This is a genomic window from Pseudoalteromonas sp. R86517 (assembly GCF_042466295.1).
Lineage (GTDB): Bacteria > Pseudomonadota > Gammaproteobacteria > Enterobacterales > Alteromonadaceae > Pseudoalteromonas > Pseudoalteromonas atlantica.
Genome location: NZ_JAXHCB010000001.1, coordinates 1,276,099 through 1,333,769, shown reverse-complemented (window position 1 = coordinate 1,333,769; position 57,671 = coordinate 1,276,099). Strand labels below are relative to the sequence as shown.

Genomic DNA, 57,671 nt, shown 5'->3' with positions numbered 1-57,671 from the left:
ATGCGGTTAAGTGCGCGTGAGCCTAAATCGCTACTAAATTCTTGGTCTCTAAATACTGTGAGCCCTTCTTTTAACGATAGCTGAAACCAGTCTCTACAGGTAACACGGTTACCCGTCCAGTTATGAAAATACTCATGACCAACAATCGACTCTATCGTGTGATAATCTTTATCGGTGGCGGTTTCTTGGTTAGCCAATACGCATTTACTATTAAATACATTTAGCCCTTTGTTTTCCATTGCTCCCATATTGAAAAAATCTACGGCAACAATCATGTAAATATCTAAGTCATATTCTAGGTTAAAGCGTGTCTCATCCCAATGCATGGCTTTTCTTAATGAGTTAATTGCATGTGGTGTTTTAGATAAATTGCCTTTATCAACAAATAACGCAAGCTCAATTTCGCGCCCACTTTTTGTTGTGTAAGTGTCTTTTAGTACATCAAAATCACCCGCTACTAATGCAAATAAGTAACTTGGCTTTTTAAATGGGTCTTGCCATTTAGCAAAATGGCGGCCATCAGCTGTTTCACCGCTGTCAATTTGGTTACCATTTGACAGTAAATGCTTAAAGCTTTTATCAGCAATAATCGTCACATCGTACGTGCTTAGCACGTCAGGGCGGTCTAAAAAGTAGGTTATTTTTCTAAAACCTTGCGCTTCACATTGCGTACAATACGCTCCACCAGATAAATACAAACCTTCTAAAGAGGTATTTGTATCAGGAGAAATTTCAGTAACAATTTTAAGCTGGCATGTGTGAGGTAAATCATTAATGATTAGGTGCTCACCTTCAATCTTATAATTAGTATAAGCAATATTGTCTACTTGCAGCTCCACTAATTGTAAGTCTATGCCATCTAACACAAGCGCTGAGTTTTGATTTGTTGTTCTTTTAAGTGTTAGTAGCGCCGTCACTTTTGTATTTAGTGGTTGTAAGTCAAAAGTGAGTTCAGTGTGCTCTATAGAAAAATTAGGCGCAGTGTAGTCTTTTAAGTATTGCGCTTTTGGCTTTGCTGAAACAGTCATAGTTACTCCAACTAAAGCTCCTTAAAAAAGGAGCTATTTAGATTTAAGCAGGTTGCTTGGGTTCAATGCGTAAAATTTTAATGCCTACGTACGCATAAATAATCGCTAAGAAAGGGTTAATTAAATTAAAGAAAGCATACAAGGCATAGTCAAATGGGTTTATTAATAATACGCTTTGCATGTACGCACCACAGGTATTCCACGGAATTAACGGGCTTGTTATTGTGCCGCCATCTTCTAAAGTACGCGATAAATTAACGGGCTTTAAGCCACGCTTTTTATATTCTTCTTTAAACATACGACCTGGCACTACAATAGCAATGTATTGATCAGCCGCTATTAAGTTTGTGCCCACACAAGTAGCAATGGTTGATGTAATAAGCGAGCCCGTACTTTTTGCTATTTTTAAAATGCTCTTAACAAAAATATCTAATAAGCCGGTTTTTTCCATAATGGCACCAAACATAAGAGCCGTCATGATCAGCCATGTTGTTGTTAACATCCCAGCCATACCGCCACCACTGAGCAATGAATCCATTTTGTCATCACCCGTGTCGATGCTAAAACCATCGAAAAAAGTCGTCCAAATAATTTTAAAATAACCAACCAACTCACCCTGAGAAAGGTCAATTTGTGTCGCAATTAAATCAGACTGAAACAACATTGCCCACACAGCACCAATTACAGCGCCAATTGAAATTGCCGGAAACGCTGGCATTTTTTTAATAGCTAAAACTAGCAGCACAATTAATGGAATTAGCATTTCAAAGCCAATATTAAAGTTTTGCTCTAAAATCGCTGTTATTTCGTCAATCCTGCCGGCTTCGTTAGAAGCCGTTGCATTAAAGCCCATAAATATAAAAATGATTAATGCAATGACAAAGCTAGGAACAGTAGTCCATAACATGTGGTGAATATGTTCAAATAAATCAGCTCCAACAACAGCCGGTGCTAAGTTAGTAGTTTCAGAAAGCGGACTGAGTTTGTCACCAAAGTAAGCACCCGAAATAACCGCCCCTGCCGTCACAGTTTGATCAAGCCCTAACCCGGTGGCCACCCCTAAAAGCGCCACACCTATGGTGGCAGCTGTGGTCCAAGAGCTACCTATACTCATTGCAACAATGCCACAAATTAAGCAGCTTGCGGCGTAAAACCAGCTTGGGTTAATAACCTGTAAGCCATAGTAAATGAGCGTTGGCACGGTACCCGACAACAACCAAGTACCAATTAAGGCGCCCACCATTAATAAAATTAAAATAGCCCCCAATGATAAGGTAATACCTTCAATCATGGCTTCTTCAAGCTTTTTCCACGTGTAGCCATTTTTTAGCCCTATTAGTGCCGCAGCAAAGGTGGCAAATAATAACGCTATTTGGTTAGGACCTGATGACGAGTTATCGCCAAATAAATATACCGCTGCGCCTAAAAGGCAAATTAAAACAGTGATAGGAACAAGTGCATCAAAAAACGAGGCGGGTTTAATCGGTTTTTCTAAAGGCTTCAAAATAGTGACTCCTGCACACCACAAATCGTGGCGTGGTTATTTATTATTTTTAGCGTATCAGTGCTTTTTTTAAGCCACAGTAATGTAACTCAATTTAGTAATTCGCGATTATAGCAATTTAGCGAAATTTAGGTAACAAAAAAGGCGCAAAAAGCGCCTTTTAAACGGGGTAAACACGTGTTTATTTTTTAGCGATACGGCCAAAGTTAATGTAATCTTGAGTGATCAGTGCTGCCTCTTCTAAGAAAGGGTCAAGCTCTTCAATTACCTCAGGTACATCATCTAGGTTTTCTATTGGCTCCTTACCTAAACGCTTTAAACGCTCATTAGTACGCGCTAGAGTACGTGCTTCATTTTCATCTTTTTCTTTAATACGGTCTGCTTCAACTAAAGAAATAGTTTTGCGATCTTTCTCTTCATTGTAACGGGCAATATCATCAAATACGTAACCAAACTCTGGCTCTGACTTAATACGTACTTCGTGCTGTTTTTCAAGATAAGTGATTACAGGCGTTAAATTACCCTGCCTATTGTACTTAGCTCGTACTATGCTATCCCACGGCAATGCATTATCTTGCTTGCTCTCGCCCCATTCTGCTGGGTCTATCGCAGAAGGAAATGAAATATCAGGAATGACGCCTTTATGCTGGGTACTGCCGCCGTTTATACGGTAAAACTTAGCAATAGTGTATTGTACGCTACCTAAGTCGTTGTCGTATAAATCGTACGCACGACCTAAGCCTTTGTGCTGCTGAACCGTTCCCTTACCAAAGGTTTGCTCGCCTATAATTACTGCGCGGCCATAGTCTTGCATTGCGGCGGCAAAAATTTCAGAGGCTGAAGCACTGTAACGGTCAACTAAAACAGTTAATGGGCCATCGTAGTAGGTAATTCCGTCACGGTCTTTTTGCTCTTCAATACGGTTATTTAATGTATGAATTTGTACAACCGGACCTTGGTCAAAAAACAAGCCTGATAGCTGTGTAGCTTCATATAATGATCCACCGCCATTTTGGCGCAAATCAATAATAATACCGTCTACGTTTTCTTCTTTAAGTTTAGCTAATTCAACTTTAACGTCTTTTGAAAGATTGTTATAAAAGCCTGGGATCTCAATAACACCAATTTTTGAAGTTAAATTTGAATAACTCGCTTCAAATACTTCAGATTTAGCAGCCCTATCTTCTAAGCGAATTTTATCACGAGTGATTTCAACTACTTTAGGCGTGCCATGTGCATCAGAGCCTTTAAGATACTGTAAACGTACCTTAGTGCCTTTAGGGCCTTTGATTAAATCAACTACATCATCTAAACGCCAGCCAATAACATCAACAAACTCTTTTTGATCTTGGGCAACACCAATAATTTTATCGTCAGCTTTTAGCTGCTCTGTTTTATCGGCAGGTCCACCTGGTACTAAGCTACGAATAACGGTGTAATCTTCATCTGGGCTTAAAACGGCGCCAATGCCTTCAAGCTCTAGATCCATATCCATTTTAAATTGTTCTGCGCGGCGCGGCGATAAGTACGACGTATGCGCCTCAATGCTTCGCGCTAGCGAGTTCATTACAATTTGAAATGCATCTTCTGAATTTGTTTGCACTAAACGTTTTTGTGCATTTTTATAACGCTTAGTAAGGACCTCTTTGATCCCTTCCCAATCTTTGCCTGTCATTTTTAAACGTAAGGCATCGTATTTAACGCGTTCACGCCAAATTTCATCAAGTTCAGCTTGCGATGCAGGCCACGCTGAATCTTCACGGTCAAAAAAGTATTCATCGTCTTTATCAAACGTCATTTTTTTATCTAGTAATGATAAAGAGTAATCATAACGTTCAAAACGGCGCTTTAAGCTTAAGTTAAAAATATCAAACGTAAAGCCAAGCTTACCGGTGGTAATAGCATTATCAAAATCGTTGCGGTATTTTTCAAACGCAGCAATGTCGCTTGCTAAAAACACACTTTTGTTAAAATCAAGGGATTCGATATAACGATCGTACACTTTGCTAGAAAGCGCATCGTTAAATCGAACCGGTGTATAGTGTGAACGAGCAAATAAGTTAGCCACTCGTTTGCTGGCAGTGCCATGTTGACTTTCTTGTTTAAGTACAGGCAAGTCTTCAAGTTTTGCCGCTTCTACGGAAGCGAATAAAGAACCCGAAAACAGGGCAGCAACTAACGGAATGAGCGTAAACTTTTTACTCATACACAACTCCTTAATTTATTTACAACTTAAATAATGTATAAGCTGTCAGCTTTGGTTTTAACTTGCATGCCAGTTACTAATTCAACATGAACTTCGTCTTTGTTTACTTCAGTAATTACCGCATTTACAAGTGCTTGGCCAAGTTTAACCTTAACCTTGTTATTAACCTTGACCTCACTTGCAGGTAAAGGTTCAACTTTTCCTGAACGTTTAGCAGGGGCTGCTTTAGCTGGTTTGTTAGCTTGTGCATTGCTTTTGCTAGCGTGGGCTGGTTTTTTCTTGAAAGATTTAGAATCTGAATCTTGGCGTGGACGCTGTTGTTTTTTGCGTTTTGCCATTTTAGCACGGCTTTCTTCTAGTGCTTTTTGAGCGTGGTCAATGTGCTCTTGCTCAACTTTTTCACCTTGATTGCCATCAAGATCAATACGAAACTCTGACTTAGTCACAGCTTCTAAATAACGCCAGTTAGACGTGTATTTTCTAAGCGCTTGACGTACTTGAGTCTTACTTACTTTTTCAGACCCTTCTATACGCTCGGCAATATCTTTAAAAATACCGACTTTAAGCGGTTTAATACCGTCTTTTTGTTTAAAACATTGTGGAAATTCTTGATAAAGAAATTCCAGCACTTCATTAATATCTTTTAGCTTGTTTGTGGTTTCCATTTTAGAACCTATTTTTCACATCTTTTCATCAAGGGACGAGTCAACGTAGTGTATTACCCAGTCGATTAACTCTTCGAAGTCGGCTTCAAGTACAGCCAAATCACCTCGAAGGTGTTCCCAAATACCATTTATTATTTCATCGATTGATTCACAATCTAAATCATCTGGAAGTTTATCCCAGGCTATGTGAATCAAATCATTGAGCGTTTCCGCTACATGTTCTTCTTCCCCTTCCCAATCGCCTACATCTTGTACTGCGAATAGGTAGTCTTGAACATTTAGCAAGTCTTTCATTATAAGCTTGCCTCTAAGCATTTAACTAATGCTTCAAGACCTGCTTGGTCATCAGTATCAAATCGACCAATAGTTGGACTATCGATATCAAGAACAGCAACTATTTTATCATTTTTCATGATAGGTACAACAATCTCAGAGTTAGACGCTGCATCGCAGGCTATGTGGCCATCAAACGCATGTACATCTTCAATTAGTTGAGTTTCTAACGTTGCTGCAGCCGTACCACACACCCCTTTACCAACAGGGATACGAATACACGCTGGATTACCTTGAAAAGGCCCAAGCACTAATTCACTTGGCGAATCCATAAAGTAAAAGCCCGCCCAATTTACATCTTCTAAAGAGGTAAATAATAGCGCACTTACGTTAGCCATATTAGCAATGACATTAGATTCACCAGCAATTAGTGATTCAGTTTGCTTAACTAATGACTGGTAAAAATCGTGCTTTTGCATACCAAACTACTTCTTATTAAACAGACAGTAGCTAAAGGTACTCTTTGTCGTGAAAAATTGAAACCTTTTACAGGCAAAAAAACAGAAATAGCGCCGTTTTTCAGCATGCTTGATTAATATTTCTGCAATTATTTTTTTGATGTTTTACGCAGGCCAAATAAAAATAGTCCTGCGGCAAAAGCGGCCATTACACTATTAATTAAAAATATCTCGCCTGTTGTAGCACTGAGTAAATAACTAAATATTGCGCCACCGAGCAGCCCAAGAGTCAGTACACCTGAATAATTCACTTTTGCATACTTAAACATAAGCAAATAACCCGGTACGACAAAAGCGGCCATAGTCAGTCCAACAATATGTGCGTTCGCGATTGCACTCATCAGTAGTTGTAAAAAAATGGTAGCCGCATCGCCATTCATAGTGAGCCCATAATAAAGGCCAAGTAAACTACCAACAATCACAGGGGATAATAAAGAAAGCGCGACACTTTTGGCTAGTTGATGTTTCATATAAGTTCCTAAATACACACTACAAACATTATATTAAGCATGCACCAAGTTCTTAAGGTTAGAAACAGAGACTATGGTCGTAATTTATGATGGGAAAACAAGCACTCTTTAAACTGCTGTAACTAGGCATTTTAATTTTATAAAAGTATATCTTAGCGTTTCTAGCAAAGGTCTTTAACCCCCTTTGCAAGGTTGATAATTTGAAGATTTAATTTATGTTGGGCTGTTTAGTGGGTGGGTTTAATAATGTTTTGCAAATGATTTTAATAAATGGTTTTGCTAACAAAAAACAAACACGCATTGTGCTGCCAGCCCACGCTTACTTTGAGCTGCTTAGTCGCCTATCAGACAAAGTTCACTACCTTTATAGGCGCTATCGTCAATAAAACCTAACCTTTAGATTTCAATATTAAATACGTTTTTCAATTAATGACTGATTTACGCATAGCCAGCGTCGTAGGTATACAGCACAGCAAAGCTGCAAAAGTGATGATGTATCGTTAATTGTGTCAAAAGGTTGGAATACAAATAAAACAAACACCGTTATCAATGAGAATCATTGCACGATAAATAATAAGTTTTTTTGAAGGTAAATCATCCTTGAGCCACAACATACTATTTTAATTACCAATTTTAAAATCTAAAAAATAAAAGTAATACATCAATATGTTGATAATCTATCAATAGCGGCTAATAGCAAACCGAAATGGGCAAATAAGCGAGGAAACCTAAAGTGGCTTGATAATAAAGCGTAAAAACAAAAAAGCCCGCTAAAAGCGGGCTTTAATATAATGGTGGAGAGATAGGGATTTGAACCCTAGATGGGCTACAAACCCATGCCGGTTTTCAAGACCGGTGCATTCGACCACTCTGCCATCTCTCCGAAAGTGCTATAAATTACAAGTAAGAGTGTACTCATAATTATTGTAATAAGGTGGTGGAGAGATAGGGATTTGAACCCTAGATAGGCTACAAACCTATGCCGGTTTTCAAGACCGGTGCATTCGACCACTCTGCCATCTCTCCGCACGGCCTGCATAATAGGGAAACCCATTGGCTTTGTGAAGCTTTTTTTTAAAAAAATTGTTTAAGTGCTTAAAAAACAATTAATTTGTTTAAAGATGAAACAAATAATTTCTTTTTGATGCTTAAATGAACTTTAATTAAAAAATAACACTCTATTGATCTACAAAGGTTTGCCCAAACATATAAGAGTTGGTAATCTAATTTTAGTTAAATTATCGAAACAAACATGTTTCACTTAAAGGAGCTCTACAATGGCATTTAATCATTCGTACAATACCGCTAAACCGGTAATGTCGACCATTGAAACAAACAAGGTACTTAAAAACACCTATTTCTTACTGGCCATGACATTAGCATTTAGTGCTGTTACGGCGGGTATTTCAATGGCATTACAATTACCTTACTTTATGGGAATTGTGTTCACACTGGTTTCGTTTGGTTTATTATTTGTTGTAAACAAAAAAGCAGACTCAGCCTCAGGCGTGTTTTGGGTGTTTGCTTTTACAGGCTGTATGGGCGCAGGCCTTGGCCCACTACTTAACTATTATGCGGCTATGCCTAATGGCCCTATGCTTATTATGCAGGCGCTTGGTTCTACTGCATTAATATTTTTTGGTCTATCGGCTTATGCATTAAACACTAAAAAAGACTTCTCATTTATGGGTGGTTTTTTAACAGTAGGCTTACTAGTGGTTATTGTTGCAAGCATAGTTAACATCTTCATTGGCAGCTCGCTGATGTTTATGGTGCTTAACGCTGCTGTTGTGTTAATTATGTCTGGCTTAATCCTATTTGATACTAGCCGTATTATTAATGGTGGCGAAACTAACTATATTCGCGCGACGGTCGCTCTATACTTAAACGTATATAACCTATTTACTTCTTTACTGCACCTTCTTGGCGCAAGTGATGACTAATTAAATAGTTCTGTTAAAATAGCCCCTTTATTGGGGCTTTTTTATTGGAATTGTTTTGGCGCGATTTGTTCTTTCTTTACATACTCCTCCTTCAGATCATGACTCAACGCAACGTATTATAAAGTTTGCGAATGCATGTTTAGCACAAGGCCACACCATAGATGCGATATTTTTGTATCAAAATGGGATTTATCACGCATCAGCTCACTTTGAGCTAGCCTCTGACGAGCTGCAAATTCCTACGCAATGGCAACAACTTGCAGATAAAAACGTCAACTTAATGCTATGTATTACTGCAGCAGAAAAACGTGGCTTAAACACAAGCCAAACAGGTGTGTTTACTGTAGCCGGGCTTGCAGAATTTGCCATGCTAGCGAGTGATGCAGATAAATGGATACAGTTTAAATGAAAAACGTTTTAGTAATGAGCCAATCCAGCCCTTTTGATGAGCTTAATACCCGCGATGCCCTAGACATGTCACTGATATTTGCCGCAGTTGAGCAAAATATTAGCTGGCTATTTAGCGGCCCTGCAGTGCTTGCTTTAAAACATAATCAATCAACACAGCAACTTGGTGTAAAAGATTTTTTTAAAAACATCAAAACGCTTGAAATCTATGAAGTAGAAAACATATATGTATGTGAAAAATCGTTACTAGATTATAACTTAAACAAATCTCAATTAATTATTGATTCAACCAGCCTCAATTACACTGAGCAACAACTGCTGATCGGCCAGCAAGATTTTGTGGTGAACCTATGAGTACATTACACATTTTTTCAAAGCCACTGGCTTATTACGACTCTACTCAGCTTGAAAACTTAATTAAAGACACCGATGAAGTACTCCTTGTTGGTGATGCCTGTTATGCCGCTAAGCAGTATTTTCAATTAAACGATTCGCTATTGTTGCTTTTAGAGGATGCGCAGGCACGCGCAGTTAAACTAAGCCCAGGCCAAACACTTATTAATTTCGATGAGTTTGTTGCCCTTACTCTATCTACTAACCAATCTATTACCTGGTAATCCATGCTTGAATTTAATAATCAACAAATCGACACTGATAAACAAGGCTACTTGCTAGATTACACCTTGTGGACAAAAGAGTTAGCCCCCATTATCGCCGAGCAAGAAAACATTATCTTAAGTGAACAACACTGGGAAGTGATTAATTTTGTGCGCAATTTTTACTTAGAATATAACACCAGCCCAGCAATAAGAATGCTTGTTAAAGCTATGGCTAAAGCGCTTGGCGAGGACAAAGGCAATAGTATTTATTTGTATAAATTATTTCCCAAGGGGCCTGCAAAACAAGCCACAAAAATTGCCGGCTTACCCAAGCCCGCTAGGTGTATTTAATGGCGAACAAACCAATGCATAATCGCGCAAGTAAAAGTACCACTAAACGCACTACGGGTAGAACTTACTCACGCAGCGCGCTCACTAAAAAAAGCACAACTTCGCGTGAAATTAAACCCGCTATAGCGCCTAAAGATAGAAAAATTGTTTTATTTAATAAACCTTACGATGTACTTTGCCAATTTACAGACGATTCCAATAGAAAAACCTTGGCTGAATTTATTCCCATTAAAGATGTATACGCTGCAGGCAGACTCGACCGCGACAGTGAAGGCTTGTTACTTTTAACAAACTGCGGAAAGCTTCAAAATACCCTTACCGCACCGAGTAAAAAAACCAATAAAACCTATTGGGTGCAAGTTGAAGGCGAGCCTAGTGAAGAGGCCATTAATGCCCTGTGTAAAGGTGTTGAACTAAAAGATGGGATTACCTTACCCGCAAACGTAAAAATTATTGACGAGCCAAAACTTTGGCCTCGCGTGCCGCCGGTAAGAGAGCGAAAATCGATTCCTACAACGTGGTTAAGTATTACAATTAATGAAGGACGTAATAGGCAAGTTCGCCGTATGACCGCCCATGTTGGGCACCCTACATTAAGGCTTATTCGCTACAGTATTGGCAATTACACGCTAGATGGCATAAACAGCGCACAGTACAGTGTTATAAAAGGTGAGGTAAATGCATAAACCCCATGTAACGGTGGCTGCTGTAGTAAAAAAAGGAGAGCATTTTTTACTGGTAAAAGAGCGAGATAAATTTACTTCTAATATTTGTTATAACCAACCTGCTGGCCATTTAGAAGTAAACGAAACACTGGTTCAAGCAGCCAGTAGAGAGCTTTTTGAAGAAACAGGTGTGTCCCTAACGCCCACTGGCTTAATCGGTATTTATAACTTACATGCGCCTAATGGGGTGCATTACTTACGCTTTTGTTTTATGTTTGATGGCACTCAAATCACCACTGAGCCCTGCCCAAAAGATGCAGATATAATTAGTGCCAACTGGCACAGTTTAGAAGACATAAAAGCACTGCCTCTAAGAAGCCATTTAGTTTTAAAATGTATTGAAGACAGCCTAAACCGCCCTATTCAAGACGTAGACTTTATTTACGACGATAATTAAACATCTGCGCTTTATATAATTCTCAAAGCTATATAAATAGCCCAAGGCTATAAATTAACTTAATGCTAAACAATTTCGTCCTTGCCTTTTTGAATAATAAAGTGCGCTGTCGGCGGCCTTAATAAACTCTTTTTGATCGCAACTATCATCTTTATTAATTGCGTGAATACCCATGCTCAGGGTTAAGTAGCCGGTAAAGCTGTCTTCATGAGGGATGTGCAGCTCTTCAATTGCCTTTTGAATATGCTCAGCAATAAATAAGGCCCCTTGTTTATCGGTTTGAGGCAGCAATACAACAAATTCTTCTCCGCCATAACGCGCCACAAAGTCCTCGGTGCGGCTTACCGTACACGCTATTGCTTGCGCCACGTTATACAAACATAAATCACCTTCAACATGCCCGTAGCGGTCGTTAAAGAGTTTAAAGTGATCAATATCGATTAAAATAATTGCCAAATCGTCACCACACTCAACGGCTTTTTCGAACTCTTTACTTAGCTTTTCATCAAAACGACGTCTATTTGCTATTTGTGTTAGCGAATCTAAAAATGCCATGTCGCGTAAAATATTTTGATCTTCTAAACGCTTTGTCGCATCATTAAATACAGCAATATATTCATCGCCCAAATTGATTCCAGATACTTCCATAGTAATTGTATTACCGTTTTTACAAGTAACATGGTAATCATGCGCGGGGATGTCTTGCCCTGTTTCATTGCCAATTTCTAACGCCGATTGCCACGTTTTTTTCACGGACTCTCGATAGTGAGGATCTGGGTATGCATTAACCCACCAATGCTCTAAGTTAGGTAAGTCATCAACGGTATAACCAAATACATCTATAAAGCGCTGATTAACTCTAATAATATCACCGGTTTTAGCACACACATTAGAGATAGGCATAGGCAAAATAGTAAATAAATGGGCGTAGTGGCTCATCTCGTGGCGCTTCATAGGATGATGCATTTTTTTAGAAAGGAAACTGTATGGCACATCTTCTTTTTCTTGAGAAAGCGAATGCTCCATAGTTAATACAAAGTACCACTCGTTCCACCATTTTTGTGTTGCTTCAATTAACGCCACTTCAGATTGGTTAATTAAATCTAAAGATGCGGTAACTGAATCAAAAATAGCATCAACGGGGCTAGTCTGTTGAGAGTCTACGGGTACGCTGTGTTTAAATATTTCATGAAAAAGTTTGTAGGCAGATTGCTTAAACTCACTCGTCGGGTTTTCAAGTAACTGCTTTACATGAAAGCTTGAGTTAGTCGTATAAAACGTAATTAGGGTCGTAAGTTTTTTTACCTGAAAGGCGTAATTCATATATTCATTCCGTTGAAAATATTAAGGCAATAAAATGCAAATTTAATACAAAAATCTTGCCTGTTCCTTAATTGTACAACAAACACAAGGTAATATGGACGCTATTATTATGCGCTCAGACAATAATGGCACCGAAATATCTTTTTACAATGGCTTATTTAAATTTTTCATCATTTTTTATGTTAAATGCGATTCAGTCTTATTTGCTATTTATTATATGAATAAAATAACTACAAAATCGTGTGTTTGCGCCACTCCTCCCTTTAAGCAAAAACAAAATGCGTGCTATAATCGCGGCCTTTCCAAGTTAACAGCAATCTGTATAAGCGAAATTATTCATGAGCGAAAATAGTCACATTAAAGTCATCGTTGGTATGTCCGGCGGTGTTGATTCTTCTGTATCTGCATATTTATTACAACAACAGGGCTACCAAGTAGAAGGCCTGTTTATGAAGAACTGGGAAGAAGACGACAATGACGAATACTGTGCAGCCGCTGAAGATTTAAAAGATGCACAAGCAGTGTGTGACAAATTAGGCATCGAGCTTCATACCGTTAACTTTGCAGCCGAATACTGGGACAACGTTTTTGAGTACTTTTTAGAAGAGTACAAAGCGGGCCGTACGCCAAACCCAGATATTATGTGTAACAAAGAAATTAAATTTAAAGCATTTTTAGAATTTGCAGCACAAGCACTTGGCGCCGATTATATTGCAACAGGCCATTATGTTCGTCGTGAACTACGAGGCGACAAATACGTTATGTGCCGAGGCTTAGACGATAACAAAGATCAAAGCTATTTTTTATATACCTTAAGCCATGAACACATAGGCCAAACGCTTTTCCCAGTAGGCGATATAGCTAAACCAGACGTACGCCGTATTGCAGAAGAGCAAGACTTAATCACCCACGATAAAAAAGACAGCACCGGTATTTGTTTTATTGGTGAGCGTAAATTTAAAGACTTTTTACAAAAGTTTTTACCTGCTCAACCAGGTGTGATTGAAGATACTGACGGCAACAACGTAGGTGAGCACGAAGGGCTTATGTATCATACACTTGGCCAACGTAAAGGCTTGTTAATTGGTGGCATGAAAGAAGGCTCTGGCGAGCCATGGTACGTTGTAGATAAAGACGTTGAGCGCAATGTGCTCGTTGTCGGACAAGGTAAAGACCACCCTCGCCTTTACAGCAATGGCCTAAACGCCAATCAGTTACATTGGGTAGACCGTGTTGGTCCTCAAGGTACAACGCGCTGCACCGTTAAAACCCGTTACCGCCAAGAAGATATTAATTGTACCCTTCTCGTTGGGGAAGATGGTATGGCACGTGTATTGTTTGATGAACCACAAAAAGCCGTTACACCAGGTCAATCAGCTGTATTTTATGCCGATGATGTGTGTTTAGGTGGCGGTATTATAGATTCGGTGATTAAGTAATGAATCAACACCAAGTCATGGCGCTTGCCGCCATGTGCCAAGTGGCTAAACAAGTACAAAAAATTGCGCAATACGGCAGCGCAAACGATTCAGACTTAGACGTGTTATTTACAAGTATTGTACAAACATCACCCGCATCGCCGGTTGATGTTTATCAAGGTACGCATAACTTGCGCGACGGCTATAAAACATTAATGGCGCAGCTTACTGCTGGCGCTCAAAAAGATGTTGAAATAGTTAAGTACGTAGGTGGTTTAATGCAGCTTGAACGTATTTTAAATAACGAGCCAAAAAGCTTAGCTGAACTTGGCCGCCGTATCGACGACATTCATCGTCGCTTAGATCACTTTGCCATAACCGATGACACCGTAGTTGCCGGTTTAGCAGATATATACTCGTCGGTGCTGAGCCCCCTTGGGCACCGAATCCAGGTTTATGGTAAACCCGAGTTATTAAAACAGCAGCAAACGCAAAATAAAATTCGTGCCCTTTTATTAGCAGGAATTCGCAGTGCTGTATTATGGCGACAAATGGGCGGTAAACGCCGTCACTTTTTCTTTGCAAAAAGAAAAATTCTCGCTATTGCAAAAACAAACATTTAATTATCGTTCAAAACTAAAATTTAGGAGTTATTATGGAGCTTTCAGCGTTAACCGCTATCTCTCCAGTGGATGGTCGCTACGGCAGCAAAACCACTGAACTACGCAGTATTTTCAGCGAATTTGGCTTAATCAAATACCGCGTAACCGTTGAAGTGCGTTGGTTGCAAGCCTTAGCTGCAGCAAGCGATATTAAAGAAGTACCTGCATTTAGCGAACAAGCCAATGCACTTTTAAATGCCATAGTTGATAACTTCAGCGAAGCAGACGCACAGCGTGTTAAAGACATTGAACGCACCACAAACCACGATGTTAAAGCGGTAGAATATTTACTAAAAGAAAAAGTAGCCGATAACAGCGAAATTAACGCTATTAACGAGTTCATCCATTTTGCCTGTACATCAGAAGATATTAATAACCTATCTCATGGTTTAATGCTAAGCGAAGCTCGTGATAATGTGCTCCTTCCATACTGCGACCAACTACTTAACGCTATAAAAGAAAAAGCCATTGAGTACAAAGCAGTACCTATGATGACGCGTACCCACGGCCAACCAGCTACGCCTTCAACAATGGGTAAAGAGTTTGCTAACGTATACATGCGTTTAAAACGCCAACGCGACCAAATCGCACAGGTAGAAATGCTAGGTAAAATTAACGGTGCTGTAGGTAACTACAATGCTCACCTGAGTGCTTACCCAGATTACGATTGGCATACCCACGCAAGCAACTTTGTAACTAGCCTTGGTTTAACCTTTAATCCGTTCACTACACAAATAGAGCCGCATGACTACATTGCCGAGCTATTTGATGCTATTGCTCGCTTTAACACTATTTTACTTGATTTTGATCGTGACGTTTGGGGTTACATTGCCCTTAACCACTTTAAGCAAAAAACCATTGCTGGCGAAATCGGCTCTTCAACAATGCCGCATAAAGTAAACCCTATCGACTTTGAAAACTCAGAAGGTAACCTAGGTTTAGCAAATGCTATATTTGCTCACCTTGCACAAAAACTGCCAGTTTCTCGTTGGCAGCGTGACCTTACCGACTCAACCGTTTTACGTAACTTAGGTGTGGGTATGGGCTACACGCTTATTGCGTATCAATCTACACTTAAAGGCGTAAGCAAGCTTGAAGTAAATGAGCAACGTTTACTTGATGAGCTTGATCAAAACTGGGAATTACTTGCTGAGCCAATTCAAACGGTTATGCGTAAATACGGTATTGAAAAACCATACGAAAAACTTAAAGATTTAACGCGTGGTAAACGTGTAAATCAAGAGATTATGGCCGACTTTATCGATGGTTTAGACCTGCCAGAGCACGCTAAAGTAGAAATGAAAAAACTAACACCCGCCAACTACATTGGCCGCGCTGTTGAGTTTATTGACGATTTAGTTTAAATACTAAATTGCGCATATAAAAAGCGAAAGGATAATCCCTTTCGCTTTTTTTGTACTAAAAATTATAGGCCAACTCTATGTACCAATTAAAAATAAACAACCTCTGTGAGCAAGAATTTTTAAACCAATACTGGCAAAAAAAACCGCTATTAATTAAACAAGGCTTTACAGACTTTCAAGACCCAATAGAGGCAGAAGAGCTTGCCGGTCTTGCTATGGAAGAAAGTATAGAGTCGCGAATTGTTACCAACCACAATAACGATTGGCAAGCATACCAAGGCCCATTTGAAGACTTTGAAAAATTAACTGAGCAACACGCTACTTTATTGGTACAAGCGGTTGATAATTGGCATAGCGATGCAGCACAACTGCTTCAGCCATTTAGGTTTATACCTAACTGGCGAATAGATGATTTAATGATCAGCTACTCAACCCCTAAAGGTGGCGTTGGTCCGCACCTAGATCAGTACGATGTATTTATTATACAAGGCGAGGGTAAGCGTCATTGGCGTGTTGGCCTGCCTGATCCAACACTTAAACAATTTGCGCAAAATAAAAAATTACTGCAAGTTGAGCAATTTGAAGCCGTTATAGATTGTATTTTAGAACCCGGCGATATTTTATATATACCACCTGGGTGCCCTCACGAAGGCTATGCAATAGAAAACGCCCTTAACTACTCGGTTGGATTTAGAGCGCCTAATCAACAAGACTTATTTTCTAGTTTTGCCGATCATGTTATTGATACCGACAGCGGCCAAAAACGCTATACCGATCATACTTTATCCCTTAGGGACTCTAAAGGTGAGCTTTTACAGAGCGAAACCGATAAAGTTAAAACCCTTATGCAAGCGCTACTTAATAACGATGAGCTATTTAAGCATTGGCTTGGTAATACCTTAAGTCAAGCCAAGCACGAAATGGACTTAGCACCGCTTGAAGAGCCTATAACCTGCGAGCAAATGAGTGATTTTATAGCAAACAATGCAGAAGAATTTGAGCGTTTAGGTGGCATACGTGCTATCTATCAGCAGCTAGAAGACACCCTATTATTAAGTATTAATGGCGAAAACTACCCGTTACCACTTTGCGATTTAAATGCCGTTAAACTATTAACAGATCATGATTATGTTAATAGCGACGATTTAAACGCAGCGCAGCCCAGCCTAGTTTTTATTCAAACCTTTACTACACTAGTTAATGAGGGGATGTGGTTTAATTAGAGGTGCGCTATGGGCTATCAAATTAATAAGGTCGAGTGGGATAGGCAAAAAGACCAGCTACAACAAATACGTGAAAAAGTATTTGTGTATGAGTTACACATACCCAAACGAGTAGAATTTGATAGCCAAGACAAACTAGCACACCATGTGCTAGTTACTCACAACAGTAACGCACCCGTAGCCACAGGTAGGCTGTGTACAGATGGCTTAATAGGCCGAATAGCCGTTTTGCCCGCACACCGTAATCGCCACGTTTATACTTCATTACTTACTTTTATTGTTAATCTTGCCGCTAACGATGGGCACCAAGTTATTAGTATTAATTGTATTTTAAACGAAGTTGAACGCTTTAAACGAAACGGCTTTATACAACAAGGCGGTGTTTTTATGGAAGCAGGTATACCTAGGCAGCGAATGCAATGCCAAGTGTCTGAGTTTGTCACTAAACCATTTACATTAGTACATTAAAAAAGGGCCGTTAATAGCCCTTTTTTACGTTTATACAAGCAATACCTTATTTTGGTTCATTAGCCCAAAGTTGCTCGTTTTCATGCATTTCGTATAAGCCGTGAGCACGGTTTATAAGTAAGTTAGCAAAGTCGACTTGGGTTTTATCGCGTGCGCCAACACTCATTATTTGATCTGCTTTTAACTGCCATTGTAAAGAAAAATATCGCATAGCATCGCGCGCATCTTTTGCTGCACTGACTTCTGCATGATCAGTAGGTAAGCGCCCTGTTATTACCCAGTAGCTCTTGCCATTTTGCGCTTTAAATTTCCACATAGCACACAATGGCGCTAAAAAGCGGCTGTCTTTGTCTATTACTGATTTAGGCATAATGCCTTTTTCTGCTAAGTATTTTTGGGCGTTTTGAAAACACTCGCGTTGCCAAGCAACCCGTTGTTGCTCTATTTGTGCTTGCTCTTGAGCTGTTAATGGTTTTTTTTCTTCTTGCTGCATTTTATTAACCTTTACTGCTTTTTTTCTACACTCTAAGTGCATAACAAATAAGGTGCAAGCATAAAACACCTGCTTTGCACCTTAAATACACCATTTGATTTGTTTTTAATCACAATTGCACTTAAGCAATAATAAATCGCTGTTATTTTATATTGTGATCAAACGAGCCTACATCACCTGGGAACACCACTGGCGATTCAATCCCGTCTTTGCTTATCGCTGCAACACCAAAATAGTAATTATCTATAACAACGTTTTTAAGTGTAGCTTTACTTACATTGCCCACATCTTGACTAAATTGCCATTGTGGCTCACTGGTATAGCGCCAATAAATACGATAACCGGCAATATTATCATCATCAGAACTTTGCCACGAAAGCGTAGTGTCAGCCTTAACCGCGCCTTCAATTTTTACCAGCTTAGGAGGAGCTGGCGCCCAAGCCATTGAAGCCATTGTTACTGCGTTCAATGATGTAAGCTTTGCTGTGTAGTCAAAATCAACGCCATCTATGGTATCGCCATAAACCACCCCATTTTCTGTACGTAAATCTTGATGTTGTCGGTCGTAATGCTCATTAGTTTCCATAATTCTGACTGCTGCAAAACCCGCATCGTTAAACGGTCTATGGTGCCCGCCCCGGCCAAACCTATCTAACCTGTAAACTAACATCGTATCTAAATTTGGAATGTACCTATCGGCAATTGTATCTATATAGCGTGCTAAATTACGGCTCGCCGAGTCGACTTCACCACCTGTAAAACGGCGCGTTCTTGCTTGTTGTTTCGTTTCTACTACACGCGTGCCTTCTGAGAAAATACGCGCCGTTGTATTGTCGGTAACGCCATTAATACCAGTAATATTGCCAATCATGTCGTTATTTAAAACGCCATGTACTTGCCAATTGTGCTCTTGCGCATACGCTGTGAGTATTTTACCGCCAAATAAACCTTGCTCTTCGCCCGACAACGCTGCATACACAACTGAGCCATTAAATTTATGCTTGCTTAGTACACGTGCAGCTTCAATAACCCCTGCCACGCCTGAAGCGTTATCATTAGCACCCGGTGAATCACTGGTAAAGTCCATTACATCACTCACCCGCGAATCAATATCGCCCGACATAATAACCATTCGGTTTGGCTCAGTACTACCACGCTGAATGGCCACTATATTCACTACTTCAACAGGATTAGGAATTCGTTTTTCACCTGATATAGTGTCTTTAACTTCAATAACTTCTAGGCAACCACCACATTGCGCTGATATTTTTTCAAACTCTTTTTTGATCCAACGCCGTGCAGCACCTATGCCCCGTGTATCTGACTTAGTTTCAGAAAGCGTATGGCGGGTACCAAAATCCACCAGCGTTTGTATGTCGCTCCCAATACGCTTAGCTGATACCTGCGCTGCAATATCATGTAGCTTTTGTTGTTCTTCATATTTTATGCTGGCATGAGCCTGTGCTGATAATCCTGCCGTACAAGCAAAGGCTAACGCACTCAAATTAATAAGTTTAGTTGTAATAGAAAAAGGGGTTTTGCGCATTATAAGCTCCTTATTTTTTACCTTACCATTACTCAACAACCTATATAGTGCAACTATTTTGAGTTAAAGCTTTATACAAGTAAGCTCAACTGTAAAAATTAACCACACTTAAGTACTCCCCTCTTTTAAGTAACCAAGCGTATTACAAACCTTGTTACATAAATACGCTATATACATAGCGTATTTTCGTGGCAAACTAATGGGGTGTTTTATTTGTATTTGTAACCTATGCGCCAGCTTAAAGCCGACACTGTCTCTGCCAATTTAATAGCTTCTAGTAACAACCAATATGGGCCTATTTGTGTTTATCAAAATACGGCCTATCGCTGGTTAACACTTGCCCAAAATGCGCAAAGCGATATCACTATTCAAGGGGTGATGAGCCTTAATGAGAATGAACAATTACTGATTGCGGTTAATCAATGTATGCTGTTATTTTTACTTAAAGCAGCAGAGCCTCTAAGTGTTTTAAATTTAGGTTTAGGTACTGCGGGCATTGAACGAGCCATTCATTATTTACATAACAAAACGGCTTATATAAATAACTTAGCTGTGTTTGACAGTGTAGAAATAAACCCCGCGATGATAAGCGTTGCTAAGCACCATTTTAACTTGCCCGCTAATCATACGGTGCACTTACAAAATGCAGAGCTGTTTGTTGCAACGTGCACGCGCACATACAATGTCATTACAATTGATATTTTTAGTGGCGATGTACATCAAGACTTTTTATCTAGCAGCGTATTTTGGCAAAACATACGTCGCTGCAGCGGGCTAAATGCGCAAATTATTATAAATTTAAACCCTAAAACAGGAAAAGAGCTCCAAGCTTTACTCGTCCTGTTTAGGCAACACTTTAGCTGTATTGCCCTTATAGAGTTTAACGAATACAAAAATATCGTCGTGATGCTTTCTCAGCAAAGCTTAGTGCACATTAATAAAGAAGAAATAGCCCATTCGCCATTATTTAAAACGTGGGCGCCTTCCCTTCACAACGACATAAACAGCATTTATCACATAGAGTAATTTAGCGCCCTGGTTCGTGTTTTTCATAGCACGGCAAATGGGTTTCTAATTGCTCCCAATTGGCTTTAGAGGTAACAAAATTATGCGACATTACCTGCTCAGCAATATCGTCATCTATCAACCCAAGGCGTATTCGCAAGCGAGATTTATCCTCTGCATTAGCACTGTAAATAGGTGAGCCACATGTTTTACAAAAAAAGCGCGCACGCCCAGGTTTGAAATTAAATTCAGTTAAATTATCTTCTCCTTTGGTAAGTGTAAATTCGTGAGTGTTTACAAAACCATTAGTAGCAAAAGCAGTTCCGCTGTTTTTTCTGCATAGTGAGCAGTGACAATGAATAATTTGAGAAATAGCCCCTTTAATTTCAACACTTACCGCTTTACATAAGCACGTTCCAGTATACATATAATCCCTTTTATTATTTTTAATTGCGTGTTGTTAGGTATTTTACGCGTTTAAAATAAAAACGTCAGCAGAATAGATAAAACACAATATTGGTTGACTAATTTACACTAAATTGGTTATATAAATTTTAAGTTTGAAAAATTAAAAGTCATATATTGGTTTACCAATTTATATACTTATACTTACATTAGTAAAAGAGGGATTATGCGCGTTAAATACAGCTTACTGTTAGTGGCCTGCTCAGGATTATTAGCCTGTAGCCAAAACAATCAAAACGCTCCCTCTGCAAAGTGGTTATTAGTAGATAACTTTGAACAACCGCTAAAAGGCTGGACAAAGGCCGACACAGACAACCAAACTCAACCTTATGTCGCTAACCCACAAGTAACTAAAATAGAAGTTGAGGACACAGCCAAAGGGATTAACCATTTTTTAATTAAAAAGCCTGCCGAAAATGGTATTGTCGGCAACCGCAAAGCCCTCAGCTATAAAAAGCTTCCAAAAACAGTGCCCGTTGGCGAAACCTACACTTTTTTTACCCGTATTAACGTCGCCTCTTTTCCAAATAACCATGCTTTTGGATTAAGTAACTTAGAGCCAGAGCAAATAAACGTTCATGGCTACGACGCCTTTGAAGCCACTTTACGAGTTACCGATAAAACCGAATCAAATGGGTTAGTCAATACCGGGGCGCTAATGGTCAAAACTGATAAAGGCTATAGTAATATCCAAAACTATGCACAAGCGCAATCGGCTAAACCACTTGATACAAACAGTTGGTACAACATTTGGTACGTTGTTAATAATGCATCGGTAAAAATGCAAGGCCAGCAATACAATGTATACGTTCAAGGCGGCGAATTTAAAAACCAAACCTTAGTGTATAAAAATGCCACCTTTAGAATGAAACGCGAGCGCCCACTTAGCTATTTTTTAGCTAACTGTAATGCGGGCCCACATAAAAAGCCCTACGGAAATGGCGGTTTACGCTATGACGACATTTACATGATTAAAGGCGTAAATCTCACAAACCCTATTCGATAAAAGTAGCAGTGTAAATTAGTCGCTAAAGATCTACAGCGCGCCACTTAAATGGTATGATCCTTTTCTATTATTTGTCATTTAAGTTTATAAAATGTATCGATTATTCGAAAAAATGACCAACGCATTTCCTGAGCAAAAGCCAACGCAGCCGCCCTCTACCTTATTTGCGTTTTGTCGTCATTACACTAAAGGTATGGAGCTGTCGTTAGTTTTAATGTCTGTTAGTGCTGCCCTGCTTGCCATTTTAGAAGTATCGTTATTTAGCTATATGGGCCAATTGGTTGATTGGTTGAGTACCTACACACCGCAAACCCTGTTTGAAGAGCAAAAAGCCGAACTTATAAAAATGGCGGTAGTGCTTTTAGTGATATTGCCTATTGTGGTGTTTTTTCACTCGGCTATTTTACACCAAGCATTACTGGGTAATTACCCTATGTCGATTCGTTGGTCGGCGCATAGATACTTATTACGCCAAAGTGTTAGCTTTTATCAAAACGAGTTTGCAGGGCGTATTGCCACAAAAGTAATGCAAACATCACTGGCCGTACGAGAAGCCGTAATGAAACTGCTCGATGTACTAATGTATATTGTGGTTTATTTTGGCGCTATGGTGTTTTTAGTTGCAGAAGCTGACTGGCGTTTAATGCTACCGCTTTTAGTGTGGGTAATTATTTATGCCGCCATTCAAATGTACTTTGTGCCAAAACTTAAAAAAATTGCCAGCTCGCAGGCCGATGCGCGCTCTGAAATGACCGGCCGTATAGTCGACAGCTATACAAATATATCGACCATTAAGCTTTTTTCGTACACACAACGTGAAGAGCAATACGCTAAACAAAGTATGGATGTATTTTTACAGCCTGTTTATAAGCAAATGCGTTTAGTAACCAGCCTTAATTTTGCCATTAATAGCCTAAATTACTTATTAGTATTTAGTGTGGCCGCACTATCCCTTTATTTATGGTCGTTAAGTGCAATTAGCGCAGGTGCCATTGCTGTTGCTGTTAGTTTATCGCTTAGATTAAATGGTATGGCGCAGTGGATCATGTGGGAAATAAGCAGCTTGTTTGAAAACATTGGTACCGCAACCGATGGCATGAAAACCTTATCTACGCCCATTAAAGTAGATGACAAACCCGATGCAAAAACGCTTAACGTTTCTAAGGGCGATATCGCTTTTTCAAATGTTCATTTTAACTACGGCAAAGCCGCTAACGAAACTAATCGCGGTCCGGTAATGAATGGCCTAAACCTACATATAAAGCCCGGTGAAAAAATTGGCTTAGTGGGTCGCTCTGGCGCTGGTAAATCAACATTAGTTAATTTACTGCTGCGCTTTTACGATACCGATTCGGGGACGATTAAAATTGATGGCCAAAACATTACCGATGTAAGCCAAGAAAGCCTTCGCCGCTATATAGCCATGGTTACGCAAGACACTTCCCTGCTTCACCGCTCTGTAAAAGATAATATTTTATACGGCCGACCCGATGCCTCAGAAGCCGAAATGCTCAGCGCTGCCAAGCAAGCTAAAGCACTCGAGTTTATAAGCGATTTAGAAGATAGCAAAGGCAATAAAGGGTTTGATGCTCAAGTAGGCGAGCGCGGAGTAACCCTCTCCGGTGGGCAACGCCAGCGTATCGCTATAGCGCGGGTATTACTTAAAAATGCACCTATTTTAATACTCGATGAAGCTACCAGCGCGCTCGACTCAGAAGTAGAAGCCGCAATACAAGCAAGCCTAGATGATTTAATGACAGGTAAAACTGTGATTGCCATTGCTCACAGGCTATCGACCATTGCGCAAATGGACAGACTTATTGTACTTGATGAAGGACGCGTTGTAGAGCAAGGCAGCCACGAAGCGCTCATTGCGCAAAATGGTATTTATGCTGGCCTTTGGGCACATCAAACCGGTGGGTTTATTGGTGTAGATTAAACTAAAAAGCAAAAGGGCTAATTACAGCCCTTTCGCTTTTTTATACTAACGGTTTAATAGCCTTTAACCGCATGATATTAAGCCATTAATCTTAAACCAATTAAAATTAGCATGACAATATTGGCTATAAAACTGATTAAAAAGAAGTACGTGCGTGGGCTTGGGTTTTTCTCTGTGGCTATAACGTAATACAGCGCCATATGAATTAATCGCGCTATTACATACACCCAAACGCACATGGCAAATATAGGGCTTTGGTAATTTATAACAAATGCAAACAACACAGTACCAATAAACAACGCGCTGTTTTCTAGTGTGTTATGAAAAGTACGGTGGGCTCTAAATATAAAACTGTCGTGCGATAAATCATCGCTAATTTTACCCGGTACAGCATTAGGTTGTTTAGCTTTGCTAAAGGTAGCTACCGACCACTGTACCACTAACATTATTAAATAAACGTAAAACGCCATATAGGCAGAAAGCGCAACTTCAGTCATTTTTATGTCCTTAAAATTGTTTTAACTCAGTAGTTACAGCAAGTTTTAAGCCTAAAATAAGTTCATTATAATTAATGACTTGTAATTTATAAGTTCAATAATAATGTAAAAGCTGCAAACCTATTTATAAATGTTACCCACGAATTAACTCCTTAACGTTAGGGTAATTGATACCACTGCATGATCGGTTGTTAAATCGTCTCGTTCGTATTCTGGGTTTATTAAATGCCTGTCGCATGTATGATAATCACTCACTTCATAAAAGCTATCATCGTAACTTGGGTCAAATTCACACGATAGTAAAATATAATCAAGTACCGTACTACTCGTTCCATAGTAATGGGTAGGGCTGCGATTTAATAATGGCGCAGCGGGGGCGTTACTTTGTTGAACATCTGCATTCCCAGCGTTTTGCTGGGTGTTGTGCGCCGTAAATTGGCTCATTTTTAGTGTTTTAAATAGCTGCCACGCGTCATTTAAACAATATTTAGCAAGGTATGTTTTAACATCAAACACTGGGGCAAATCGCAATGTATTCGTTAGTAAATGGCTCAACACGCCATCGGCTAGGTCGTTATTAAAATCGCCCATTAACACCATAGGCTGTTGTGTAGCTTCGCGTCGAGCAATCATTTCTATCATTAGTAAAGTGGCTTCACTGCCGCGCTGAATGGTTGAGCCCCACGAGCCGGCCACATTTGCTTTTAGAGTGTCTATTATGTTTTTTTCGCTTGAGGGTGGCTCGGTTTTGGCTGAGCTAGTAGTACTTTCATCACTTTCAATCATGGCTCGTTTTGACTTGAAATGCACTACATAACAGTCGGTATTACCTACATGGGGTAATTTAATGGTGGCTCTTAACACCTTACGGCTAAACGTAAAATTACTATTAAGGCCAAGCATTTCAACAAGCTCGGTATTGTGCTTAACCGCAGCAACATCAACAATCTCAAATTTAGACGCTATTGCCACGACCGGGCGTTTAAAAATAAAATCATCAATCACCTCTGGCGTATCAACCACAGCAAAATATGTCTAGCCTTGCTGCGCCATTAACACCTTTAGCGATTCAATACTAAACACTTCTTGAAAACCTACTACATCAGGCGTGTACTCATTTAAATAATCCACAATCCAACGCTGTTTGCGTGCCCATTGCTCTGCGGTATAAATTTTTTCAAAATCGTAATACGCATTAGGCGGCTCAAGGTAGTTAAATAAATTAAACGTGGCTATTTTAAATTGCGTGTTTTTTACTACAGGCTCGTTTAAATCAGCGGCAGGTTCAGCCTCAAGCGTAGTGTGATGTAAAGTCGATTCAAAATTACTGATAACAATAGCCTAGCGAATAAAAGTGCATTAATTATACCCTAAAGGGTTTAAAGTTCTAAACCGTGAATTATTCTCAACATGCAAATAAAGCCCTTTATTTACGCTATACTGCCCTCCTCGTTATTAGCGCACACATAGGTATTATGAACTACTCAAATTTTGGTACTAAATTTACACAACCCAACGGAATAACGCAGCTTATGGAAGATTTAGGCAGCGCTAACGCAAGCAATAATCCAAATATTGTTATGCTAGGTGGCGGTAACCCTGCACACGTACCACAGGTTAATGCTGTATTTTTAGATGAATTACAAAAGCTAGTAGCCAGTAATAAAGTATCGCAAGTATTTGGTTTGTACGACGGGCCAACTGGCAATGACGAATTTAGAGCGGCTCTTGCTAAACAGCTCAATAGCGAGTTTGACTGGGGCTTAACACCACAAAACATAGCACTGGGTAACGGCAGCCAAGCTAACTTTTTTGTATTGTTTAATATGCTTGCGGGCAAAATGAGCGATGGCACTAATAAGCGTATATTGTTTCCGCTTGCGCCTGAATACGTAGGTTACGCCGACCAAGGTTTATCTGATGATATGTTTGTGGCAATAAAACCCGACATCGAAATTTTAAATACCTTCAATGGCTCTAAGCAGTTTAAATATGTCATTGATTTTGACGCGGTAGAAAACGTATTAGCCAACGATACCAGTATTAGTGCACTGTGCGTATCGCGCCCTACCAACCCAACTGGTAATGTCATTACCGATGATGAAGTACGCCATCTAGACGCCCTTGCACACAAGTACAATATTCCCCTAATTATTGATAACGCCTACGGCGACCCCTTCCCAGGTTGTATTTACACCGATGCAAACCTTACGTGGAACTCAAATATTATATTATGTATGTCGCTTTCAAAACTGGGCTTGCCAGGCCTGCGCACTGGTATTGTGGTTGCTAATAACGAAATAATTAAAGCCATTGGCCGTGTTAACGGCTCTATGGTGTTATCGCCTAACGCTATTGGCCCAAGCTTAGTAACCCGCTTAATTAACGAAGGCGAATTACTGCCTTTGTGTAAAAATACGGTATTGCCTTTTTATAAAAATAAAGCAGAGATAGCCATAAACCTGTTTGATGAAATTTTTGCAGACTTACCTGTCTATTTGCATAAACTCGAAGGCGCGTTTTTTATGTGGCTATGGTTTAAAGACTCAAAAATAACCAGCGAAATGCTTTATCAAAAACTCAAAGAGCAAGATGTATATATAATTCCTGGGCATAACTTTTTTATTAGCATTGAAGATAGCTGGGAGCACAAACACCAGTGCGTACGCATTAACTACGCCAACGATGAAGCCACACTCAGAAAAGGCTTAGAGGCTATTAAGGCGCTTATTATGTAGCGCTTTAATTAACGTTATACATCGTATTTTAACGAGGTGGTTAACGCTTAGCGTTAGCCACTGTGTTTTTTATTTAACCTACTGTTTAGGGGCTAACGCCTTGGTTAACAGGGCAAACAGCAAGCCACCTAAAGCACCTGCTAGTAACTGCAAATAAAATCCCCATCCACGAGCGCCCGCTATAATATGAATATTCATAATCGACTCAATCGCCACTAAGACCACGGCAAAAGCAGTGATACCCGATGCCACAAATAACGCCATGCTGTATTTTTTAAACTTTTTAACAAGTAACACAACAGCAAAAAAAGCGATAGCCAAAGCAATAGCAATAATGGCGCCATAGGTAGGTAATAGCCCTAACCAATCATCTAGCGTTAAGTTAATACGGTCGCTTAAGCTGACCACTACACCCACATCAACTAATTGATTGACAACGTATTGGCTATGAAACAAGCTAGCAAGCGTAAAGGTAAATAACCAAGAAACTAAAAATATAGGGAGTAAACGTGTTAAAAATGGCATGGTTATCTCAACTTAAAATAAAGCTTTTTTCTTACAGTAGCAAAGGCTTGCAATGTAAACAACGACTCTCTCAATTAGCGCTATGGCTGTTTGTAGGGCTATTTGCTTCTGCAGCCAGTGCAGCTACATTACCTAAAGAGCAGTACAGTACCCACACAGTTGCTACAAAATTAAATTCGCCGTGGAGCATGGTTAAACTGCCAAATGATACATGGCTAATTACAGAGCGCGACGGCCACGTTGTTATTGTAAAAAACAATCAGCAAATTAGAGTAAATTTAAACCTTGAAGGTTTATACGTTGCAGGCCAAGGCGGCTTACTTGATATAGTGCTCTCGCCTAATTTTAACACCAGCAAAGAAGTTATATTTACCTACGCACAAGGCACAGCTGAGGCTAATCGCCTAGTAATTGCAAAAGCTACCTTTAATGGCACCGGCTTTTCAACGCCTGTTATTATTTACACAGTAGCGACTGATAAAAATACCCCACAACACTACGCTGGCCGCGCCCTCTTTTTACCCGACAACACTCTACTGTTTTCAACTGGTGATGGCTTTGATTTTAGAGAGCAAGCACAAGTAATAACCAGCCAAATGGGCAAACTATTACGCATAAACCTAGATGGCACTATTCCAAAAGATAACCCGTTTATTAATCACAAAAACCCCCATGCACACACTGTTTACTCGCTTGGTCACCGAAACCCACAGGGCTTAGTGTATGATTACGATACCGAGCAAATTGTTAGCCACGAGCACGGCCCCGCCGGTGGCGATGAGTTAAATTACTTAACGCCAGCTACCAACTACGGCTGGCCGGTGATCACCTACGGTGACGATTACTCGCAAGCGCGCATATCTCCTTTTAGAGATTACCCCGGCATGCAAAAGCCAAGCGTAGATTGGACGCCATCAATCGCCCCGTCAGGCATGGCGTATTACGGCACTAAACACGCCGCATTCCCTTCACTTCAAAAACATGTGCTCATTACCACGCTTGTAGATAAAAAGCTCTTCAGCGTTAATCTGGCTAATGGCAAATTCACACAATCACACGTATTCCCAGAAACAACAGGACGATTAAGGGATGTGTATGTAACCACTGAGGGTAATGTAGCGATATTAATGGATGGGAAATATGCTGAGCTGGTGTTGGTAAAGCCAAAGTAGCTCACAAAGAGGATTAGAGGCGCTTTGCTATAATAGCGGCTTAAGGGAGCCGCTTTAATCACTCACAATCAGACAATGGTTCACTAATTGTCAGTGTATTAGTACTAAAATCTAATCTAGCTTGGTATTTCCTAAAAAATGGAGAGCCTAATAACCCATGTATTGTATCGCCACCACCAGCGGCCTGTACATGGTCTAGGTTGAGTGATACAAACTCTGTACTTTCATACAACTGGCCTGCCAATTCAAATTTTAAAACGTCTATTAAGCCTATTTCGTGTTTGGATGTACCTAAACCTGCGGCATTTTCCTCGCTTAGTTCTTCTTGTATTCCAAGCTTGTTTATACATGCTCTATCTAAAACAGATGCACCCGCCGCTGTATCTAAAATTAAACGTACTGTATACCCGTTTATTTTAGCCTGAATAATTTGATGGCCTGTTTCTGTTACTTCAAATTGCAAGCTTGTGGTTTTAGCTAATTCCATAATGTTCCTTATTTAGGTTAATTGAAACACACTCTACTACAGTTCCCCTATAAAACAACTGTATAAATAGTAAGACAGTGGCTTTTCACTTACTTCCCATTTGTAGTTAAAATATGGCCGAGATTTTTAAAGCTATAAATACAAAAACTAATTTTATTAAAGCCTATTAATTTACAACGAGGGGTCAGTTTTTAGAGGAAAATAGCGGCTTGAATAAGCCGCCTGAATTAATTTGAGTTGTTAATATTAAGTAAAGTTTTGAAATTTACGATCTCTTAAAGGAAGGTATCAACTTTTAGCTAATCTGCATTTTTTCACTTCCATTATAAGTAACCCAACGGAAGCAATCAGCAAGCCTAATTGAGATTGATTGAAATAATTTTCACTAATACTTTGTTGCATTATATTTTCAGGTGTAATAAATATGTACTGTAATAAAGAATAGATAAACCAATAAGCACCAATGCCAACTATACCGATGCCAGAGGTTAGGCCTAGAAATCCCATAGTTTTAAATAATGCTTTATTAATCCAGTTTTCAAAGTTTTCTTCAGAATCGTTTTTTTGAGAATTGCTAGATTCACTCCCTTCAATTGCTCTAACTTCATTTACAGGGTTCTCCTCAATAATATGGGTTACAATTCCTAAACTGTTTAATTTACCTTGAATCTTTTCAGCATTAAGCAATTCTAGATTACTTTTAAGTGTATAAACGGTACCATTATATAGTAACTCTGGCTTTGTTATATTAAGTAATCGACTTAAAAGGGCTGTTATATTATCTTTAGAGTTTTCATTCAATATTTGCCCCTTAAAAATAACTTTATAGAGTTCCATCTTATTGCCTCTTTAATCTTAGGTATTGTGACACGTAATTAAATTCGAATATAATAGGTTTGAATAATTACTAGTAAAATTCACTTGTTTGAAGCTAATTTTATCTTAAGTAGCCAAAAATAGTATCAATTTAACAACTAATAAAAGTCTTGAAATTGATGGGAAAATACATTGTGAGTAAGAAGTTTTTCCTCATGGTTGAGGTTCAATTCTGAACCGTATGTATGCCCTCTTAAGTATTTATATTTAAAAAACACATGGCCTTTGGAATTTCGCATTCCAATAAAGGATCTATTATATAAATCTTTCAACACTTCATATCCATCCAAACTGCTGCCATCAAAAAATTCTATAAGATCACTTATCTTTGACTCATTTTTATGGATTGATTTTAAAACTTTCATTATTAACTTAATATCAGACACTGTATAAAATGATGAAAGCTCATTTTGAAACTCTCGGTAAATATGCTGTCCATAACAACGTGCTAAATCTAGTGTTTCCTGTTGTGTAAGGGGATATTTATACTTTTCTTTACTTAAAGGTTCAAAAAATGCAATTAAATCTCTCGGCCTACAGAAAGTTTTATCTATAATATCCTTGAACAATGTATTGGTTAAATTCACCCATGACGCATTTTCGATACCTTGTGCTTCCTTAAATGCTCTTCTAATTCTTCGTTCAATAAATGACTTTAACTCAGGAGTGTCATCGGCTTTAGAGTACCAGTTAAGGTGAGTACTATATGATGAAAAAAGATTATTTAAATCACTCTCCCTGCTTGATAAAAGCCGTTCAACATCATCGCGTAATAATATTATGCATTTAAACTGATATTTAACCCACTTGTGATTTATTTGCTTAGTAGCTCGTAACAAAGATATTAAATTAGAAACACTTTCGCTATTTGAAGAATTAAAGCCGATATCAAGATCATCAAAAATTAAACAATAAGAGTTTTCGTTTGCAGTTCTGAAAGCGCAAGATAATAATTTATCAATAACTTTTTCTAGGTCAGGTAGGATTTCATATATAGAGGGGCTATTCCTCACCTGCTTAATTGAGGTTAACCCGTTGTTTTTCATGAAGAATTTAAGAGGCTTCGCATCAATACCGAATTCAACATTATTTCCTCTAGAACCGTTAAACTCTTCATTGACAACCTTTCTTTCCGTAATTTTTATACCTCCCCTATTTAGCTCAATAAACTCTTTTAGCTTCTCAAATGACTTTAAATCTCCAAATAAACATTCTTGATTAAGTAATAATTCTATTAATTTAACCATAACTAGCCATTTATAAAAATCTAGACTGAGAACACTTCCTGTTTCTAGTCCTTGTAAATTAAGCTCTCTCTCTATAGAGTCATGTTTTATTATGCTACATTCATCAGTAGGTTCGTTATTCATCGTATAGAAAATGTAACTAGCTAGTGCGCTTTTACCCGCTCCTTTTCGTCCTATAACAATAAACTTCTGGCTAGTTAACTCATCTAAAACTCCAAGATCATCATCAAAAACATCAACAAGCTTAACAGAAGAAGATTCATTTGACTCTCCTTCAGCCTCCATAACTCCTAAGTTAATCTTCGAGTTTTTTTTATTTTTTTTAAAAAACACAACTACTTCTCCTTGAGTGTGTATACATTAAAGCTAATTTTTTATTATAAACTATTTTTACTTATCACAATTTAAAAGTCTCTACGTTGCAATAATTTTACTAAAATTTTCTCTTGAAAATCTTTAATAATAAACCAAATATCAGTTTTATATTATTACTCTTAAACCATTCGAGTTTATCATTTTTTAAATTATCAAATAAAAAGCCGCTGTTCATGATAAACAGCGGCTTTTCTACTTAAAGCTGATAGCTAAAAACTGACAGCTCGTTTTTTAAGCTTTCCCAATCACTTCAAGTCCACCCATGTATGGGCGTAATACTTCTGGTACAACTACTGAACCATCGGCTTGTTGGTAGTTTTCTAGTATGGCTACGAGTGTACGGCCAACGGCTAAACCTGAGCCATTTAGTGTATGTAGTAACTCTGGCTTTTTAGCACCTTCACGGCGAAAACGTGCTTGCATACGGCGCGCTTGGAAATCGACCATATTTGAACAAGACGAAATTTCGCGGTAGGTATCTTGTGCCGGTAACCATACTTCTAAGTCGTATGTTTTAGCAGCGCCAAAGCCCATGTCGCCCATACATAAAATTACTTTACGGTATGGTAGTTCTAGCGCTTGTAAAATTTGCTCTGCGTGACCTGTTAGCTCTTCAAGCGCTTGCATTGAATCTTCTGGTTTTACTAGTTGAACTAGTTCAACTTTATCAAACTGATGCTGGCGAATTAAGCCGCGTGTATCACGACCGTAGCTGCCCGCTTCACTTCTAAAACACGGCGTGTGCGCAGTTAAGCGAATCGGTAAATCGCTTTCTTCGTAAATCTCATCGCGTGCGCTATTAGTAAGCGGTACTTCTGCTGTAGGGATTAAGCTAAAGCCAGCTTGTTGTTCACCGTCGTCGTTTACTAGGCCTAATGTGTGGAATAAGTCGCCTGCAAACTTAGGTAATTGGCTTGTGCCGTAAAGGCTTGCGCTATTTACTAAGTACGGTACATACATTTCTGTATAGCCGTTTTTATCTGTGTGGGTATCTAGCATGTATTGCGTAAGTGCACGGTGCATACGCGCTACTTGGCCGCGCATTACTGTAAAGCGTGCGCCACTAATTTTTACGCCCATTTCAAAGTCTAGGCCGTTTAGGTCTTGGCCTACGTCTACGTGATCTTTTACTTCAAAGTCGTACTTTTTAGGCGTGCCCCAGGTAAGTATTTCAACGTTGTCGTCTTCATCAGCGCCTTCTGGTACTGATTCGTCTGGCAAGTTTGGAATTGCTAAAGCAATGTCGTTAATGGCGTTGAGTACTTCATCTTGCGCTTTTTTAGTTGCGTCTAATTCGCTACCTAAATTTGCCACTGCGTCTAGTAGTGGTTGTGCGTCTTCGCCTTTTGCTTTTGCTTGGCCAATGGCTTTAGCACTGGCATTACGTTGACTTTGAAGCTCTTGCGTTTTTACTTGTAATGTTTTGCGTTGTTCTTCAAGTTCTGTCACTTTTGCAACATCAAGCTCGTAGCCACGAGCCGCTAAGCGTGCTGCAGTTTGCTCAACGTCTTGTCGTAAATATTTAGAATCTAACATGTTAGTTTTTTAACCTTTTTGCATTACCAGCTGAAGGCCCAGCCAAGCCATAAAAATACAGATCATCACATTTAAGATGATATTGAGGGCCATTTTAATAAAGTGACCTTGTTGTAATAACAACAACGAGTCCATTGAGAATGTTGAAAAGGTGGTTAACGCACCTAAAAAGCCAATACCAATAAGGGTTTTAGCGGGGCTTGTGGCGATAATTTCTTTCTCTATCAAACCGTACAAAATGCCCATTAACAATGAACCCAGAATATTAACCGTCAACGTGCCAAAAGGGAATCCCCTACCAAGGAGTTTTAGCATGGTTTCGCTAATAAAAAATCGTAAACAGGCTCCTGAGGCGCCGCCAAGGGCGATCATCATATAAAGTTTAATCATTTTCGTATCGTTTAAGTGGGCTTTGCGCGTCGCGTTCTTTTAAGTAATCAAGCTTTTGCTTAATTTTTTGCTCAAGGCCACGATCGCTCGGTAAATAATAGTGTTTGTCTTGAATTTCTGGCGGTAAATATTTTTCACCAGCGGCAAAGGCACCCTCTTCGTTATGTGCGTAGCGATACTCGGCACCATAGCCTAAATCTTTCATTAGGTTTGTAGGCGCGTTTCGTAAATGCTCTGGCACTGGGTAACTTGGCTCGTTTTTGGCATCTGCCTTTGCTTGGTTAAATGCCATATAAACGGCATTACTTTTAGGTGCGCTGGCTAAATATAAAGTGGCTTGAGCAATGGCGCGTTCGCCCTCGCTTGGGCCTACACGCTGAAATATATCCCATGCGTTTAACGCCACTTCCATTGCCCGTGGGTCGGCATTACCTATGTCTTCTGTGGCAATGGCAAGTAAACGCCTTGCTACATAAAGTGGGTCGCCGCCGCCGGCTAAAATACGGCAATACCAATACAGCGCGCCATCGGGTGAGCTGCCTCGTACTGACTTATGAAAAGCCGATATTAAATCGTAAAATTCATCGCCGCCTTTATCGTATTTAGCTAAATGGGTTGGCAGTACTTGGCTTAATACGTGCTCATCTACGTTGTATGTGCCGTTTTGCTCACTCGTTAAATCAACCGCTTGCTCAAGCAGGTTTAACACTTTACGGGCATCGCCGCCGCTTGCTTGGCAAAGCGCCTGTTTGGCGTTATCGGCAATAACAATATTTTTTTGGTTTAGTTGCTCATCTTGCTTAAGTGCGCGCTCTATCACTGTGTATAGGTCGGTATCGGCTAGCGACTTTAAAACATACACGCGTGCACGCGATAAAATCGCATTATTAAGTGCAAATGAAGGGTTTTCGGTTGTCGCACCTACAAATATAAAAGTGCCGTCTTCTATATGTGGTAAAAATGCATCTTGCTGCGATTTATTAAAACGGTGTACTTCATCCACAAACATTAAGGTGCGTTGCCCGCGGCTTTGTAGGTTATCGTGCGCTTGCGTTACGCTGTCGCGAATATCTTTTACGCCTGCGGTCACAGCCGACATTTGTATAAGTTCGGCATCGGCGTGGTTTGCAATAATTTGCGCAAGAGTGGTTTTACCTACCCCAGGCGGCCCCCATAAAATTAAGCTGTGGCAACGCCCTGCAACAATGGCTTGGTGCAAGGGTTTGTCGCTACTTAATAAATGCTGCTGACCGATGTATTCGTCAAGCGTTGTTGGGCGCATACGCGCCGCAAGTGGGCGTACATCGGGCCCAAAATTAAAGCCTAAATTATTCACCGTTACTCTGATCGTCTATTTCTACACCCTCTGGTGGGGTAAATTCAAAGGTGCTTGTATCAAGCGCGGTATTTACTTGTGCATTGTTAAAACTAAACGATGAAAGCTGACCAGAATTATCCGTCACAACTAACTTAGCAAGGCCTTGCTCGTTACCTGCAAAGGTAATATCAAGTTGCTCTACTTGGCTCTCTACGCCTTTATTTGGCGTTACACTAAAGCCAGACTCTGTGGCTTGAACGCTGTATTTTTCCCATTGTGCGGGATCTTTTGAAGTAAGCAGTACAAACGGTGTTGAATCTATAAGGCTATGGGTATCCATAATAGTTACTTGCTCAGCAAAGCTGTCGAAGTAATAGGTTTTGTCACCATTTGATACAAATAAGGTATCGTCTGGGTTTGTTTGCTGCCAGCGGATCATCATAGGTTGTTTAAGGGCAATTGTGCCCTCGCCTTGCATAACCGCTTGTCCTTGCGGATCGGTTACGTTTTGAGAAAACTGCGCTTTAAAACTTTTAAGGGTTGCGAGTTTGTCTTGCAGTGCTTGGCTGTCATCAGCAAAGCTAGGCGTGGCAATTAAACTGCCAAGCACTAATAATAAACTGTTTAACTGTTTCATTAATTTGCTCCATTAGGTACTAATACATCGCGAGCGCCGTTATGGCCTGGTGAACTCACGATACCCGATGTTTCCATTTGTTCTACTAGTCGTGCTGCGCGGTTATAGCCAACACGTAATTTACGTTGTACTGATGATACCGATACTTTGCCGGTTTCGATTACAAACGCAACGGCTTCGTCGTATAGCGGATCTGACTCTTCATCTGCATTTTCACTGGTTTCACCTGGTAATAAAACATCTTCTGTTGCATCACCATTTAAAATTTCATCAATGTAATTAGGTTTACCGCGTGCTTTCCAATCGTTTACTACCGCATGTACTTCATGGTCGTCTACAAATGCGCCATGCACACGCTCTGGTACGCTTGTGCCTGGCGGTAAGTAAAGCATATCACCCATTCCGAGTAAGTTTTCTGCGCCTTGTTGATCCAATATGGTACGCGAGTCTATTTTACTTGATACCTGAAACGCCATACGCGTAGGTATATTGGCTTTAATTAAGCCGGTAATTACATCTACCGATGGGCGCTGTGTTGCAAGTACTAAATGTATACCTGCGGCACGTGCTTTTTGCGCAATACGGGCAATTAGCTCTTCAACTTTTTTACCTACAATCATCATCATGTCGGCAAATTCGTCTATTACTACCACTATGCTCGGTAGTTTATCTAACTCGTCTGGGCCTTCTTTCATGCCGTCGGTGTCTTTAAATAATGGGTCAAGAATTGGGTAACCCGCTTCTTTGGCCTCAAGTACTTTTTGGTTGTAACCTTTTAAGTTACGTACACCCAACGCCGACATTAATTTATAACGGCGTTCCATTTCGCCTACACACCAACGTAGTGCGTTAGCGGCTTCTTTCATGTCTGTAACTACTTCACACAATAGGTGCGGAATCCCTTCGTAAACCGAAAGCTCAAGCATTTTCGGGTCAATCATGATCATACGAACATCATCAGGGCCCGATTTGTACAGTAAGCTTAATATCATTACATTAACGCCCACTGACTTACCTGAACCTGTGGTACCCGCTACCAGTAAATGGGGCATTTTACCTAAATCGGCACACACAGGTTGCCCTGCAATATCTTTACCTAACACCATGGTTAGTGGCGATGGATTTTGCTCAAATTTAGGGGCGTTAATTACCTCAGATAAACGTACAATTTCGCGGTATTTGTTAGGCAGCTCTATCCCTATGTAAGTTTTACCTGGGATCACCTCAACCACACGTACACTAATTGCCGATAACGAACGGGCTAAATCTTTTGATAAACCAGTAATTTTAGACACCTTTATACCCGGTGCTAAATCAAGCTCAAAACGTGTTACAACTGGGCCTGGGTATACGCCAACCACTTTTGCTTGTACGTTAAAGTCGAGTAATTTTGTTTCAACAAGACGCGACACGCTTTCAAGCTCTTCTTCCGATATCGGGTTTTTTGCTTTATCCGGTCTGTCGAGTAAATCAAGCGACGGTAATGGCCCTGGCGGTGGCTCTTTATCTAGTAACTCTTCAAACTTTTCTTTTGCTGTTGGCGGTGGCTGATATGCAGGTTTTGGCTTAGGCATAGGCCTTGCTGGCGATACCACCGTGGTAACCGGTTTTTCAGGCTCAACAACTTGGCTTTGATCAAGCGCATTAAGTGCAGCCGCTGTATCCATAGGCTCATCATCTATGGCGCTAAAGCCAATTTCTTGGTCGAGTATATCGTCTAGCTCATCAAATGGGCTGTAGTCATCACTAATTTGCGGCTCGCTAAAGGTAGGCTGCTCTTTAGTAATGGCTTTTTGTTTAGCCGGTTTTTTACTTTTTGCCGGCTCTTGTTCAAATTCTGATGATTGCTCGAGTGTGGCATCGCTTTGCTCATAATCGTTAGGGTCATCATTAAATTGCGCATCGGCTTGCACCGGATTTGCCGCAATACGCTCTCGTTGCATCCAACCTTGGGCGTAATTAGCAGTGTAACGGTAGCCTCTAACCACTAAATCGCCGAGGTAGTCTACAAATTCAACCCACGACACACCGGTTAATAAAGTAAGCCCAGCAAAAAAGAAGCACAATAATAGTATAGAGGTACCGGTAAAGTTAAATGCCGGCATCATGGCCGATGCAATCACATCGCCCACTACCCCACCGGATGAAAAGTTATAAATATCATCAAAGTTAATACTGCTGATTGCCGTTGCTGAGGTAATAAATAAAGCAAAGCCAATAACACGCAAGGCAAGTGTGGTGTAATCGAGCTGTAAAATACGATGAGGTTGTTTAAATAATAAATAGCCAAACAGCTGAATAGCGGCTGGCACTAAATAAGCAAGCCAACCAAATGAGAGTAATAATATATCGGCCACCCAAGCACCAGCAGTGCCTGTAATATTTTTTACGTTTCTAAATTCACCCGTTTGCGACCACGCAGGGTCAGCGGGATCAAAGCTGATTAAAGCACATAAAATGAATATTGCCGCAAAGGTACTGATGATCAGCCCTGTTTCTAATAGTCTTTGCACACCGTTTAGGCGCATAACTTCCTATCCCTCTTTATTGTTCTATTGGCACTTGCTTGCAATCAAATACCTTAGCAGGAAATGCAATTTGATGCACTTTATCTTAATGTGTATGGCCTGATTATGAACAAGTTTTTATAAATTAGAGTGTGTTAATCTTTTGCGGTTAAATTTAAGCAATGTAAGGGCGAATAATTACGCCGTCTTCACCTTTTACTTCTTCCATTACTACATAAGTGCGGCTCTCACTCACGTTTGGCAGCTTTAAAAGAATGTCTCCTAATACACCGCGGTATTCTGACATATCGTTTACGCGTGTTTTTAATAAAAAATCAAAATTACCCGATACCAAGTGACACTCAATTATCTCTTCGTGCTGTTTAACCGCCGCACTAAACTCATCAAATACGTCGGGCGATGTTTTGGTAATGGTTACCTCAACATACACAGATAAGCCTTGGCCAAGCTTTGCTGGATCAACCACCGCTTTGTAGCCAAGTATATAACCTTCACGTTCTAACTTTTTTACGCGTTCCAGACAGGGCGTGGCGCTCAGGCCAACTCGTCGGGCCAGTTCTACATTAGAAAGGCGTCCATCGTGCTGTAATTCCATTAAAATTTTACGGTCAATTCTATCTAATAACTGATGCATACACCCAACTAGTTTAATATTCTGTTTATTTTTATTATTTAGATAATAACACTGCCTATCCTTTTAAAAAAGGTGAGACACACTACCTTATGATGAATATAATAGTGAAAAATGTTAATCCGTTCTTAATAAGGCAAATTTTATGATTATTGGTGTACCTAAAGAAATTAAAAACCATGAATACCGTGTAGGTATGGTTCCTGCGAGTGTTCGTGAATTAGTAAATCACGGCCACCAAGTGATTGTTGAAACAGATGCAGGTATGGGCATTGGTTTTACTAACGAAGATTACACACAAGCTGGCGCTGAAATTTTAGCCACTGCAGCTGATGTTTTTGCAAAAGCAGACATGATCGTAAAAGTAAAAGAGCCACAAGCTGTTGAGCGTGCAATGCTACGCGAAGATCAAATTTTATTTACTTACCTTCACCTTGCACCTGATCTTCCACAAACTGAAGACCTTGTTAAAAGCAAAGCGATTTGTATTGCTTACGAAACAGTTACCGATGCACGTGGCGGCTTACCGCTTCTTGCACCAATGAGTGAAGTAGCAGGTCGTATGTCTATTCAGGCCGGTGCACAAGCGCTTGAAAAATCTAACCTCGGCCGTGGCATGTTACTAGGTGGCGTACCAGGCGTTGAAGCAGCTAAAGTAGTTGTTATTGGCGGCGGCATGGTGGGTCGTAGCGCAGCGCAAATGGCTGTTGGCATGGGCGCAGACGTTGTAGTACTTGACCGCAACATCGATGTACTTCGTGCACTAGACGCGCAATTTGGTAACAAAGTTAAAGCGATTTACTCAACAGCTGACGCACTAGAAAAACACGTACTAGAAGCTGACTTAGTAATTGGTGGTGTACTAATTCCAGGTGCAGCAGCGCCTAAACTAGTAACAGCCGATCACATTAAAGCAATGAAGCCAGGCTCTGCAATTGTTGATGTTGCTATTGACCAAGGTGGTTGTATTGCAACTTCTAAAGCAACAACACACGCTGATCCTACATACATTGTTGATGAAGTTGTTCACTACTGTGTTGCTAACATGCCAGGTGCTGTACCACGTACGTCTACCTTTGCACTTAACAATGCAACATTGCCGTTTATTATTAACCTTGCAAACAAAGGTTACAAAAAAGCACTACTAGATGACGCGCACTTCTTAAAAGGCTTAAACGTAATTAAAGGCCAAGTAACTTACAAAGAAGTAGCTGAAGCGTTCAACATGGAATATGTTGACCCTCGCACTGCAGTAGAAAACGCGTAATTTTGCGTTTAGTCGTTAGGTGTTATTGAATAAAATAGTTACCTAACTACAAGCAATAAAAAAGCAGCTAATTAGCTGCTTTTTTTGTATCTTAATTTTGACTATATAAATTAATTTATATAAAACGCTTAATTATAAAATCAACTTTTACGCGTTTAGCCTGACCAAGCAGCTTTTTAACCGGTTGCGGGTAATTTTCTACTGTTTCTAAATCATTTGGCCCAGTTAAACGGCGGCAGTGTTTTAAAATTTCCTGCTTTTCATTATCTATGGCTTGCATAATACTTTGCTGTGGGTCTTCAATTAAAATACCGTTTTCGATATCAAGGCCCCACGCTCGTGGATTAAGGTTATGGCCGCTTAATAAGTGGCGTTGTCGGTCGGCGCAAATACCTTTTAAGTGAAACGAGTTACTCTCGTGCTTCCATAAATACACGTTTAAATTGCCGTTATCTATATGGCGCTTTTGCGATTTTACAAATTTATGCAAAATAGTTTCGTATAAATACGGGAGTGCACCAATTTTACTAAACGGCTCACTTGGCGGCAGATAAAAATCGTTTGCGGTTTTATCACCTACTACAATGGTTACTTGCTTACCTTGTTTTAATAATCGACGTAGTGAGCGCATAAGCGGTGCCGGAAAATTAAAATACGGTGTGTAAAGTACGAGCTCTTGTTCTGTGGTATCAAACAAGTTTTTAATTAATCGGTTAAGGCTATTATTACGACGCCCTAAACCTAAAAACAAACGCACACCGAGTGGGTCGGTATTGGGCGTAGTTGGGTTTGCATAACTGGCCGACTTTAGCTCGCGCATTAATTGTTTTTGTTCAAATTTAAAGTCTATTAAGCGCTTAAGCGGGCGTGTATCAATACGTGGCACGGCTTGCGAGCCAATTAGCTTAGACTCAATAAAATCAACCACAGAGTCACACAGTGCTGCTTGGTCAACTAAAAAGTAACGGTCGAGCCTGTAGCGTTCGTTGTATTGTAAGTACACGTTATTTAAGCTTGCGCCGCTGTATAATAAAGTATCATCTACAACAAAACCTTTAAGGTGTAACACACCAAACAACTCTTTGGCTTTAACCGGTACACCGTAAACTTGTACGTTTGATTTAAATTTTTCTAAATAGTCACAATATAAACTTGCGTTACCGTCTGATTTTTTTGCACCAATAAGACCACGTTGAGCACGATGAAAATCAACCAACACTTTTATTTCAAGGTTGGGGTTTGCCAACGACACACGATGCAGCGCTTCAAGTATTTCGCGCCCTGCTTCGTCATCTTGTAAATAAAGTGCCGTAATGTAGATTCTTTTTTTTGCATTGCTAATTAAACGTAGCAATTGCGTACGGTACTCTTGTGCGTTGGTTAAGACGTTAACGTCTTTTGAAGTCAACCCAAATGCGGGTTTTTCCTGCCAAAATAACATAGTTGCCTATTCACTAAGGTCACATAATCTATCAGTGACAAATAAAATTAGGTAAAACATATCAAAAAAATACTAACGGGTCATGAATTAACGAAGCTTTGTTGCTCATCTGTTTGTTTTTTAGCCTTTACACGGGCTTTTTTATCGTTCCAGGCAAAGTCAGTACATAATATTGCACAGCTTTTAATTTTGTCAGAAAAAAATATTCACATAATTTGTTTACTTGTGCCTTGTTTTTCTTAGAATCGAAGCCATTAAGTTCAGTATTAAACGTTTAGGAAAAGATCATGACTGAAGCAAAACACTCTAAGTTACTAATTTTAGGCTCTGGCCCTGCAGGTTACACTGCCGCAGTATACGCTGCACGTGCAAATTTAAACCCCGTTTTAATTACCGGCATTCAACAAGGTGGCCAATTAACGACCACAACTGAAGTTGAAAACTGGCCAGGCGATGCGCACGGTTTAACAGGCCCTGCATTAATGGACCGTATGAAAGAGCACGCTGAGCGCTTTGAAACGGAAATTGTGTTTGACCACATTAATAAAGTAGATGTGTCTAAGCGCCCTTTCACGCTTACTGGCGACCAAGGTACTTACACATGTGATGCATTAATTATTGCCACTGGAGCATCGGCTAAATACTTAGGCTTAGAGTCTGAAACTAATTTTCAAGGTCGTGGTGTATCTGCATGTGCTACATGTGATGGTTTTTTCTATAAAGGGCGTAAAGTTGCCGTTGTAGGTGGTGGTAACACTGCTGTAGAAGAAGCGCTTTACTTATCTAACATTGCGGATGAAGTACACGTTATTCACCGTCGTGATAGCTTCCGCAGTGAAAAAATTCTTGCTGATCGCCTTAACGAAAAAGCGCAAAATGGTAACGTAGTAATGCACTACAACCGTACGCTAGACGAAGTACTTGGCGATGACATGGGTGTAACTGGCGTACGCATTAAAGATACACAATCTGATGCTACCGAAGAGCTTGATTTAGCGGGTGTGTTTATTGCTATCGGCCATAAGCCAAACACCGATATGTTTGAAGGCCAACTAGAAATGAAAGACGGCTATTTAGTGGTTGAGTCTGGTCTAAACGGTAACGCTACACAAACAAGTGTACCTGGCGTATTTGCCGCAGGTGATGTGTCTGATCATATTTACCGTCAAGCAATTACGTCTGCAGGTACAGGCTGTATGGCAGCCCTAGATGCAGAGCGTTTCTTAGATAACCTATAAACGCTACAAAATTAATAAAGGCTGCTAGTTCAGCCTTTTTTTATGCCTAAAATATAGTTACACTTTTATGATAATTAATAAGTTAAGCCCTCTATGAGAAACCAGCTATACCAACTAAGTGAAACCGATATAGCATTTCCAAATCCCGAATATGCACTTACCTCCCCCGATGGACTGCTTGCCATAGGCGGCGATTTATCTGTAAAGCGCTTAAGTAATGCCTATAAAATGGGTATTTTCCCGTGGTTTAGCGAAGGTGAGCCCATTATGTGGTGGTCGCCAAGTGAACGCGGCATTGTAGAGCTAAATGACTTTCATATAAGTAAAAGCTTGCGTAAACATTTAAAAAAGCACCCTGTTAAAGTAACTGTTAACAATGCCTTTGCTGAGGTGATAGAAGCGTGCTGTGAGCAACGTATAGACACCGAAGGCACATGGATAACAAACGACATGTTAAGCGCTTATATTGCTGCACATGACGCTAATATTGCACATAGTGTTGAAGTATGGCAAGACGGCGAACTTGCCGGTGGGCTGTATGGCATTATGCAAAATGGCGTTTTTTGTGGCGAGTCGATGTTTCATCATCAAACTAATTGCTCAAAACTGGCCATGTGGGCGTTAGTTAATTGGTTAAAACGCCATAACGCACATTTTATTGACTGCCAACTAGAAAACCCATATTTAACCTCTTTAGGCGCAAAAGTGATCCCTCGCTCAGAATTTTTGACTAAACTTAAACGAGCAAATGCTTACACCCTCAACTCAACCATGTGGCAACCACAGGAGTTAACAGCAATTTATGAGTGAACACATTCCTGCACGCGTTGGTCTTAGCCAAGAGTTTGCTTGTAGCTATTTACCTGACAGGCAAGAGCAATTATTGGTAATACTTGACCCAACCTGTTACAGCACGCATAAATTTGAGATGCTTCTATCGCTCGGTTTTAGGCGCAGTGGTAACCAAATTTATCGACCGCACTGCCCTTCGTGTAGCGCCTGCAACTCGGTGCGCGTGTTAGCCCAAGAGTTTACCCCTTCAAAGTCACAAAAAAGAAAACTAAATAAAGTAAAAGCAAACTTTGAGGTTAAATATACACACGCTAAGCGCGAAGAATATTACCCACTTTATAGTAAATACATTTCAATGCGCCACAGCGATGGCACTATGTTTCCGCCTAATTTAGAACAGTTTCAAAGCTTTTTATTTTGTAGTTGGTTAGAAATAACGTTTATTGAGCTTTGGCACCAAGACACTTTAGTTGCAGTGGCCGTAACAGATTGCATGGATAACGCTGTTTCGGCTATTTATACGTTTTTCGATCCCGACTTTGAACACTACAGTTTAGGGACTGTGATGATTTTACAGCAGCTCGAATTTGCCAAACAGCAAAATAAAGAATTTGTGTATTTGGGCTACCAAATCGATGAATGCACCAAAATGAAATACAAAACTCAGTTTTTACCCGCGCAAAAACACGTTAATGACCAGTGGTTGGCTATTTAATTTGCAAAAATGCCCGCTGCGCCTTTACTTATTGGCGTATTTTGGGCAAAATCTGCAGCGTTTAACTATTAAAGAGGTGTTACGCTAAACATGGCGAAAGAAGACGTAATCGAAATGCAAGGGACAGTCCTTGATACTTTACCAAATACAATGTTCCGAGTTGAGCTAGAAAATGGTCACGTAGTTGTGGCTCATATTTCAGGTAAAATGCGCAAAAACTATATCCGTATTTTAACCGGCGATAAAGTAACGGTAGAAATGACTCCTTACGATTTATCGAAAGGACGTATCGTATTCCGTGCTCGCTAAGTGCGTAAACGAGATTTAGTTTTTGGCTAGTGAATAACTAGCTTAAAGCGTTTATTAAATGTAATTGATGGTACTGACTAGCAATTACATTTAATAAACAAAAAACCCAGCTTTTGCTGGGTTTTTTGTTGTCTATAAAAAAGCACAAAAAAGCCCACGCATATCGCGTAGGCTAGTTTATATACCCATCCGCATAATTAAGTTATTTATTTTGCGGATGGGTACTATAAGTGAATACACTTATTTAAGCGGGTGTTAAATTACTTTCATAGTCAAAGTTAATTTTCTTATCTTTAACTGATACTTTAACAGTACCGCCATCAACCAGTTCACCAAAGAGTATTTCGTTAGCCAATGGCTTTTTAAGCTCATCTTGAATAACACGTGCCATTGGACGTGCACCCATTGCTTTATCGTAGCCTTTATCTGCTAACCACTCTCGGGCCTTAGAGGTCAGCTCAAGGTTAACTGACTTCTTATCTAATTGTGCTTGCAGCTCAACTACAAATTTATCGACCACTTGCAAGATAACGTCTTTTTCAAGGTGGTTAAACCAAATAATATTATCTAAGCGGTTTCTAAATTCAGGTGAAAATACCTTGTTAATTTCACTCATTGCATCGTGCGTATGATCTTGCTCGGTAAAGCCAATCGATTTACGTGTGGTTTCTTGCACGCCGGCATTCGTTGTCATAACCACCACCACGTTTCTAAAGTCGGCTTTACGACCATTGTTATCGGTTAACGTACCGTGATCCATTACTTGCAGTAGTATGTTGTAAATATCTGGATGGGCTTTTTCAATTTCATCCAATAATACAACTGCATGCGGGTTTTTAATAACGGCTTCGGTAAGTAAGCCACCTTGTTCAAAACCAACATACCCAGGAGGCGCACCAATTAAACGGCTTACTGCATGGCGCTCAACGTACTCTGACATATCAAAGCGGATAAACTCAACGCCCATACATTTAGCGAGCTGTTTAGTAACCTCGGTTTTACCTACACCCGTTGGCCCCGCAAATAAGAACGAGCCTACTGGCTTATCTTCGTTTGCAAGCCCCGAGCGAGATAAACGAATCGCAGATGTTAGCGCGTCGATAGACTGATCTTGCCCAAACACTAACATTTTAAGATTACGATCAAGATTTTTAAGCGTTTCTTTATCGGTCGATGACACGCTTTGAGCTGGAATACGCGCCATTTTAGCAATAATCGATTCAATATCTGATACACCAATGGTTTTTTTGCGTTTAGAGCTTGGCTGCAAACGTTGGTTGGCACCGGCTTCATCTATTACATCAATGGCTTTATCAGGTAAATGACGCTCATTAATGTATTTAGCACTTAGTTCAGCAGCTGCTTTTAATGCTTTTTGCGTGTAACGAATACCATGGTGTTCTTCATAACGCTCTTTTAAACCATTTAAAATTTTAGTGGTATCGGCCACACTTGGTTCAAGTACATCAATTTTTTGGAAACGACGCACTAACGCACGGTCTTTTTCAAATATATTTTTGTATTCATTGTAAGTGGTTGAGCCCATACAACGTAACTGCCCGCTTGAAAGCAGCGGTTTAAGTAAGTTAGAGGCATCCATAACACCACCCGATGCAGCACCTGCACCAATAATAGTGTGTATTTCATCAATAAATAAAATTGAATTAGGTTTTGCTTGTAACTCTTTTAATAAGCTCTTAAAGCGTTTTTCAAAGTCGCCACGGTACTTAGTACCGGCAAGCAATGCGCCCATATCAAGCGAATAAACAACAGCATCGGCAATCACTTCAGGCACTTGTTCATTAACAATGCGGTACGCAAGGCCCTCTGCAATGGCTGTTTTACCTACCCCAGCTTCACCAACAAGTAGTGGGTTATTCTTTTTACGACGACATAAAACTTGCACGGTGCGCTCTACTTCGCTGTCGCGCCCTACTAATGGGTCAATGTTACCGTCTTTGGCTTGGGCATTTAAATTAGTGGTAAAGCTATCTAACTTACTTGCCTCTTCGTTTTGAACCTCTTGTACTTCTTCATGAATATCGTCAGTGTCATCTCCTAACTCATCATCCGTTTTAGAAATACCATGAGAAATAAAATTCACTATATCTAAGCGAGAAATATCGCTTTTCTTAAGTAAATAAACCGCTTGGCTTTCTTGTTCAGAAAAAATAGCAACGAGCACGTTAACGCCTGTAACTTCGTTTTTACCAGATGATTGAACATGAAAAACCGCACGTTGAAGCACGCGTTGAAAGCCCAGTGTTGGTTGGGTTTCGCGTTCTTCTTCTAAATCGGGTATAACCGGTGTGGTTTCGTCTATGAATTCTAATAGTTCGGTTTTTAAACCAGAAATATCAACACCGCAGGCGTTTAGCGCTTCGCCTGCTGAAGGGTTATCTAAAAGCGCAAGTAAAAGGTGTTCTACCGTCATAAACTCATGGCGGCGTGTACGCGCTTCACGAAACGCGGCATTTAACGTTAGTTCTAAGTCTTTGTTTAGCATTGGCAACCCCTTACTGAGATAATTATTTTATACCACAACAATGAGATGATTGATCACCTAATTGGTATTTATTCCTGCTCACAACTACAAAGCAGTGGATGCTCGTTATCCCGTGCATAACGGTTAACTTGTTCCGCTTTGGTATGGGCTACATCGGCGCTAAATACACCGCATATCCCTTTACCTTTTTCGTGAACTTGTAGCATCACATCAGTTGCTCTATCGCTATCCATATTGAAAAACGTCATTAGAACTTCTATTACAAAGTCCATTGGCGTGTAGTCGTCGTTATTTAAAACAACTTTGTATTTTCGCGGTGGCTGCAGCTTTTGCTTTTCACTATCGCGAACTGTGTCGATGACACCTGAATCTTTCATACCACTCATAATTAAATATAGTCTTGTCTTTAGAACTCAAGCAAACTTGAATAAAAAATAAATTAAATGTTAAAAAAATACCACAAAACACTTGACTGACTGGCCAAATAAACTACAGTCAGAAGTAGATTGATTAATCCTTAGTCAGTCTAGCAAATTATACGGTTTAGAATAACTAAATTAGTCAACTTATAGAAGGATGTAGAAGTATGGCTTGTGGTAAAGTCAAATGGTTCAACAACGCCAAAGGTTTTGGTTTCATCGTAGAAGACGGCTGCGAGAATGATATTTTCGCTCATTACTCAACGATTGTAATGGACGGTTATAAGACACTTAAAGCTGGTCAGGATGTAACATTCGAGCTAGAACAAGGCCCTAAGGGCTTACACGCTAAAAACATTGCGCCTAACGGCGACATTTTAGAGTGATCAAAAATTTGTTCGACTAAAGCGAGCGACCTAATTTAGATCCTCGCTTAATTCCCCACTTACCACTCAACTCTCTTCTTATTACTAAATTGCTCCTGTACACGCTAAATTCAACCCTTTTCCTTGATTTTATTTTATATACCCCAATGTTCTAACAGTTACCTGCTAATTAAGGCTGTTCAAAAGCGCAAGCGCTAGCCCTTTTTAAACAAGCTTGTTACACTCTTGTTGCTAAATTACGCGGTTACATTTTAGCTTATGCTTTTACGCGGCTAAAATACGTGTACTTTGCAACCTATAAAAATCAGTTAGTCAGGTGTGACTATTCTGCCTTTTGGCATATTAAGAGTACCGACACCTAACAAACTGCTTATTAACGCAACCATGCGCTAATGAGTTTCTTTGCATTGTTGAATACGGCCACTGCGGCCTACTATCTAGGAATGATGATGACATCAAAAATTATCTACACTAAAACGGACGAAGCTCCGGCGCTAGCAACCTACTCGTTGCTACCAATTATCCAAGCCTATACAAATGCGGCAGGTGTTGAAGTTGAAACTCGCGATATCTCATTAGCAGGTCGTGTAATTGCAAACTTCGCTGATTACCTTACTGAAGAGCAACGCATTGGCGATGCGCTTGCAGAGCTTGGCGAACTTGCAAAAACACCAGAAGCAAACATCATCAAATTACCAAATATCAGTGCGTCTATACCGCAGTTACGCGCTGTAATTAAAGAGCTTCAAGAAAAAGGCTACGCACTACCAGAGTACCCTGCTGAGCCTAAAAATGATGAAGAAGCTAAAATTAAAGCAACTTACGACAAAATCAAAGGCAGTGCTGTAAACCCAGTATTGCGTGAAGGTAATTCAGATCGTCGTGCACCAGGTTCTGTTAAAGAATATGCACGCAATAACCCTCATTCAATGGGTGCGTGGAGCAAAGACTCACAATCATACGTTGCGAGCATGAGCGAAGGTGACTTCTTTGGTTCTGAGCAATCTGTAACTGTTGATGCAGCAACTGATGTACGTATTGAGCACGTAGCGACTAATGGCGATGTGACTGTACTTAAACAAAGCACGCCGCTAATTGCTGGCGAAGTAATTGATGCATCGCGCATTAGCGCAGCTAAACTACAAGCGTTTTTAGCAGCAGAAATTGATGCAGCTAAAGAAAAAGGCGTATTATTTTCGCTTCACATGAAAGCGACAATGATGAAAGTATCTGACCCTATTATTTTTGGTCATGCGGTAAAAGTTTTCTACAAAGACGTATTTGCTAAACACGGCGAGCTTTTTGAAGAGCTAGGTGTTGATGTAAATAACGGTTTAGGCGACGTTTATTCTAAAATTCAAACATTAGATGATGCTAAGCGCGAAGAAATTGAAGCAGACATTCAAGCGGTTTACGCTGAGCGTCCTGCTATTGCAATGGTTGATTCTGACCGTGGTATTACTAACTTACACGTTCCAAGCGATGTGATCATTGATGCGTCTATGCCTGCTGCCATTCGTTCAAGCGGTCAAATGTGGAACAACGACGGTAAACTACAAGACACTAGCTTTGTGATCCCAGATCGTAGCTACTCAAGCGTTTACCAAGCTACAATTGATTTTTGTAAAGAAAACGGCGCGTTCGATCCTACCACTATGGGTAGCGTACCAAACGTAGGCCTAATGGCTCAAAAAGCAGAAGAATACGGTTCTCACGATAAAACGTTTGAAGCAAAAGCGGATGGTTCTATTCGTGTTGTTGATGCAAATGGCACAACATTACTTGAGCACACTGTTGAGCAAGGCGATATTTGGAGAATGTGTCAGGTTAAAGACGCACCAATCCAAGATTGGGTTAAGCTTGCTGTAAACCGCGCACGTGCGACGGGCGTACCTGCTATTTTCTGGTTAGATGAAAACCGTGCTCACGATGCAGAGCTTATTAAAAAAGTAAACAAATACTTACCAGATCACGATACTGATGGCCTAGACATTCAAATTTTAGCACCGCTTGAAGCAACTTTATTCTCATTAGCGCGTATTAAAGAAGGTAAAGACACTATCTCTGTAACGGGTAACGTATTACGTGACTACCTAACAGATTTATTCCCAATTTTAGAGCTGGGTACCAGTGCTAAAATGCTTTCTATTGTGCCACTAATGAACGGTGGTGGCTTATTTGAAACTGGCGCAGGTGGTTCAGCACCTAAGCATGTTCAACAGTTCGAAAAAGAAAACCACTTACGTTGGGATTCGTTAGGCGAGTTTTTAGCACTAGCGGCTTCGCTTGAGCACCTAAGCGTGAATACAGGCAACAAAAAAGCACAAGTACTTGCTGATACGCTAGATAAAGCAACAGGTACGTTCTTAGCTGAAAACAAGTCGCCTTCACGTAAAGTAAAAGAAATTGATAACCGTGGTTCTCACTTCTTCTTATCTTTATTCTGGGCACAAGAGCTGGCTAAGCAAGACGAAGACAGCGAGCTTAAAGCGCAATTTACACAAATTGCGAGCGATTTAGAAACGCAAAAAGAGCAAATCGTAAGCGAGCTTAACGATGCGCAAGGTCCTTCAATGGATATTGGTGGTTACTTCCAACCAAACGATGATGCAGCGTTTAAAGCAATGCGCCCAAGTGCAACGTTTAACGAAATTTTATCTAAATTAGTATAATTTTAGATTAAATTAAAAAACCGCTTACGTTTAAACTAAGCGGTTTTTTTGTGTCTTTATTTTATATAAAAAGGCCGCTACTTTAACTTTAAAGTAGCGACCTTTAATAATTAACCTGAATTTTGGATAATTAAAGCTATATTAATTATTTTGTATATGCACGCGGCATAGATGATTCAGTGGTATAGCGCTCACGCAGTTTATCTTGGCGCGACTGCGTAGATACTTCTTCACCGTTAATAATCATTTTACTAACGTGCGAGCTTAGCTCAAACGGGTCGTTGCTCCACATTACTACATCAGCGGCTTTACCAACTTCAATGCTGCCGGCATTAATATTAAACACACTCGCCACATTAGATGTAACGGCCTCTAATGCGCCTTGTTGGCTCATCCCATATGATACGGCATTGCCTGCATCAAATCGAAGTTGATAAATATTATGACTGGCATCGCCACCCACAGTTAAAATAACTTTTACCCCAGCTTTTTCAAGCGCGGCTGCGTTATCTAAACTGGCATGTAAAGAGTCAAAGCTTGAAGGTAAGCTATCCATAGCACTCATAATTACTGGTACTTGCGCTTTAGCAATCTGCTCTTTAACAACAACGGCATCTTGTGCGCCATTGAGCACTAAATTAATACCAAATTGCTCTTTAACTTTAAGTAGCTCAATAATATCAGCCGCACGAGATACACCCACAACAAGTGGCATATCGCCGCTAAGTACTTTAACCATTACTTTATCTTCAGTACTTGGGGTGCTGTCGTCGTCTTTTTTAGGCTTTTTAGCTGCTTTTGTTTGGTGCTCTTCAAGCTTATTAATTAGCGTTTGCAATGTAAATGCGCGCGAGCCCTTACTGCGCTCACCTAAATAAACCACTAATGCAGCTTGTTTTTGTATGTCGCCTTGTAAATCACCGCTTAAATCAACAACGCTTGCTAAGCCCGAAAAAATACTATCGCCACCATGCGGGGTAATTACATCGCGGGTTACACCGCCTTTACGTGCATACGGGATAAGGCTTGAGTGAGCGTTATAAGCAAGGCTTACATCAAAATCAATGCCTGCTTTTTCTTCGCCTGCATCGCGTGAGCCTGCAACTGCACTTACTTCCACTAAGCCAAGTTGATTAATGCTAGCAATAAAACCTGGGGTTACAATTTGCCCATTTGCATCAATAACTTTATCTGCTTGTACTTGCTGTGGATTAATAGCGGTAATTTTACCGTTATCCATAACAATGCTGGCATTTTCTAAAACACCTTGCTCGGTTGCGGTATGCAGCGTGGCATTAATAATAGCAAGCGATTGTGCATTGGCTGCACCTGAGGCTAATAGTCCGGCAGCAACCAGAGATAGCGAAAACGAACGTGATAAATTTTTCATTCTGGGCTCCTTATTGTTGGCCTAACATAAAATCACTTTGTGCTTGAAATGCGCTATCGTTTCTATCGTAAACTTTTGCGCCATCAATAAATACTTGTTCAGCTTTTGCGTAAACGCTAAATGGGTTTTGGTTCCAAATAACCACATCGCCTTGCTTACCTGCTTCAAGCGAACCAGTTTTATCTTCAATACCTAATGATTTAGCCGCGTTTGAGGTGATCCACTTAATCGCGTGCTGCTCCGAAATATCAAAACCATTTTCGTTTGCACGGTACATTACTTTACCCGCTTCTTGGTTTAAGCGCTGAATAGTGGTGTCTGAGTCAGAATGCACAATGGCACACGAATTTTTTACCGCATCAACAATAGCTACGTTTTCTTGAACCATGTCGTAGGCTTCCATTTTAAAGCCCCACCAATCTGGCCAAAGTGCAGCACACGAACCATTTTCAGCTAATAAATCTGCAATTTTATAAGCTTCTACACCGTGATGGAACGTACCTGCGTGATAGCCAAATTCTTTTGAAAGGTCGATCATCATCGCCATTTCTTCAGCTTTATAACAGTGATTATGAATTAACACTTCACCTTCAATTACCGCTCGAAGAGTATCGTGCTTAATGTCGCGAACTGGTGCTTCTGGGTTTAAACCTGCTTCGTAATCGGCGTCGTACTTATCCCATGCACGTTTGTACTCTTGTGCTTCTGCCCATGCCATACGGTAACCGGCCATGTTACCCATACGGGTGGAAGGCAAAGTACCTTGGCGACCATATACGCGTTTTGGGTTTTCACCACAGGCCATTTTTAAGCCATTAGGCGCATCAGGGAATTTCATTGCTTGCATGGTATGCGCAGGAATGTTTTTAAGTGTTACGCCACGGCCACCAAATAAGTTAGCTGAGCCTGGTAAAATTTGTAGTGAAGTAATACCGCCTTCGCGCGCGCGGTTAAAGCCAGGATCTTGAGGCCATACCGAATGCTCTACCCACACCTCAGCAGTATTTGGGCTGGTCATTTCGTTTCCATCTTGATGAGACTCAACCGATGGACTTGGGTAAGCACCTAAGTGAGAATGTACGTCAATAATACCTGGGGTAACCCATTTGCCCTGTGCATCAATGGTTGCATCTGCATTGGCCGATAAGTCTTTACCTACTTGTTGTACTTTACCATCAACAAGTAACACATCGGCGTCATCTAAGCGCTCGCCAGTGCCAGTTAGTACTGTTGCATTGGTAATTAATGTGCTTTTACTTGCAAGCGGTGTGTAGGTGCTTGGGTATGGGTTTTTATTAATGGTGATTTTTGCATCTTGTGGGCCGTTTTCTTGGCAGCCAACAAGGGCAGCAGCTAAACCAACTGCTAACAATGAGGGAGCAAATTTTTGCATGTTGTTAGGTTCTCCTGTTTTTTTGCTACTTTAGCTAAAGCGGCGTAATAAAGCTAAAAAAACAGGTAAAAAAGCGATTAAATGAGTTAAACGGCTGTAATTATTTTTTTATATAATTGTTATACAGCTTTTCAAGTGCGCCTTCGGTTGTAAGCGATGGGTCTTTGTTTATAAAGTGTTTTACGGTGCGAGTTACAAAGTCTGAGTTTTGCTTATGTTGCTTAGCAAAATCCTTAATTAATGTATTGCCATCGCTTGCTGCTGTTACTTTATCATGGCGATGACGATACTGGCTAAGTGCTCTATTAAAGTCGCCGTTATAATCCTCTACCAATATTTTATAAAAGTCACTTTTGTGAACTTTAAGTACGTTAATACAGTAATTTAATGCCTCTTTAAAGTCGGTAAAAACGGTGCCTTCTACATCAAACTCTTTGGTTTTTTCGCGTACGGTCACGCGGGCTTCTTCGGTGGCATATGTAAAGCCTGTAAACGCTAAACGCTCAGATGCCTCTTTACCTAATTTCATACCCGCTTGAATGCTGTGCGCAAATTCGTCACTCATTTCGCTTAATTCGTTTTCTTCCCACATGTTATAAACACGCAGCGCCTTAGCGTACTTATTAGAGAGCTTTTTTTTAAGTTTTGTAAAACGCTCATCTATCGTCATTAGCCTTTCATTATGCAATAAGGCATGGCACTCATAACACGCGGCAATAGAGACAAAGTCGGCCTCTTCGCCTAAATCAATAATGCTCTGTAGCATATGTAACGGCGGGCAATGATCGCGCTCTGTGGCTTCGCATCCACAATAAAAACATTGGTTAAAATGCTTGTGCTCGCAGGCATACGCTTGCTGGTAATAGCTGGCTAACGTTTTGCTCACTGGTTCTCCTAAAAATTAAGCGCGTAAATAATGGGGGCGATAATAGCAGGCTGAGAAAATATGTCAGTAGCTATAAAATAATTTTGCCTAAGTGTGTCAAAAAACACATTTATTAGGGCTTAAATTCAGTCACCTAGCTTAAGTGTGTATTTTTAAACATACCTGCTTACACCTTGTTGCGTTTGGTTAACAGCTTTTTAGTTTAAATCGCTCAATAATAAAGCTAAACCACAAACAATGAGGACTAATTATGAACACGTTAAAAGCTACTTTATGCACAACTATGGTACTAGGCGCAACTTTACTAATTGCAAAACCAGCATTAGCCACCCAATTTGTCGCGGCCGATTCATCGCCAGGTACACAGGCTTGTATGGCTGTTGCAGCTAATAAATCGTACGTTGTACGTAAAGCGTCACGCGATTTAAATATAAGCAAAGCGGTAATGAGCAAAAAGCTGAACTGTAATAACTTATCAATGGGCGACTTTGTTACTTTGTATAATCTTGATAAAAGCGCAAATTATTTAAATATTGATACCAGTACTCGCACATCAATTAAAGACTTAGCTAAATCGTACAACCCAGAAAAAGTAATCATCACAGGGCCAAAATAGTATGGCGTTAACACAAAATTAAGCCTGCTTTGTAAGCAGGCTTAATTATTAAATAATGGCCGCAATTAAGCCAAATAAACCGCCAAACACACCGCCCCATACTACTAGCCAACCTAAATGCTCACGTATCATAGTTTGAATAATGTCTTTGACCATTTTAGGGGTGAGTTCATTTAAGCGCTCATCAACTAATTTAAGTACCGTAGCATGTAAGCTTTGTGCGCTATTCCCTTGCGATAACGTATCGTTTACTAGCGCTTTAAAATCGTCTGTTTGGCTAATTTGCGCAAGTGATAGCTGCATTTTTTCAATAAACTTTTCTCGCATTGGCTCTATAGCCGCTGTGCCACCAAACATACCTAACATACTGCCAAACTGAGATTGCTCTATTACTTGAAGTAGGTTGTCGAATGCAGGGTTTAAATCAACCTTAGTAATAATGCCCTCAAAGTCGATATTAGGTTGTGCTTTGCTAAGTAGGTTATTAATTTTTTGCTCAGAGAAAAACTCAGTCAAAATTAAATTACGAATAGCCACTTTAAAACTTTCAAATTTTAGAGCAATAACACCCGAGCCGTATAGTAAAGGTACTTTTTCAAATAACATATGAACAGCCAATAAGTTTGTGACAGCACCAGATAGCGCAAATAACCCCACCGATAACACAATAGCGTGGTTAAAAAAGTAGCCTATAACTACACACAAGACAGCAAGCAAATTGGTGATAAAACTTTTGTTCATTGTTACTCCATTAGCATTTTTTATATCGTTAATTTTACAACGATTAGTTTGTTAAATTAATACTTTTTTGCCATAGTTTAAGTATCTGTTTAAAAGGCGAGCAATTGATATGTGGAAAACAGTAAACGAGCACATTAGCCAAGCCATTCATTATGACTTTAAACATACTTACAAACGTCAGCTGCAAAGTACAAATACCGATAAACTCTATCAACTCACCGATGGAAAACACAATTACCTGGTTAAAATTGCCCTTAAAAGCGAACTAGATCGTCTAGAAAGCGAAGCAATAGGACTTAAGCAGCTCACCCAAAATAGTGTTTTTATGGTGCCCGACTGCATTGTAACAGGTGCTAATATTGAATTTTCGTTTATTGTACTCGAGTGGTTAGTACTTGATAAACAGCCCCACACACATTGGCACGATATGGGTAAACAACTGGCTATGCTGCACCAAAAGCACGACCAAGCAATGTTTGGCTTTGATGTAGATAATTACCTAGCCACTACCGTGCAACCAAACCAATGGCATAAAAAATGGGACTTATTTTACGCAGAAGAGCGCATAGGTTGGCAACTGCAACTATTAGCCGAAAAAGGCATTCAGCTTGTAGAGCCTGAGCTATTAATTAATTTGGTAAAAGAGCAATTGCACAGCCATATTGTGGAGCCCTCTTTAGTACATGGCGACTTTTGGCGAGGAAATATGGGCTTTATTAAAAATGTACCGACCTTATTTAACCCCGCATGTTATTACGGAGACCGCGAGGTAGATATTGCAATGAGCGAGCTATTTGCCCCCTTACCTGATGATTTTTATAACGCCTATAACGCGCAATATCCATTAAGCGAAAACTATAAAAAGCGCAAAGCTATATACCAACTTTACCCTATTTTAAATCACGCAAATATATTTGCAGGGCACTACCTTACTCAGGCTAAGCAGCATATTGATGAGCTGCTATCGCTTTAAATAATAACGCCTCATAAGGCGTAAAATAACTGTCATAATCGTTGCTTCAGCACTATATTTAAAAAGGATGTTATTTAGGCTCAATACCTTGTTGTTTAGTTCAGTTTTGAGCCATCAAGTTGTTGCTAGTATAACTGCACAACTTAATTAATGTGTATCAATAAGTTAATTCTTACCTTGGTACTATTGGAGTGATTATGAAAGATTTTTTATCACAACGTATCACGTGCCCACACTGTGGCAACCACATACACCTAGACATTGACGCAAGTATGGGGGATCAAGACTACGTAGAAGAATGCAGTGCCTGTTGTAACCCTATTCATTTAAACATGCACATAGACCATGCTCATAAAAAATTAGAGTTACACATAGACAGCGACGATGAACAAATTTTTTAGCCTTGGTGGCGTAAGTAATTTTCTACCGTGTTAATAATGGTATAAGTTTGCTGATCGACTTCTATATTTAGTTCATCACCCACTTGTGCGTTACCTAAATTTGTAATGGCCAGTGTTTCGGGGATCAGGTGTAACCAAAACCCCTGCTCGTCAATTTCGCCCACGGTCAAACTTGCGCCATTTATTGCTACAAAGCCTTTGTACAAAACATACTTTTGCCATTTAGTAGGTAAGCTTAACTGAATTTTACAGTTATTTTGTTGCTTAACTATTTGCCCGATTCGGGCAGTGCAGTGTATGTGCCCCGACACAATATGCCCACCTAATTCAGTACCAAAGGTTACTGAGCGCTCATAATTAACTAAGCTACCTAGTGCAAGCTTGCCTAAATTAGTTAGTAATAGTGTTTCATCAATTACATCAAAATGTACTTGTGCCACTACATCGTGGTTACTTAATTCAACTTTAACCACCGTTAAACAACAGCCATTAATAGCAATGCTCGCACCTAAATCTAAATGTTTAACGTATTCATCACCTACCGATACAACTAAACGTAAAACCCCTTCG

General features: G+C 40.0%; 58 protein-coding genes and 2 tRNA genes (2 of these 60 only partly in view). 27 read left to right on the top strand and 33 right to left on the bottom strand.

Annotation, left to right across the window (positions count from 1 at the left end):
- From pepN to SJY38_RS05970, 9 genes are all read right to left on the bottom strand, one after another.
- Positions 1-1,028 carry the 5' portion of an aminopeptidase N gene (gene pepN, locus SJY38_RS06010; RefSeq protein ID WP_377109398.1) on the bottom strand. 1,567 nt of this gene lie to the left of the window's left edge, so only the first 1,028 of its 2,595 coding nucleotides appear in the window; the start codon lies at positions 1,026-1,028; the stop codon falls past the left edge of the window.
- 43 nt (positions 1,029-1,071) lie between these two features.
- Positions 1,072-2,532 (bottom strand): Na+/H+ antiporter NhaC, encoded by a 1,461-nt coding sequence (nhaC, locus tag SJY38_RS06005; protein WP_171036153.1) that lies wholly within the window; start codon positions 2,530-2,532, stop codon positions 1,072-1,074.
- 181 nt (positions 2,533-2,713) lie between these two features.
- Positions 2,714-4,738, bottom strand: coding sequence for a carboxy terminal-processing peptidase (gene prc / locus SJY38_RS06000; protein ID WP_055253727.1), 2,025 nt, complete (start codon positions 4,736-4,738; stop codon positions 2,714-2,716).
- Positions 4,739-4,764: 26 nt separating this feature from the next.
- Positions 4,765-5,403: an RNA chaperone ProQ gene (gene proQ, locus SJY38_RS05995; RefSeq protein WP_248461590.1), complete on the bottom strand. Its 639-nt coding sequence runs from the start codon at positions 5,401-5,403 to the stop codon at positions 4,765-4,767.
- A 15-nt stretch (positions 5,404-5,418) separates the two neighbouring features.
- Positions 5,419-5,697 (bottom strand): hypothetical protein, encoded by a 279-nt coding sequence (locus SJY38_RS05990; RefSeq protein ID WP_004586713.1) that lies wholly within the window; start codon positions 5,695-5,697, stop codon positions 5,419-5,421.
- The gene (locus SJY38_RS05985) at positions 5,697-6,155 is read right to left on the bottom strand and encodes a GAF domain-containing protein (protein ID WP_004586714.1); all 459 of its coding nucleotides are present in this window, start codon (positions 6,153-6,155) and stop codon (positions 5,697-5,699) included. Before SJY38_RS05985 ends, SJY38_RS05990 begins: the two co-directional genes overlap by 1 nt.
- Positions 6,156-6,283: 128 nt before the next feature.
- The gene (locus SJY38_RS05980) at positions 6,284-6,664 is read right to left on the bottom strand and encodes a hypothetical protein (RefSeq protein ID WP_004586715.1); all 381 of its coding nucleotides are present in this window, start codon (positions 6,662-6,664) and stop codon (positions 6,284-6,286) included.
- 792 nt (positions 6,665-7,456) lie between these two features.
- Positions 7,457-7,547: transfer RNA gene (locus SJY38_RS05975), tRNA-Ser, on the bottom strand.
- Between the two features lie 52 nt (positions 7,548-7,599).
- A tRNA-Ser gene (locus tag SJY38_RS05970) sits at positions 7,600-7,690 on the bottom strand.
- Positions 7,691-7,941: 251 nt separating this feature from the next.
- Here SJY38_RS05970 and SJY38_RS05965 point away from each other — a divergent pair.
- The 7 genes from SJY38_RS05965 to SJY38_RS05935 are packed head-to-tail and all read left to right on the top strand — an operon-like array spanning position 7,942 to position 11,087.
- Positions 7,942-8,607, top strand: coding sequence for a Bax inhibitor-1/YccA family protein (locus SJY38_RS05965; RefSeq protein WP_004586716.1), 666 nt, complete (start codon positions 7,942-7,944; stop codon positions 8,605-8,607).
- Between the two features lie 55 nt (positions 8,608-8,662).
- On the top strand, positions 8,663-9,016 hold the full coding sequence (gene tusD, locus SJY38_RS05960; protein ID WP_004586717.1) for a sulfurtransferase complex subunit TusD: 354 nt from the start codon (positions 8,663-8,665) through the stop codon (positions 9,014-9,016).
- A complete protein-coding gene (locus SJY38_RS05955) occupies positions 9,013-9,369 on the top strand; it encodes a DsrE family protein (protein WP_377109397.1) in 357 nt (118 codons plus the stop codon). Before tusD ends, SJY38_RS05955 begins: the two co-directional genes overlap by 4 nt.
- Positions 9,366-9,632, top strand: coding sequence for a DsrH/TusB family sulfur metabolism protein (locus SJY38_RS05950; protein ID WP_377109396.1), 267 nt, complete (start codon positions 9,366-9,368; stop codon positions 9,630-9,632). The genes SJY38_RS05955 and SJY38_RS05950 overlap by 4 nt, the downstream gene beginning before the upstream one ends.
- Positions 9,633-9,635: 3 nt before the next feature.
- Complete coding sequence (locus SJY38_RS05945; protein WP_004586720.1) at positions 9,636-9,965, top strand: TusE/DsrC/DsvC family sulfur relay protein; 330 nt, start codon at positions 9,636-9,638, stop codon at positions 9,963-9,965.
- Positions 9,965-10,651 (top strand): rRNA large subunit pseudouridine synthase E, encoded by a 687-nt coding sequence (locus tag SJY38_RS05940; RefSeq protein ID WP_377109395.1) that lies wholly within the window; start codon positions 9,965-9,967, stop codon positions 10,649-10,651. The genes SJY38_RS05945 and SJY38_RS05940 overlap by 1 nt, the downstream gene beginning before the upstream one ends.
- Positions 10,644-11,087, top strand: coding sequence for an NUDIX domain-containing protein (locus SJY38_RS05935; protein ID WP_377109394.1), 444 nt, complete (start codon positions 10,644-10,646; stop codon positions 11,085-11,087). The genes SJY38_RS05940 and SJY38_RS05935 overlap by 8 nt, the downstream gene beginning before the upstream one ends.
- Positions 11,088-11,141: 54 nt before the next feature.
- Here SJY38_RS05935 and SJY38_RS05930 read toward each other — a convergent pair whose 3' ends face one another.
- On the bottom strand, positions 11,142-12,410 hold the full coding sequence (locus SJY38_RS05930; protein ID WP_377109393.1) for a diguanylate cyclase: 1,269 nt from the start codon (positions 12,408-12,410) through the stop codon (positions 11,142-11,144).
- Positions 12,411-12,748: 338 nt separating this feature from the next.
- Here SJY38_RS05930 and mnmA point away from each other — a divergent pair, with 338 nt between their 5' ends.
- From mnmA to SJY38_RS05905, 5 genes are all read left to right on the top strand, one after another.
- Positions 12,749-13,849, top strand: coding sequence for a tRNA 2-thiouridine(34) synthase MnmA (gene mnmA, locus SJY38_RS05925; protein ID WP_064385122.1), 1,101 nt, complete (start codon positions 12,749-12,751; stop codon positions 13,847-13,849).
- On the top strand, positions 13,849-14,451 hold the full coding sequence (gene hflD, locus SJY38_RS05920; protein WP_004586725.1) for a high frequency lysogenization protein HflD: 603 nt from the start codon (positions 13,849-13,851) through the stop codon (positions 14,449-14,451). The genes mnmA and hflD overlap by 1 nt, the downstream gene beginning before the upstream one ends.
- 32 nt (positions 14,452-14,483) lie before the next feature.
- The gene (purB, locus tag SJY38_RS05915) at positions 14,484-15,854 is read left to right on the top strand and encodes an adenylosuccinate lyase (protein WP_024033516.1); all 1,371 of its coding nucleotides are present in this window, start codon (positions 14,484-14,486) and stop codon (positions 15,852-15,854) included.
- Positions 15,855-15,931: 77 nt separating this feature from the next.
- Positions 15,932-17,077 carry a JmjC domain-containing protein gene (locus SJY38_RS05910; protein WP_377109392.1) on the top strand — a complete coding sequence of 382 codons (1,146 nt, stop codon included), beginning with the start codon at positions 15,932-15,934 and terminating at the stop codon, positions 17,075-17,077.
- 9 nt (positions 17,078-17,086) lie between these two features.
- Positions 17,087-17,545: a GNAT family N-acetyltransferase gene (locus SJY38_RS05905; protein WP_121637558.1), complete on the top strand. Its 459-nt coding sequence runs from the start codon at positions 17,087-17,089 to the stop codon at positions 17,543-17,545.
- A 46-nt stretch (positions 17,546-17,591) separates the two neighbouring features.
- Here the strand turns inward: SJY38_RS05905 and SJY38_RS05900 are convergent, their stop codons facing one another.
- Together SJY38_RS05900 and SJY38_RS05895 are read right to left on the bottom strand one after the other, a co-directional pair.
- Positions 17,592-18,038: a DUF4826 family protein gene (locus tag SJY38_RS05900; protein ID WP_029772653.1), complete on the bottom strand. Its 447-nt coding sequence runs from the start codon at positions 18,036-18,038 to the stop codon at positions 17,592-17,594.
- A gap of 142 nt (positions 18,039-18,180) precedes the next feature.
- On the bottom strand, positions 18,181-19,584 hold the full coding sequence (locus SJY38_RS05895) for a M28 family metallopeptidase (protein WP_273607543.1): 1,404 nt from the start codon (positions 19,582-19,584) through the stop codon (positions 18,181-18,183).
- Positions 19,585-19,812: 228 nt separating this feature from the next.
- Between SJY38_RS05895 and SJY38_RS05890 the strand changes: the two genes are divergently transcribed.
- The gene (locus tag SJY38_RS05890) at positions 19,813-20,610 is read left to right on the top strand and encodes a hypothetical protein (protein ID WP_377109391.1); all 798 of its coding nucleotides are present in this window, start codon (positions 19,813-19,815) and stop codon (positions 20,608-20,610) included.
- 1 nt (position 20,611) lies between these two features.
- Here SJY38_RS05890 and SJY38_RS05885 read toward each other — a convergent pair whose 3' ends face one another.
- Complete coding sequence (locus SJY38_RS05885; RefSeq protein ID WP_273607545.1) at positions 20,612-21,016, bottom strand: GFA family protein; 405 nt, start codon at positions 21,014-21,016, stop codon at positions 20,612-20,614.
- A gap of 204 nt (positions 21,017-21,220) precedes the next feature.
- Between SJY38_RS05885 and SJY38_RS05880 the strand changes: the two genes are divergently transcribed.
- Both SJY38_RS05880 and SJY38_RS05875 read left to right on the top strand, forming a co-directional pair.
- Entirely contained in the window at positions 21,221-22,060 is an 840-nt protein-coding gene (locus SJY38_RS05880) for a hypothetical protein (RefSeq protein WP_377109390.1), read from the top strand.
- Positions 22,061-22,151: 91 nt separating this feature from the next.
- The gene (locus SJY38_RS05875; protein ID WP_377109389.1) at positions 22,152-23,999 is read left to right on the top strand and encodes an ABC transporter ATP-binding protein; all 1,848 of its coding nucleotides are present in this window, start codon (positions 22,152-22,154) and stop codon (positions 23,997-23,999) included.
- A 77-nt stretch (positions 24,000-24,076) separates the two neighbouring features.
- On the opposite strand, the gene SJY38_RS05870 is transcribed toward SJY38_RS05875, so the two are convergent.
- Both SJY38_RS05870 and SJY38_RS05865 read right to left on the bottom strand, forming a co-directional pair.
- Complete coding sequence (locus SJY38_RS05870) at positions 24,077-24,496, bottom strand: MAPEG family protein (protein WP_029772660.1); 420 nt, start codon at positions 24,494-24,496, stop codon at positions 24,077-24,079.
- A gap of 144 nt (positions 24,497-24,640) precedes the next feature.
- Positions 24,641-25,519: an endonuclease/exonuclease/phosphatase family protein gene (locus SJY38_RS05865; RefSeq protein ID WP_377109388.1), complete on the bottom strand. Its 879-nt coding sequence runs from the start codon at positions 25,517-25,519 to the stop codon at positions 24,641-24,643.
- 452 nt (positions 25,520-25,971) lie between these two features.
- Between SJY38_RS05865 and SJY38_RS05860 the strand changes: the two genes are divergently transcribed.
- The gene (locus tag SJY38_RS05860) at positions 25,972-27,234 is read left to right on the top strand and encodes a valine--pyruvate transaminase (protein ID WP_377109387.1); all 1,263 of its coding nucleotides are present in this window, start codon (positions 25,972-25,974) and stop codon (positions 27,232-27,234) included.
- A 78-nt stretch (positions 27,235-27,312) separates the two neighbouring features.
- Here SJY38_RS05860 and SJY38_RS05855 read toward each other — a convergent pair whose 3' ends face one another.
- On the bottom strand, positions 27,313-27,759 hold the full coding sequence (locus SJY38_RS05855) for a hypothetical protein (protein WP_054982602.1): 447 nt from the start codon (positions 27,757-27,759) through the stop codon (positions 27,313-27,315).
- Here SJY38_RS05855 and SJY38_RS05850 point away from each other — a divergent pair.
- Positions 27,744-28,931: a PQQ-dependent sugar dehydrogenase gene (locus SJY38_RS05850; RefSeq protein WP_377109386.1), complete on the top strand. Its 1,188-nt coding sequence runs from the start codon at positions 27,744-27,746 to the stop codon at positions 28,929-28,931. The two genes, SJY38_RS05855 and SJY38_RS05850, sit on opposite strands and share 16 nt — an antisense overlap.
- A 58-nt stretch (positions 28,932-28,989) precedes the next feature.
- On the opposite strand, the gene SJY38_RS05845 is transcribed toward SJY38_RS05850, so the two are convergent.
- The 9 genes from SJY38_RS05845 to lrp form a co-directional block, all read right to left on the bottom strand.
- Complete coding sequence (locus SJY38_RS05845) at positions 28,990-29,418, bottom strand: aspartyl protease family protein (RefSeq protein WP_377109385.1); 429 nt, start codon at positions 29,416-29,418, stop codon at positions 28,990-28,992.
- Positions 29,419-29,706: 288 nt separating this feature from the next.
- Positions 29,707-30,255, bottom strand: a complete 549-nt coding sequence (locus SJY38_RS05840; RefSeq protein ID WP_377109384.1) for a hypothetical protein — start codon at positions 30,253-30,255, stop codon at positions 29,707-29,709.
- Positions 30,256-30,392: 137 nt separating this feature from the next.
- Positions 30,393-31,874 carry a P-loop ATPase, Sll1717 family gene (locus SJY38_RS05835; protein ID WP_377109383.1) on the bottom strand — a complete coding sequence of 494 codons (1,482 nt, stop codon included), beginning with the start codon at positions 31,872-31,874 and terminating at the stop codon, positions 30,393-30,395.
- Positions 31,875-32,147: 273 nt separating this feature from the next.
- Positions 32,148-33,452: a serine--tRNA ligase gene (gene serS, locus SJY38_RS05830; protein WP_055014307.1), complete on the bottom strand. Its 1,305-nt coding sequence runs from the start codon at positions 33,450-33,452 to the stop codon at positions 32,148-32,150.
- Between the two features lie 9 nt (positions 33,453-33,461).
- Complete coding sequence (gene crcB, locus SJY38_RS05825) at positions 33,462-33,842, bottom strand: fluoride efflux transporter CrcB (RefSeq protein ID WP_004586743.1); 381 nt, start codon at positions 33,840-33,842, stop codon at positions 33,462-33,464.
- Positions 33,835-35,178: a replication-associated recombination protein A gene (locus SJY38_RS05820; protein ID WP_054982606.1), complete on the bottom strand. Its 1,344-nt coding sequence runs from the start codon at positions 35,176-35,178 to the stop codon at positions 33,835-33,837. The genes crcB and SJY38_RS05820 overlap by 8 nt, the downstream gene beginning before the upstream one ends.
- Positions 35,171-35,797 (bottom strand): outer membrane lipoprotein chaperone LolA, encoded by a 627-nt coding sequence (lolA, locus tag SJY38_RS05815; protein WP_377109382.1) that lies wholly within the window; start codon positions 35,795-35,797, stop codon positions 35,171-35,173. Before lolA ends, SJY38_RS05820 begins: the two co-directional genes overlap by 8 nt.
- Positions 35,797-38,325, bottom strand: coding sequence for a DNA translocase FtsK 4TM domain-containing protein (locus SJY38_RS05810; protein ID WP_377109381.1), 2,529 nt, complete (start codon positions 38,323-38,325; stop codon positions 35,797-35,799). Before SJY38_RS05810 ends, lolA begins: the two co-directional genes overlap by 1 nt.
- A gap of 154 nt (positions 38,326-38,479) precedes the next feature.
- Positions 38,480-38,959: a leucine-responsive transcriptional regulator Lrp gene (gene lrp, locus SJY38_RS05805; protein ID WP_004586747.1), complete on the bottom strand. Its 480-nt coding sequence runs from the start codon at positions 38,957-38,959 to the stop codon at positions 38,480-38,482.
- 142 nt (positions 38,960-39,101) lie between these two features.
- Here lrp and ald point away from each other — a divergent pair, with 142 nt between their 5' ends.
- Positions 39,102-40,223: an alanine dehydrogenase gene (gene ald, locus SJY38_RS05800; RefSeq protein ID WP_377109380.1), complete on the top strand. Its 1,122-nt coding sequence runs from the start codon at positions 39,102-39,104 to the stop codon at positions 40,221-40,223.
- A 115-nt stretch (positions 40,224-40,338) separates the two neighbouring features.
- Here the strand turns inward: ald and pssA are convergent, their stop codons facing one another.
- Complete coding sequence (gene pssA / locus SJY38_RS05795) at positions 40,339-41,664, bottom strand: CDP-diacylglycerol--serine O-phosphatidyltransferase (protein ID WP_029772425.1); 1,326 nt, start codon at positions 41,662-41,664, stop codon at positions 40,339-40,341.
- A 287-nt stretch (positions 41,665-41,951) separates the two neighbouring features.
- On the opposite strand from pssA, the gene trxB reads away from it, so the two are divergent.
- The 4 genes from trxB (at position 41,952) to infA (ending at position 44,718) form a co-directional block, all read left to right on the top strand.
- Complete coding sequence (gene trxB / locus SJY38_RS05790; protein ID WP_024033489.1) at positions 41,952-42,902, top strand: thioredoxin-disulfide reductase; 951 nt, start codon at positions 41,952-41,954, stop codon at positions 42,900-42,902.
- A gap of 93 nt (positions 42,903-42,995) precedes the next feature.
- The gene (aat, locus tag SJY38_RS05785) at positions 42,996-43,712 is read left to right on the top strand and encodes a leucyl/phenylalanyl-tRNA--protein transferase (RefSeq protein WP_004586751.1); all 717 of its coding nucleotides are present in this window, start codon (positions 42,996-42,998) and stop codon (positions 43,710-43,712) included.
- Positions 43,705-44,409, top strand: coding sequence for an arginyltransferase (locus SJY38_RS05780; protein WP_064385091.1), 705 nt, complete (start codon positions 43,705-43,707; stop codon positions 44,407-44,409). Before aat ends, SJY38_RS05780 begins: the two co-directional genes overlap by 8 nt.
- Before the next feature lie 90 nt (positions 44,410-44,499).
- Positions 44,500-44,718, top strand: coding sequence for a translation initiation factor IF-1 (gene infA, locus SJY38_RS05775; protein ID WP_002962494.1), 219 nt, complete (start codon positions 44,500-44,502; stop codon positions 44,716-44,718).
- A 244-nt stretch (positions 44,719-44,962) separates the two neighbouring features.
- On the opposite strand, the gene clpA is transcribed toward infA, so the two are convergent.
- Positions 44,963-47,224 carry an ATP-dependent Clp protease ATP-binding subunit ClpA gene (gene clpA / locus SJY38_RS05770; RefSeq protein ID WP_004586753.1) on the bottom strand — a complete coding sequence of 754 codons (2,262 nt, stop codon included), beginning with the start codon at positions 47,222-47,224 and terminating at the stop codon, positions 44,963-44,965.
- Positions 47,225-47,292: 68 nt separating this feature from the next.
- Positions 47,293-47,601, bottom strand: coding sequence for an ATP-dependent Clp protease adapter ClpS (gene clpS / locus SJY38_RS05765; RefSeq protein ID WP_004586754.1), 309 nt, complete (start codon positions 47,599-47,601; stop codon positions 47,293-47,295).
- A 209-nt stretch (positions 47,602-47,810) separates the two neighbouring features.
- Here clpS and cspD point away from each other — a divergent pair, with 209 nt between their 5' ends.
- Positions 47,811-48,029: a cold shock domain-containing protein CspD gene (gene cspD / locus SJY38_RS05760; protein WP_004586755.1), complete on the top strand. Its 219-nt coding sequence runs from the start codon at positions 47,811-47,813 to the stop codon at positions 48,027-48,029.
- A 449-nt stretch (positions 48,030-48,478) separates the two neighbouring features.
- The gene (locus SJY38_RS05755) at positions 48,479-50,701 is read left to right on the top strand and encodes an NADP-dependent isocitrate dehydrogenase (protein WP_377109379.1); all 2,223 of its coding nucleotides are present in this window, start codon (positions 48,479-48,481) and stop codon (positions 50,699-50,701) included.
- 145 nt (positions 50,702-50,846) lie between these two features.
- Here the strand turns inward: SJY38_RS05755 and SJY38_RS05750 are convergent, their stop codons facing one another.
- The 3 genes from SJY38_RS05750 to SJY38_RS05740 all read right to left on the bottom strand — a co-directional run bounded on the left by SJY38_RS05750 (position 50,847) and on the right by SJY38_RS05740 (position 54,370).
- Entirely contained in the window at positions 50,847-52,091 is a 1,245-nt protein-coding gene (locus tag SJY38_RS05750; protein WP_096041612.1) for an amidohydrolase family protein, read from the bottom strand.
- A 10-nt stretch (positions 52,092-52,101) separates the two neighbouring features.
- On the bottom strand, positions 52,102-53,484 hold the full coding sequence (locus SJY38_RS05745; protein ID WP_004586758.1) for an amidohydrolase: 1,383 nt from the start codon (positions 53,482-53,484) through the stop codon (positions 52,102-52,104).
- Positions 53,485-53,584: 100 nt separating this feature from the next.
- Positions 53,585-54,370 (bottom strand): hypothetical protein, encoded by a 786-nt coding sequence (locus tag SJY38_RS05740; RefSeq protein WP_004586759.1) that lies wholly within the window; start codon positions 54,368-54,370, stop codon positions 53,585-53,587.
- Between the two features lie 250 nt (positions 54,371-54,620).
- Here SJY38_RS05740 and SJY38_RS05735 point away from each other — a divergent pair, with 250 nt between their 5' ends.
- Entirely contained in the window at positions 54,621-54,986 is a 366-nt protein-coding gene (locus SJY38_RS05735; RefSeq protein ID WP_286741731.1) for a DUF3718 domain-containing protein, read from the top strand.
- Positions 54,987-55,034: 48 nt separating this feature from the next.
- Here SJY38_RS05735 and SJY38_RS05730 read toward each other — a convergent pair whose 3' ends face one another.
- Positions 55,035-55,727 carry a DUF445 domain-containing protein gene (locus SJY38_RS05730; protein ID WP_096739530.1) on the bottom strand — a complete coding sequence of 231 codons (693 nt, stop codon included), beginning with the start codon at positions 55,725-55,727 and terminating at the stop codon, positions 55,035-55,037.
- A gap of 109 nt (positions 55,728-55,836) precedes the next feature.
- Between SJY38_RS05730 and SJY38_RS05725 the strand changes: the two genes are divergently transcribed.
- Complete coding sequence (locus SJY38_RS05725; RefSeq protein ID WP_004586762.1) at positions 55,837-56,700, top strand: fructosamine kinase family protein; 864 nt, start codon at positions 55,837-55,839, stop codon at positions 56,698-56,700.
- 197 nt (positions 56,701-56,897) lie between these two features.
- Positions 56,898-57,101 (top strand): CPXCG motif-containing cysteine-rich protein, encoded by a 204-nt coding sequence (locus SJY38_RS05720; RefSeq protein ID WP_004586763.1) that lies wholly within the window; start codon positions 56,898-56,900, stop codon positions 57,099-57,101.
- Here the strand turns inward: SJY38_RS05720 and SJY38_RS05715 are convergent.
- On the bottom strand, positions 57,098-57,671 hold the 3' portion of the coding sequence (locus tag SJY38_RS05715) for a riboflavin synthase subunit alpha (protein ID WP_126007261.1). Its footprint extends 53 nt past the window's final position; 574 of the gene's 627 nt are visible here — the last part of the coding sequence; the start codon falls outside the window, past its right edge; it ends in the stop codon at positions 57,098-57,100. The two genes, SJY38_RS05720 and SJY38_RS05715, sit on opposite strands and share 4 nt — an antisense overlap.

Bases quoted from the DNA above. Each gene is read 5' to 3' on its own strand.
- prc (WP_055253727.1), bottom strand. From the start codon at position 4,738: ATGAGTAAAAAGTTTACGCTCATTCCGTTAGTTGCTGCCCTGTTTTCG.
- proQ (WP_248461590.1), bottom strand. From the start codon at position 5,403: ATGGAAACCACAAACAAGCTAAAAGATATTAATGAAGTGCTGGAATTT.
- SJY38_RS05990 (WP_004586713.1), bottom strand. From the start codon at position 5,697: ATGAAAGACTTGCTAAATGTTCAAGACTACCTATTCGCAGTACAAGAT.
- SJY38_RS05985 (WP_004586714.1), bottom strand. From the start codon at position 6,155: ATGCAAAAGCACGATTTTTACCAGTCATTAGTTAAGCAAACTGAATCA.
- SJY38_RS05980 (WP_004586715.1), bottom strand. From the start codon at position 6,664: ATGAAACATCAACTAGCCAAAAGTGTCGCGCTTTCTTTATTATCCCCT.
- SJY38_RS05965 (WP_004586716.1), top strand. From the start codon at position 7,942: ATGGCATTTAATCATTCGTACAATACCGCTAAACCGGTAATGTCGACC.
- SJY38_RS05955 (WP_377109397.1), top strand. From the start codon at position 9,013: ATGAAAAACGTTTTAGTAATGAGCCAATCCAGCCCTTTTGATGAGCTT.
- SJY38_RS05950 (WP_377109396.1), top strand. From the start codon at position 9,366: ATGAGTACATTACACATTTTTTCAAAGCCACTGGCTTATTACGACTCT.
- SJY38_RS05945 (WP_004586720.1), top strand. From the start codon at position 9,636: ATGCTTGAATTTAATAATCAACAAATCGACACTGATAAACAAGGCTAC.
- SJY38_RS05940 (WP_377109395.1), top strand. From the start codon at position 9,965: ATGGCGAACAAACCAATGCATAATCGCGCAAGTAAAAGTACCACTAAA.
- SJY38_RS05935 (WP_377109394.1), top strand. From the start codon at position 10,644: ATGCATAAACCCCATGTAACGGTGGCTGCTGTAGTAAAAAAAGGAGAG.
- SJY38_RS05930 (WP_377109393.1), bottom strand. From the start codon at position 12,410: ATGAATTACGCCTTTCAGGTAAAAAAACTTACGACCCTAATTACGTTT.
- mnmA (WP_064385122.1), top strand. From the start codon at position 12,749: ATGAGCGAAAATAGTCACATTAAAGTCATCGTTGGTATGTCCGGCGGT.
- hflD (WP_004586725.1), top strand. From the start codon at position 13,849: ATGAATCAACACCAAGTCATGGCGCTTGCCGCCATGTGCCAAGTGGCT.
- purB (WP_024033516.1), top strand. From the start codon at position 14,484: ATGGAGCTTTCAGCGTTAACCGCTATCTCTCCAGTGGATGGTCGCTAC.
- SJY38_RS05910 (WP_377109392.1), top strand. From the start codon at position 15,932: ATGTACCAATTAAAAATAAACAACCTCTGTGAGCAAGAATTTTTAAAC.
- SJY38_RS05905 (WP_121637558.1), top strand. From the start codon at position 17,087: ATGGGCTATCAAATTAATAAGGTCGAGTGGGATAGGCAAAAAGACCAG.
- SJY38_RS05900 (WP_029772653.1), bottom strand. From the start codon at position 18,038: ATGCAGCAAGAAGAAAAAAAACCATTAACAGCTCAAGAGCAAGCACAA.
- SJY38_RS05895 (WP_273607543.1), bottom strand. From the start codon at position 19,584: ATGCGCAAAACCCCTTTTTCTATTACAACTAAACTTATTAATTTGAGT.
- SJY38_RS05890 (WP_377109391.1), top strand. From the start codon at position 19,813: ATGCGCCAGCTTAAAGCCGACACTGTCTCTGCCAATTTAATAGCTTCT.
- SJY38_RS05885 (WP_273607545.1), bottom strand. From the start codon at position 21,016: ATGTATACTGGAACGTGCTTATGTAAAGCGGTAAGTGTTGAAATTAAA.
- SJY38_RS05880 (WP_377109390.1), top strand. From the start codon at position 21,221: ATGCGCGTTAAATACAGCTTACTGTTAGTGGCCTGCTCAGGATTATTA.
- SJY38_RS05875 (WP_377109389.1), top strand. From the start codon at position 22,152: ATGTATCGATTATTCGAAAAAATGACCAACGCATTTCCTGAGCAAAAG.
- SJY38_RS05870 (WP_029772660.1), bottom strand. From the start codon at position 24,496: ATGACTGAAGTTGCGCTTTCTGCCTATATGGCGTTTTACGTTTATTTA.
- SJY38_RS05860 (WP_377109387.1), top strand. From the start codon at position 25,972: ATGAACTACTCAAATTTTGGTACTAAATTTACACAACCCAACGGAATA.
- SJY38_RS05855 (WP_054982602.1), bottom strand. From the start codon at position 27,759: ATGCCATTTTTAACACGTTTACTCCCTATATTTTTAGTTTCTTGGTTA.
- SJY38_RS05845 (WP_377109385.1), bottom strand. From the start codon at position 29,418: ATGGAATTAGCTAAAACCACAAGCTTGCAATTTGAAGTAACAGAAACA.
- SJY38_RS05840 (WP_377109384.1), bottom strand. From the start codon at position 30,255: ATGGAACTCTATAAAGTTATTTTTAAGGGGCAAATATTGAATGAAAAC.
- serS (WP_055014307.1), bottom strand. From the start codon at position 33,452: ATGTTAGATTCTAAATATTTACGACAAGACGTTGAGCAAACTGCAGCA.
- crcB (WP_004586743.1), bottom strand. From the start codon at position 33,842: ATGATTAAACTTTATATGATGATCGCCCTTGGCGGCGCCTCAGGAGCC.
- lolA (WP_377109382.1), bottom strand. From the start codon at position 35,797: ATGAAACAGTTAAACAGTTTATTATTAGTGCTTGGCAGTTTAATTGCC.
- SJY38_RS05810 (WP_377109381.1), bottom strand. From the start codon at position 38,325: ATGCGCCTAAACGGTGTGCAAAGACTATTAGAAACAGGGCTGATCATC.
- lrp (WP_004586747.1), bottom strand. From the start codon at position 38,959: ATGCATCAGTTATTAGATAGAATTGACCGTAAAATTTTAATGGAATTA.
- ald (WP_377109380.1), top strand. From the start codon at position 39,102: ATGATTATTGGTGTACCTAAAGAAATTAAAAACCATGAATACCGTGTA.
- pssA (WP_029772425.1), bottom strand. From the start codon at position 41,664: ATGTTATTTTGGCAGGAAAAACCCGCATTTGGGTTGACTTCAAAAGAC.
- trxB (WP_024033489.1), top strand. From the start codon at position 41,952: ATGACTGAAGCAAAACACTCTAAGTTACTAATTTTAGGCTCTGGCCCT.
- aat (WP_004586751.1), top strand. From the start codon at position 42,996: ATGAGAAACCAGCTATACCAACTAAGTGAAACCGATATAGCATTTCCA.
- SJY38_RS05780 (WP_064385091.1), top strand. From the start codon at position 43,705: ATGAGTGAACACATTCCTGCACGCGTTGGTCTTAGCCAAGAGTTTGCT.
- infA (WP_002962494.1), top strand. From the start codon at position 44,500: ATGGCGAAAGAAGACGTAATCGAAATGCAAGGGACAGTCCTTGATACT.
- clpA (WP_004586753.1), bottom strand. From the start codon at position 47,224: ATGCTAAACAAAGACTTAGAACTAACGTTAAATGCCGCGTTTCGTGAA.
- clpS (WP_004586754.1), bottom strand. From the start codon at position 47,601: ATGAAAGATTCAGGTGTCATCGACACAGTTCGCGATAGTGAAAAGCAA.
- cspD (WP_004586755.1), top strand. From the start codon at position 47,811: ATGGCTTGTGGTAAAGTCAAATGGTTCAACAACGCCAAAGGTTTTGGT.
- SJY38_RS05755 (WP_377109379.1), top strand. From the start codon at position 48,479: ATGACATCAAAAATTATCTACACTAAAACGGACGAAGCTCCGGCGCTA.
- SJY38_RS05750 (WP_096041612.1), bottom strand. From the start codon at position 52,091: ATGAAAAATTTATCACGTTCGTTTTCGCTATCTCTGGTTGCTGCCGGA.
- SJY38_RS05745 (WP_004586758.1), bottom strand. From the start codon at position 53,484: ATGCAAAAATTTGCTCCCTCATTGTTAGCAGTTGGTTTAGCTGCTGCC.
- SJY38_RS05735 (WP_286741731.1), top strand. From the start codon at position 54,621: ATGAACACGTTAAAAGCTACTTTATGCACAACTATGGTACTAGGCGCA.
- SJY38_RS05730 (WP_096739530.1), bottom strand. From the start codon at position 55,727: ATGAACAAAAGTTTTATCACCAATTTGCTTGCTGTCTTGTGTGTAGTT.
- SJY38_RS05725 (WP_004586762.1), top strand. From the start codon at position 55,837: ATGTGGAAAACAGTAAACGAGCACATTAGCCAAGCCATTCATTATGAC.
- SJY38_RS05720 (WP_004586763.1), top strand. From the start codon at position 56,898: ATGAAAGATTTTTTATCACAACGTATCACGTGCCCACACTGTGGCAAC.